The 56283-nt window shown below is 72.0% G+C and carries 52 protein-coding genes and 2 pseudogenes (2 of these 54 running past the window's edge); 23 read left to right on the forward strand and 31 right to left on the reverse strand.

Going from position 1 to position 56283, the window contains the following annotated elements; genetic code table 11:
• A protein-coding gene (locus ABZ565_RS10260; protein ID WP_361023065.1) for a hypothetical protein crosses the window boundary here: on the forward strand, positions 1-226 show its 3' end. Its footprint begins 359 nt before the window's first position; only the last 226 of its 585 coding nucleotides appear in the window; its start codon lies off the left edge, out of view; the stop codon is at positions 224-226.
• A 101-nt stretch (positions 227-327) separates the two neighbouring features.
• Entirely contained in the window at positions 328-609 is a 282-nt protein-coding gene (locus tag ABZ565_RS10265; RefSeq protein ID WP_361023068.1) for a hypothetical protein, read from the forward strand.
• Between the two features lie 28 nt (positions 610-637).
• On the opposite strand, the gene ABZ565_RS10270 is transcribed toward ABZ565_RS10265, so the two are convergent.
• The 3 genes from ABZ565_RS10270 to ABZ565_RS10280 form a co-directional block, all read right to left on the reverse strand.
• On the reverse strand, positions 638-1363 hold the full coding sequence (locus ABZ565_RS10270; RefSeq protein ID WP_361023071.1) for a dienelactone hydrolase family protein: 726 nt from the start codon (positions 1361-1363) through the stop codon (positions 638-640).
• 429 nt (positions 1364-1792) lie between these two features.
• Positions 1793-2317, reverse strand: coding sequence for a signal peptidase II (lspA, locus tag ABZ565_RS10275; protein WP_361023404.1), 525 nt, complete (start codon positions 2315-2317; stop codon positions 1793-1795).
• Positions 2318-2483: 166 nt separating this feature from the next.
• Complete coding sequence (locus tag ABZ565_RS10280; protein WP_361023074.1) at positions 2484-2855, reverse strand: helix-turn-helix domain-containing protein; 372 nt, start codon at positions 2853-2855, stop codon at positions 2484-2486.
• A 73-nt stretch (positions 2856-2928) separates the two neighbouring features.
• On the opposite strand from ABZ565_RS10280, the gene ABZ565_RS10285 reads away from it, so the two are divergent.
• The gene (locus ABZ565_RS10285) at positions 2929-3618 is read left to right on the forward strand and encodes an NAD(P)-binding domain-containing protein (protein ID WP_361023077.1); all 690 of its coding nucleotides are present in this window, start codon (positions 2929-2931) and stop codon (positions 3616-3618) included.
• Between the two features lie 59 nt (positions 3619-3677).
• Here ABZ565_RS10285 and ABZ565_RS10290 read toward each other — a convergent pair whose 3' ends face one another.
• From ABZ565_RS10290 to ABZ565_RS10320, 7 genes are all read right to left on the reverse strand, one after another.
• A complete protein-coding gene (locus ABZ565_RS10290) occupies positions 3678-5273 on the reverse strand; it encodes an AMP-binding protein (RefSeq protein ID WP_361023080.1) in 1596 nt (531 codons plus the stop codon).
• Between the two features lie 62 nt (positions 5274-5335).
• Complete coding sequence (locus ABZ565_RS10295) at positions 5336-6496, reverse strand: acyl-CoA dehydrogenase family protein (protein ID WP_361023083.1); 1161 nt, start codon at positions 6494-6496, stop codon at positions 5336-5338.
• Positions 6493-8439, reverse strand: a complete 1947-nt coding sequence (locus ABZ565_RS10300) for a biotin carboxylase N-terminal domain-containing protein (protein WP_361023086.1) — start codon at positions 8437-8439, stop codon at positions 6493-6495. The genes ABZ565_RS10295 and ABZ565_RS10300 overlap by 4 nt, the downstream gene beginning before the upstream one ends.
• A gap of 6 nt (positions 8440-8445) precedes the next feature.
• Entirely contained in the window at positions 8446-10044 is a 1599-nt protein-coding gene (locus tag ABZ565_RS10305; protein WP_361023089.1) for a carboxyl transferase domain-containing protein, read from the reverse strand.
• The gene (locus ABZ565_RS10310; RefSeq protein ID WP_361023092.1) at positions 10041-11747 is read right to left on the reverse strand and encodes an acyclic terpene utilization AtuA family protein; all 1707 of its coding nucleotides are present in this window, start codon (positions 11745-11747) and stop codon (positions 10041-10043) included. The genes ABZ565_RS10305 and ABZ565_RS10310 overlap by 4 nt, the downstream gene beginning before the upstream one ends.
• Positions 11744-12538 carry a TIGR03084 family metal-binding protein gene (locus tag ABZ565_RS10315; RefSeq protein WP_361023095.1) on the reverse strand — a complete coding sequence of 265 codons (795 nt, stop codon included), beginning with the start codon at positions 12536-12538 and terminating at the stop codon, positions 11744-11746. Before ABZ565_RS10315 ends, ABZ565_RS10310 begins: the two co-directional genes overlap by 4 nt.
• A gap of 84 nt (positions 12539-12622) precedes the next feature.
• Positions 12623-13603, reverse strand: a complete 981-nt coding sequence (locus ABZ565_RS10320) for an LLM class flavin-dependent oxidoreductase (RefSeq protein WP_361023407.1) — start codon at positions 13601-13603, stop codon at positions 12623-12625.
• Positions 13604-13680: 77 nt separating this feature from the next.
• On the opposite strand from ABZ565_RS10320, the gene ABZ565_RS10325 reads away from it, so the two are divergent.
• A complete protein-coding gene (locus ABZ565_RS10325; protein ID WP_361023098.1) occupies positions 13681-14463 on the forward strand; it encodes a helix-turn-helix domain-containing protein in 783 nt (260 codons plus the stop codon).
• On the opposite strand, the gene ABZ565_RS10330 is transcribed toward ABZ565_RS10325, so the two are convergent.
• From ABZ565_RS10330 to ABZ565_RS10340, 3 genes and pseudogenes are all read right to left on the reverse strand, one after another.
• Positions 14442-14864: a hypothetical protein gene (locus ABZ565_RS10330; RefSeq protein ID WP_361023101.1), complete on the reverse strand. Its 423-nt coding sequence runs from the start codon at positions 14862-14864 to the stop codon at positions 14442-14444. The genes ABZ565_RS10325 and ABZ565_RS10330 overlap by 22 nt on opposite strands.
• Before the next feature lie 117 nt (positions 14865-14981).
• Positions 14982-15560: pseudogene (locus ABZ565_RS10335) on the reverse strand (MFS transporter); the annotation flags it as partial.
• A gap of 79 nt (positions 15561-15639) precedes the next feature.
• Entirely contained in the window at positions 15640-16635 is a 996-nt protein-coding gene (locus ABZ565_RS10340) for an EamA family transporter (RefSeq protein ID WP_361023104.1), read from the reverse strand.
• Between the two features lie 374 nt (positions 16636-17009).
• On the opposite strand from ABZ565_RS10340, the gene ABZ565_RS10345 reads away from it, so the two are divergent.
• The 8 genes and pseudogenes from ABZ565_RS10345 to ABZ565_RS10380 form a co-directional block, all read left to right on the forward strand.
• Complete coding sequence (locus ABZ565_RS10345) at positions 17010-18497, forward strand: ATP-binding protein (RefSeq protein ID WP_361023410.1); 1488 nt, start codon at positions 17010-17012, stop codon at positions 18495-18497.
• Complete coding sequence (locus ABZ565_RS10350) at positions 18494-18931, forward strand: roadblock/LC7 domain-containing protein (RefSeq protein ID WP_361023107.1); 438 nt, start codon at positions 18494-18496, stop codon at positions 18929-18931. Before ABZ565_RS10345 ends, ABZ565_RS10350 begins: the two co-directional genes overlap by 4 nt.
• A complete protein-coding gene (locus ABZ565_RS10355) occupies positions 18928-19287 on the forward strand; it encodes a DUF742 domain-containing protein (protein WP_361023110.1) in 360 nt (119 codons plus the stop codon). Before ABZ565_RS10350 ends, ABZ565_RS10355 begins: the two co-directional genes overlap by 4 nt.
• Positions 19268-19915 (forward strand): ATP/GTP-binding protein, encoded by a 648-nt coding sequence (locus tag ABZ565_RS10360; RefSeq protein WP_361023113.1) that lies wholly within the window; start codon positions 19268-19270, stop codon positions 19913-19915. The genes ABZ565_RS10355 and ABZ565_RS10360 overlap by 20 nt, the downstream gene beginning before the upstream one ends.
• Complete coding sequence (locus ABZ565_RS10365; protein WP_361023116.1) at positions 19912-21147, forward strand: cytochrome P450; 1236 nt, start codon at positions 19912-19914, stop codon at positions 21145-21147. The genes ABZ565_RS10360 and ABZ565_RS10365 overlap by 4 nt, the downstream gene beginning before the upstream one ends.
• A complete protein-coding gene (locus tag ABZ565_RS10370; protein WP_361023119.1) occupies positions 21144-22352 on the forward strand; it encodes a cytochrome P450 in 1209 nt (402 codons plus the stop codon). Before ABZ565_RS10365 ends, ABZ565_RS10370 begins: the two co-directional genes overlap by 4 nt.
• A 95-nt stretch (positions 22353-22447) precedes the next feature.
• On the forward strand, positions 22448-23566 hold the full coding sequence (gene serC, locus ABZ565_RS10375) for a phosphoserine transaminase (protein ID WP_361023122.1): 1119 nt from the start codon (positions 22448-22450) through the stop codon (positions 23564-23566).
• Positions 23567-23659: 93 nt separating this feature from the next.
• Positions 23660-23857 (forward strand): annotated as a pseudogene (locus ABZ565_RS10380) (Uma2 family endonuclease); the annotation flags it as partial.
• On the opposite strand, the gene ABZ565_RS10385 reads toward ABZ565_RS10380, so the two are convergent.
• Positions 23854-24348 (reverse strand): GNAT family N-acetyltransferase, encoded by a 495-nt coding sequence (locus tag ABZ565_RS10385; protein ID WP_361023125.1) that lies wholly within the window; start codon positions 24346-24348, stop codon positions 23854-23856. The pseudogene ABZ565_RS10380 and the gene ABZ565_RS10385 sit on opposite strands and share 4 nt — an antisense overlap.
• An 82-nt stretch (positions 24349-24430) precedes the next feature.
• Between ABZ565_RS10385 and ABZ565_RS10390 the strand changes: the two genes are divergently transcribed.
• Together ABZ565_RS10390 and ABZ565_RS10395 are read left to right on the forward strand one after the other, a co-directional pair.
• A complete protein-coding gene (locus ABZ565_RS10390; protein ID WP_361023128.1) occupies positions 24431-24826 on the forward strand; it encodes a PPOX class F420-dependent oxidoreductase in 396 nt (131 codons plus the stop codon).
• A 56-nt stretch (positions 24827-24882) separates the two neighbouring features.
• On the forward strand, positions 24883-29667 hold the full coding sequence (locus tag ABZ565_RS10395; RefSeq protein ID WP_361023131.1) for a CHAT domain-containing protein: 4785 nt from the start codon (positions 24883-24885) through the stop codon (positions 29665-29667).
• A gap of 6 nt (positions 29668-29673) precedes the next feature.
• Here the strand turns inward: ABZ565_RS10395 and ABZ565_RS10400 are convergent, their stop codons facing one another.
• The 3 genes from ABZ565_RS10400 to ABZ565_RS10410 form a co-directional block, all read right to left on the reverse strand.
• Positions 29674-29874, reverse strand: a complete 201-nt coding sequence (locus tag ABZ565_RS10400) for a hypothetical protein (protein ID WP_361023134.1) — start codon at positions 29872-29874, stop codon at positions 29674-29676.
• A complete protein-coding gene (locus tag ABZ565_RS10405) occupies positions 29843-30529 on the reverse strand; it encodes a DUF6338 family protein (RefSeq protein ID WP_361023136.1) in 687 nt (228 codons plus the stop codon). Before ABZ565_RS10405 ends, ABZ565_RS10400 begins: the two co-directional genes overlap by 32 nt.
• 93 nt (positions 30530-30622) lie before the next feature.
• Complete coding sequence (locus ABZ565_RS10410; RefSeq protein ID WP_361023139.1) at positions 30623-31612, reverse strand: WD40 repeat domain-containing protein; 990 nt, start codon at positions 31610-31612, stop codon at positions 30623-30625.
• A gap of 59 nt (positions 31613-31671) precedes the next feature.
• Here ABZ565_RS10410 and ABZ565_RS10415 point away from each other — a divergent pair, with 59 nt between their 5' ends.
• Positions 31672-32469: a GDSL-type esterase/lipase family protein gene (locus tag ABZ565_RS10415; RefSeq protein WP_361023142.1), complete on the forward strand. Its 798-nt coding sequence runs from the start codon at positions 31672-31674 to the stop codon at positions 32467-32469.
• 11 nt (positions 32470-32480) lie between these two features.
• Here ABZ565_RS10415 and ABZ565_RS10420 read toward each other — a convergent pair whose 3' ends face one another.
• On the reverse strand, positions 32481-35504 hold the full coding sequence (locus ABZ565_RS10420; RefSeq protein WP_361023145.1) for a VCBS repeat-containing protein: 3024 nt from the start codon (positions 35502-35504) through the stop codon (positions 32481-32483).
• Between the two features lie 563 nt (positions 35505-36067).
• On the opposite strand from ABZ565_RS10420, the gene ABZ565_RS10425 reads away from it, so the two are divergent.
• Together ABZ565_RS10425 and ABZ565_RS10430 are read left to right on the forward strand one after the other, a co-directional pair.
• A complete protein-coding gene (locus ABZ565_RS10425; protein WP_361023148.1) occupies positions 36068-42166 on the forward strand; it encodes an RHS repeat-associated core domain-containing protein in 6099 nt (2032 codons plus the stop codon).
• A 19-nt stretch (positions 42167-42185) separates the two neighbouring features.
• Positions 42186-42770, forward strand: coding sequence for a hypothetical protein (locus ABZ565_RS10430; RefSeq protein ID WP_361023151.1), 585 nt, complete (start codon positions 42186-42188; stop codon positions 42768-42770).
• A gap of 168 nt (positions 42771-42938) precedes the next feature.
• On the opposite strand, the gene ABZ565_RS10435 is transcribed toward ABZ565_RS10430, so the two are convergent.
• The 4 genes from ABZ565_RS10435 to ABZ565_RS10450 form a co-directional block, all read right to left on the reverse strand.
• On the reverse strand, positions 42939-43532 hold the full coding sequence (locus ABZ565_RS10435) for a helix-turn-helix transcriptional regulator (protein WP_361023413.1): 594 nt from the start codon (positions 43530-43532) through the stop codon (positions 42939-42941).
• 59 nt (positions 43533-43591) lie between these two features.
• Positions 43592-44266 carry a TetR/AcrR family transcriptional regulator gene (locus ABZ565_RS10440; RefSeq protein ID WP_361023154.1) on the reverse strand — a complete coding sequence of 225 codons (675 nt, stop codon included), beginning with the start codon at positions 44264-44266 and terminating at the stop codon, positions 43592-43594.
• A 94-nt stretch (positions 44267-44360) separates the two neighbouring features.
• A complete protein-coding gene (locus tag ABZ565_RS10445; protein ID WP_361023157.1) occupies positions 44361-45224 on the reverse strand; it encodes a hypothetical protein in 864 nt (287 codons plus the stop codon).
• A gap of 210 nt (positions 45225-45434) precedes the next feature.
• Positions 45435-45833, reverse strand: coding sequence for a hypothetical protein (locus ABZ565_RS10450; protein ID WP_361023416.1), 399 nt, complete (start codon positions 45831-45833; stop codon positions 45435-45437).
• 144 nt (positions 45834-45977) lie between these two features.
• Here ABZ565_RS10450 and ABZ565_RS10455 point away from each other — a divergent pair, with 144 nt between their 5' ends.
• Positions 45978-46754, forward strand: a complete 777-nt coding sequence (locus ABZ565_RS10455) for a helix-turn-helix transcriptional regulator (protein WP_361023419.1) — start codon at positions 45978-45980, stop codon at positions 46752-46754.
• Entirely contained in the window at positions 46751-46990 is a 240-nt protein-coding gene (locus ABZ565_RS10460) for a DUF397 domain-containing protein (RefSeq protein ID WP_361023160.1), read from the forward strand. Before ABZ565_RS10455 ends, ABZ565_RS10460 begins: the two co-directional genes overlap by 4 nt.
• 5 nt (positions 46991-46995) lie before the next feature.
• Here the strand turns inward: ABZ565_RS10460 and ABZ565_RS10465 are convergent, their stop codons facing one another.
• The gene (locus tag ABZ565_RS10465) at positions 46996-47799 is read right to left on the reverse strand and encodes a carboxymuconolactone decarboxylase family protein (protein ID WP_361023163.1); all 804 of its coding nucleotides are present in this window, start codon (positions 47797-47799) and stop codon (positions 46996-46998) included.
• 94 nt (positions 47800-47893) lie between these two features.
• On the opposite strand from ABZ565_RS10465, the gene catA reads away from it, so the two are divergent.
• The 3 genes from catA to ABZ565_RS10480 all read left to right on the forward strand — a co-directional run bounded on the left by catA (position 47894) and on the right by ABZ565_RS10480 (position 50195).
• Complete coding sequence (catA, locus tag ABZ565_RS10470) at positions 47894-48547, forward strand: type A chloramphenicol O-acetyltransferase (protein WP_361023166.1); 654 nt, start codon at positions 47894-47896, stop codon at positions 48545-48547.
• Positions 48548-48551: 4 nt separating this feature from the next.
• Complete coding sequence (locus ABZ565_RS10475; RefSeq protein ID WP_361023169.1) at positions 48552-48845, forward strand: DUF1330 domain-containing protein; 294 nt, start codon at positions 48552-48554, stop codon at positions 48843-48845.
• Positions 48846-48920: 75 nt separating this feature from the next.
• On the forward strand, positions 48921-50195 hold the full coding sequence (locus tag ABZ565_RS10480) for a DUF1266 domain-containing protein (protein ID WP_361023172.1): 1275 nt from the start codon (positions 48921-48923) through the stop codon (positions 50193-50195).
• On the opposite strand, the gene ABZ565_RS10485 is transcribed toward ABZ565_RS10480, so the two are convergent.
• The gene (locus tag ABZ565_RS10485; protein WP_361023175.1) at positions 50192-50995 is read right to left on the reverse strand and encodes a hypothetical protein; all 804 of its coding nucleotides are present in this window, start codon (positions 50993-50995) and stop codon (positions 50192-50194) included. The genes ABZ565_RS10480 and ABZ565_RS10485 overlap by 4 nt on opposite strands.
• A gap of 125 nt (positions 50996-51120) precedes the next feature.
• Complete coding sequence (locus tag ABZ565_RS10490; protein ID WP_361023178.1) at positions 51121-51963, reverse strand: oxidoreductase; 843 nt, start codon at positions 51961-51963, stop codon at positions 51121-51123.
• 66 nt (positions 51964-52029) lie between these two features.
• On the opposite strand from ABZ565_RS10490, the gene ABZ565_RS10495 reads away from it, so the two are divergent.
• Positions 52030-52695 carry a DNA-binding response regulator gene (locus ABZ565_RS10495; protein WP_361023181.1) on the forward strand — a complete coding sequence of 222 codons (666 nt, stop codon included), beginning with the start codon at positions 52030-52032 and terminating at the stop codon, positions 52693-52695.
• 12 nt (positions 52696-52707) lie between these two features.
• Here the strand turns inward: ABZ565_RS10495 and ABZ565_RS10500 are convergent, their stop codons facing one another.
• The 6 genes from ABZ565_RS10500 to ABZ565_RS10525 all read right to left on the reverse strand — a co-directional run.
• On the reverse strand, positions 52708-53097 hold the full coding sequence (locus ABZ565_RS10500) for a VOC family protein (RefSeq protein WP_361023184.1): 390 nt from the start codon (positions 53095-53097) through the stop codon (positions 52708-52710).
• The gene (locus ABZ565_RS10505; protein ID WP_361023187.1) at positions 53094-53789 is read right to left on the reverse strand and encodes a VOC family protein; all 696 of its coding nucleotides are present in this window, start codon (positions 53787-53789) and stop codon (positions 53094-53096) included. Before ABZ565_RS10505 ends, ABZ565_RS10500 begins: the two co-directional genes overlap by 4 nt.
• A gap of 98 nt (positions 53790-53887) precedes the next feature.
• Positions 53888-54790: an endonuclease/exonuclease/phosphatase family protein gene (locus ABZ565_RS10510; RefSeq protein ID WP_361023422.1), complete on the reverse strand. Its 903-nt coding sequence runs from the start codon at positions 54788-54790 to the stop codon at positions 53888-53890.
• A gap of 98 nt (positions 54791-54888) precedes the next feature.
• Positions 54889-55608 carry a TetR/AcrR family transcriptional regulator gene (locus tag ABZ565_RS10515; protein ID WP_361023190.1) on the reverse strand — a complete coding sequence of 240 codons (720 nt, stop codon included), beginning with the start codon at positions 55606-55608 and terminating at the stop codon, positions 54889-54891.
• Complete coding sequence (locus ABZ565_RS10520; protein WP_361023193.1) at positions 55605-56279, reverse strand: DUF4166 domain-containing protein; 675 nt, start codon at positions 56277-56279, stop codon at positions 55605-55607. Before ABZ565_RS10520 ends, ABZ565_RS10515 begins: the two co-directional genes overlap by 4 nt.
• Positions 56276-56283, reverse strand: partial view of a hypothetical protein gene (locus tag ABZ565_RS10525; RefSeq protein ID WP_361023196.1) — the 3' portion only. 712 nt of this gene lie beyond the right edge of the window; 8 of the gene's 720 nt are visible here — the last part of the coding sequence; its start codon lies beyond the right edge, outside the window; it ends in the stop codon at positions 56276-56278. The genes ABZ565_RS10520 and ABZ565_RS10525 overlap by 4 nt, the downstream gene beginning before the upstream one ends.

The raw sequence follows: 56283 nt of genomic DNA on the forward strand, positions 1-56283 counted from the left end.
CACCCCGGCATTCGAGCAGGCTTTGGCCCGCCGGCGCGCTGAGCTGGACGCCGAGGTCCCCGTCGACGCCACGCGGGCTCTCGCGTGGGCGACGGCGGCCGGCGTCCGCACCACGGACGAGCAGTCCCACATCGAGGACCTGCTCCGTACCCGGGCCACCTTCGTGGAGGACCTGTTCGCCGCCCTCCTGGACGAACTGGGCTTCCCGGAGGCGCCGTTGCCCTGACCGGGACGGCGTGCCGCGCTCCACCCCACTCAGGACCCCGGGCCCTGCCCTTCCGACCGCCGGCGCCGGCCCCCTGCCGCCCGAGGCGTCGCACGGACTCCGTGTACGCCCAGGCGTTCCTGGCCAACGTCCTCAATCCGAAGGCGGCGGCGATCTACCTGACCCTGGTCCCCCAGTTCGTCACACCCCGTGACCCCCTACCCGGCCAGATCCTCACCCCGGCCACGGCCCAAGCCCTACTGCTCACCCTCTGGCTGGCGGCCTGGCCCTTCCTCATCCTCCGAGCGACCCGAATCCTCCGGACCCCCCGCTTCACACGCACGGCCGCCCGGGCCACTTCGGCGATCCTGATCGCGCTCGGGGTCCGGGCGGCGGTGGCGTAACCCGGCGCCCGGGCGCGGGCCGGCCGGGTCACTCCGGCACCGGCAGGCACTCGGCCAGCAGGTCCACGACATCGCGCCAGGCGCGCTCCGCGTGCCGTGGGTGGTGGCCGACGCCGGGGAGGGCGGTGTGGTCGACCGGGGGGTGGTGGAACGCGTGCAGGGCGCCGCCGTAGACCGTGAAGCGCCAGTCGACGCCCGCCGACCGCATATCGGCCGTGAACGTGTCCCGTTGCGCGGGCGCCATGATCGGGTCCTCCGACCCGACCCCGGCCCACACCGGGCAGCGGATGCGCGCGGTCTCGCCCGGGCGGCCGGTGCTCAGTCCGTTGACGGTCCCGATCGCACGCAGGTCGACGCCGTCGCGCCCGAGTTCCAGCGCGATGATGCCGCCGGTGCCGTAGCCGATGGCGGCGATCCGGTCGGGGTCGGCCCTCGGCTCGGCGCGGAGCACGTCGAGCGCCGCGTGGCCGATGCCGCGCATCCGGTCGGGGTCGTCGAGCAGCGGCAGGCAACGGGCCAGCATCTCTCCGGGTTCGCCCAGGTACCGCCCGCCGTGGAGGTCGAAGGCCAGGGTGACGTAACCGAGTTCGGCAAGGGCCTCGGCCCGGCGCCGCTCGACGTCGCTGAGGCCCATGCCTTCCGGCCCGAGCAGCACCGCGGGCCGGCGGCCGGCACCGGCCGGGAGCGCGAGGTGGCCGACCATCGTCAGACCGTCGGCCGGGTACGTGACCGTGCGCGTGGTAACCGTCGTCATGGGACGGACCGTAGTCCGCGTCGAGCACGGCCGGGCCGGGGTTCACCGCCGGCGGAAGCCGTGCGCTGCTCGGGCGCGCCGCCGCAGCCTTGTGGAAGGCGCGGCCGGCACCGAGCACACCGGTCCGATGCCCCTCCGGTCCGGACTGACCGGTCGGGAACTCCCGGGCGGTCCAGCCGTCCACGACGCTTCGCCCGCCGGCGGTCCGCAACGGCGCTCCCCGCGTATCCGCCGGAGGAACGACGCCGACTGGTCGATGTCGCACACCGCCTCAGTGCCCACTGGGCCAGCAGGTGTTCATCGAGGCGGAGGACCAGTGCGCCATGAAGCTCGCAGCCGGCGAACTCGCCGCTGCCGTAGGGCGGGGGTCACAGCTGCGGGGCGAGGGACGGAGACCGCCTCTTCGTCCACAGGCCGCGCGACGGCCCGCTACGACCGGGGTGCCCCCGCCCCCGCACCAGCCGTCCCCGTCGCCGGCGAGCTCCGGAACGACAGCACCACGGCCACCGCGCAGCCGCAGGTGATCGCCCAGTCGGCCAGGTTCATGACGCTGAAGTCCCGGACGGAGATGAAGTCGACCACCGCGCCCTGGAGGCCGCCCGGGGTGCGGAAGAGGCGGTCGGTCAGGTTGCCGAGGGCGCCGCCGAGGAGCAGGCCCAGGGCGATGGCCCCCGGGGTGCTCGCCAGGCGGCGCGAGTAGCGGACCACGACGACGACCACGGCCGCGGCGATCAGGGTGAAGACGATCGTCGTCGCTTCGCCCATGCCGAAGGCGGCGCCCGGGTTGCGCTGGACCCGCAGCACCAGCCAGTCCCCGAGCACCGACACGGTCGTCCGGCCTTCGAGCTTCGCGACCACCGCCAGCTTGCTCGCCAGGTCGATGGCGTACGCGAGGGCCGCGACCGCCCACAGCAGGTGGGCGCGCCTGCGCGCGGGCGACACCGCGCCCGTCATCGTGTCGTTCGTCGTCACGTCCGGATCTCCTCGTACTTCTGGCCCTCATCACGCCAGGGACGGCACGCTCCCCGCAGGGAACGTATCCCGGCGGCAGAACCGGGTCCACCCGCCGCCCGCTCCGCCGCCTGCGACGGGGGCCAGGGGCGCCCCGTCACCGGAGGGGTCACGCCGGTGACTGCGGTCCGGGAACGCATGCCGCTTCCTGCGCTGCCATGACCTCGTCGCCGTGCTCGAAGGCCCATGCGCCGAAGGCGTCGATGGGTGCCAGCAAGGTCCGGCCCAGGGCGGTGAGTTCGTACGCGACCCGTGACGGCGCGTCGGGGTGTGCCCGGCGGTCGACCAGCCCGTTGAACTGCAGCCGTCGCAGGGTCTCGGTGAGGACCTTGGAGCTGATGCCCCCGATCCGCTCCCGGAGTTCGACCGGGCGTCCGGGGCCGTCGCGCAGGGCCCAGAGCACTACGGCGTTCCAGGTGTTGGAGAGCAGGTCGAAAGCGAGGCGGGCGCGGCAGTCGGCGAGGAAGGCGTCGGTCGTCACGTACCACATGGTGCCCGAACCGCTCTCTAGCGTCGCTGTGAACGGCGAAGCAGGCACGGAGAGGGAGCACGGGATGAGAATCGGCGTACTGGGAACGGGCAACATGGCCGACGCGCTCGCCACCCACTGGGTGAGGGCCGGGCACCAGGTGGCCATCGGGGGACGGGACATGCACAAGGCGGAGCGGCTGGCGAGGCGCATCGGAGGCGGAGCGCAGCCCGCCGGTCTGCGTGCGGCCGCCGAGTTCGGTCAGGAGGTGGTGCTGGCCGCGCTGCCCTTCGGGGCGGGAGCGGATGTGGCACGGGAACTGCACGCGGCCCTGGAGGGCAAGGCGCTGCTCGACTGCTCCAACCCGGTCGGCCCGGGCTTCCGGCTGCTGACGGAGGGAGGCCGCTCGGCCGCGCGGCGACTGGCCTCGGCCGCGCCGGGAGCCCACGTGGTCAAGGCTTTCAACCTCTGCCACGAGGACGTGTGGCGCATGCGCCCGCCCGTCTTCGGCGGGCGGCCCCTGGCCGTGCCCGTCTGCGGCGACGACGAGACGGCCCTCGCGCGGGTGCGCGAGTTGGTGCGGGACGTGGGCTGCGAACCCGTGGCAGGCGGCGGCCTCGAACGCGCGGGACTCCTGGAAGCGACCGCCGCGCTGTTCATCGCCCTGTGGGTCGGTGAGGGAGCGGACGCGCAGGCGATCGCGCCTCCACTGGCGTACGCGGCCGGACCGGTCCCCCGGGAATCGGCTGGTCAGGGGCCCCAGCCGTCCGCGTGACGACGCCTCCCCCGTGGCCGGCGGGCGTCGGGGGGCCCGGAGGCGCGCGGGGGCCGGGGTCAGGATCTCCCCCGCCCCGCCTCCCGGTCCCGCAGCTCCCGCCGCAAAATCTTCCCCGACGCCGCCCGGGGCACCGTCCCGATGAACTCGACCCCCCGCACCTTCTTGTACGGGGCCACCCGCTCCGCCACCCACTCCATCAGCCCCTCCGCCGTCACCGCCGCCCCCGCGCCCCGCACCACGTAGGCCTTCGGGATCTCGTTGCCGTCGGGGTCCCGGACGCCGATCACCGCCGCGTCCGCCACCCCCTCGTGGCCGAGCAGCAGCGCTTCCAGCTCCGCGGGGGCGACCTGGTAGCCCTTGTACTTGATGAGCTCCTTCACGCGGTCGACCACGAAGAGCCAGCCCGCCTCGTCCACCCGGCCGACGTCGCCGGTGTGCACCCAGCCGTCGGGGTCGATCATCGCGGCGGTGGCGTCGGGGCGGCCGAGGTAGCCCTTCATGACCTGGGGACCCCGGATCAGGATCTCGCCGGGCTCGCCGGGCGGGGCGTCGCGGGACGGGTCGTCCAGGGACACGATCCGCATCTCGGTGTTCGGGAGCAGCGTGCCGACCGCGCCCGGCGGCGGGTTCTCGGCGGCGAGCGGGACGACGTGCGTGCCCGGGGACAGCTCCGTCATGCCGTACGCCTGGCGGACTGGCGGCAGCCCCAGGCGGCGGGAGCACGCGGCGGCCAGGTCCGCGTCGAGGGGGGCGGCGGCGCTGACGATGTACTCCAGCGAGGACAGGTCGTAGCGGTCGACCACCGGGTGCTTCGCGAGGGCCAGGACGATCGGCGGGGCCACGTACAGGCCGTTGATGCGGTGCGTCTCGATGGCCGCCAGGAACTGCGCGAGGTCGAAGCGCGGGAGGACGACGACGGTCGCGCCCAGTCGCAGCGGGGCGTTCATCAATGCCGTCAACCCATAGATATGAAAGAACGGCAACACGGCCAGAATCCGGTGCCCCTCCCCCAGCGGCACGAACGGGCTGAGCTGTTCCAGGTTCGTCGCCATCGAGCGGTGCGTCAGCATGACGCCCTTCGGGACGCCCGTCGTGCCCGAGGAGTACGGGAGTGCCGCGACGTCCTCCGCCGGGTCCACGGCCACCATCGGTTCCGGGGCGGTCGTGGTGAGCATGTCCAGGAGCGAGGTGTGGCCCTCCGCGTGGTCGCAGACGAACACCTCCTCGATGCCGCCCACGAGTTCGGCGGCCCGGCGCGCGACCGCGAGCAGCGGGGACACCGTGACGATCCAGCGCGCGGAGGAGTCGCGGAGCTGCTTCGCGAACTCCTCCGCCGTCGCCAGCGGGTGCACCGTCGTGACCGTGGCGCCCGCCCGGGTCGCCGCGTGGAAGACGGCCGGGTACGCGATGGTGTTCGGGCTGTGCAGGGCGAGCACGTCGCCCTTGACCAGGCCTGCGGCGGCCAGACCGGCGGCGATCCTGCGGTGGAAGGCGTCGAGCTGCGCGTAGGTGAGGCGGTTGCTCTCGTTCGTCCCGTCGATCAGGGCGACGGTCTCCCCGAACCGCTCGGTGGCGTGCCCGAGCACCGCGTCGTGGATGGCGGCGTCGAGCGGCTGGACGTCCGGGTACTCGCTGCGGAACACGTGCGCCATGGTGGGTCGGTCCCTTCGATACGGGGAGGTGGCCTCTCGCGTACGTACGACTGTGGCGCCTCTCAGTACGACTTGGGGAGACCCAGGGTCTGGTGGGATACGTAGTTCAGGATCATTTCCCGGCTGACGGGCGCGATCCGCGCCACCCGCGCCCCGGTGATCAGCGACGCCAGCCCGTACTCCCGCGTGAGGCCGTTGCCGCCCAGCGTGTGCACCGCCTGGTCCACCGCCTTCACGCACGCCTCGCCCGCCGCGTACTTCGCCATGTTCGCCGCCTCGCCCGCGCCGACGTCGTCGCCCGCGTCGTACAGCCGGGCGGCCTTCTGCATCATCAGGCGGGCCAGTTCGAGTTCGATGTGGGCCTGGGCCAGCGGGTGGGCGATGGCCTGGTGGGCGCCGATGGGCTCCTTCCAGACCTGGCGCGTCTTCGCGTACTCGACCGCCCTGCTCAGCGCGTACCGGCCCATCCCGATGCCGAAGGCCGCGGTCATGATGCGCTCCGGGTTGAGGCCGGCGAAGAGCTGGAGCAGCCCCGCGTCCTCATCCCCCACCAGCGCCTCCGCCGGCAGCCGCACGTCGTCCAGGACCAGTTCGAACTGCTTCTCCGGGGCGTGGACCTCCATGTCGATCCGGTTCCGCTGGAAGCCGGGCGTCTCGCGCGGGACGATGAACAGGCACGCCTTGAGCTTGCCGGTCCTCGCGTCCTCGGTGCGGCCGACGATCAGCGTGGCGTCCGCGATGTCCACGCCGGACACGAACACCTTGCGGCCGGTGAGCAGCCAGTCACCGCCGTCCCGGCGCGCCGTGGTGGTGATGCGGTGCGAGTTGGAACCGGCGTCCGGCTCGGTGATGCCGAACGCCATGGTGAGGGAGCCGTCGGCGAGGCCCGGGAGCCACTGCCGCTTCTGCTCCTCCGTGCCGAAGCGGGATATCACCGTGCCGCAGATCGCGGGCGACACGATCATCATCAGGAGCGGGGAGCCGGTTGCGCCCAACTCCTCCAGCACGATGGATAGTTCCGCCATGCCGGCGCCGCCGCCCCCGTACTCCTCGGGGAGGTTCACGCCGAGGAAGCCCGCCTTCGCGGCCTCCGCCCACAGCTCGCGGGGGTGGCCGCCCTCGCTGACGAGGGACTGCATGTAGGCGCGCCCGTACCGCTTCCCGAGGGCGGCGACGGCGGCACGCAGGGCCTGGTGCTCTTCGGTTTCGAGGACGGTGCTCATGCGGGCTGCTCCTCAGACGGGTCGGTGACTACGGCGAGCAGGGCGCCGACCTCCACCTGGAGGCCGGGCGCGGCGTGCAGGGCGGTGAGGGTGCCGGAGGCGGGAGCGAGGACGCGGTGCTCCATCTTCATCGCCTCCAGCCAGATCAGCGGCTGCCCGGCCACCACGGCCGCCCCCTCCGCGAGGCCGTCCGCGAGGCGGACCACCGTGCCGGGCATGGGGGCGAGCAGGGAGCCGGGCTCGGTACGGTCGGCGGGGTCGGTGAAGCGGGGCAGGGCGGTGAAGGCGTACGCGCCGGAGGCGGTGTCCACGTACACCTTGCCGTCGGCCGGGAAGACGTCGAAGTGCCGTGTGACGCCGCCGTGTTCGAGCGTGACACGCGCCCGGCCCGCCGACACCACGCGGACGCCCTCCGTGCCGACGCTCAGGCCGTCCCGGGTCGGGCGGTACGTGATCTCGTGGTCCACCCCGTCCGGCTCGCCGCGGTAGCGCCGGAGCTGGGGCTGCGAGGGGAGGTTGCGCCAGGCGCCGAAGCGGGTGAAGCCGCCCCCGGTGGTGGAGGTGGCGTTACGGGCCGCCTCGGCCACCGCGGCGGCGGTGGCCGCGAGCCGGGCGGACGCCTCGTCCCGCGCGGCCGTCAGTTCCGGCAGGTGCCGCTCGTAGAACCCGGCGTCCAGCCGCCCGCCCACGAAGTCCGGATGCCGCAACGACCGGACGAGCAGGTCCCGGTTGGTCACCGGCCCGTGGATGCGCGCCCGCTCCAGCGCGCGGGCGAGGAGCCGCACCGCCTCGGTCCGCGTCGGAGCCCGGGCGATCACCTTGGCGATCATCGGGTCGTAGTGCACGCCGATCGTGTCGCCACCGGTGTACCCGGCGTCGAGGCGCACCCCCGGCACGTCCAGCGAGAGCAGTGCTCCGGTTTGCGGCTGCCAGTCTCGCGCCGGGTCCTCCGCGTACAGCCGGGCCTCCACGGCGTGCCCGGCCGGCGACGGGGGCTCGGCGGACGGCAGCGGCTCGCCCTCCGCGATCCTGAGCTGGAGCGCGACGAGGTCGAGCCCGAACACCTCCTCGGTGACCGGGTGCTCCACCTGAAGGCGCGTGTTCATCTCCAGGAAGTACGGCCGCCCGCCGGGAGCGACCAGGAACTCCACGGTCCCCGCGCCCCGGTAGTCCACGGCCCGGGCGGCGGCCACCGCGGCCTCGTGCAGCCGCCCCCGCAGCCCGTCCGGCAGGCCCGGCGCCGGCGCCTCCTCGATGACCTTCTGGTGCCGCCGCTGGAGCGAGCAGTCCCGGGTCCCCAGCGCCCACACCCCGCCGTGCCCGTCCGCCATCACCTGGACCTCGACGTGCCGGCCGCGCTCCACGTACGGCTCGGCGAACACCTCGCCGTCCCCGAACGCGGACAGCGCCTCGGCCGCGGCGGCGGTCAACTCACCCGGCAGGTCGCTCAGTTCCCGTACGACCCGCATCCCCCGGCCACCGCCCCCGGCCGCCGCCTTCAGCAGCAGCGGCAGGTCGTCGGCGGTCGCGGCGGCCGGGTCCACCGGCGCGAGCAGCGGCACCCCGGCGGCCGCCATCAGCTCCTTGGCGCGGGTCTTCGACGCCATCAGCTCGATCGCCTCGACCGGCGGCCCGATCCACCGCAGCCCCGCCTCCTGCACGGCGGCGGCGAACCCGGCGTTCTCGGAGAGGAACCCGTACCCGGGATGCACGGCGTCCGCCCCGGCCGCGAGCGCGGCGGCCACCACGAGATCGCCGCGCAGATACGTATCGGCGGGGGCCGCGCCCGGCAGCCGTACGGCGGTGTCGGCCTCCCGGACGTGCAGCGCACCGGCGTCCGCGTCCGAGTACACGGCGACGGTGGCGATGCCGAGGTCCCGGCAGGTGCGGAAGATCCGGCAGGCGATCTCGCCCCGGTTGGCGACGAGCAAACTCTTGATCATCTCAACTCACATCCGGAAGACGCCGAAGCCACCCCGGGCGCCCTCGACCGGTGCGGTGTGGATGGCGGACAGGCACAGGCCGAGGACGGTCCGGGTGTCGCGCGGGTCGATGACCCCGTCGTCGTACAGCCGCCCGGACAGGAACATCGGCAGGGACTCGGACTCGATCTGCTGCTCGACCATGGCGCGCAGGGCGGCGTCCGCCTCGTCGTCGTACGGGCGGCCCTTCGCGGCGGCCGAGGCGCGCGCGACGATGGAGAGCACCCCCGCCAGCTGCTGCGGGCCCATGACGGCGGACTTGCTGCCGGGCCAGGCGAAGAGGAAGCGCGGGTCGTACGCCCTGCCGCACATCCCGTAGTGCCCGGCGCCGTAGGAGGCGCCCATCAGGACCGAGAGGTGCGGGACCTTCGAGTTCGAGACGGCGTTGATCATCATCGCGCCGTGCTTGATGATGCCACCCTGCTCGTACTCCTTGCCGACCATGTAGCCGGTGGTGTTGTGGAGGAAGAGCAGCGGGATGTCGCGCTGGTTGGCGAGCTGGATGAACTGCGCGGCCTTCTGCGACTCCTCGCTGAACAGCACGCCCTGCGCGTTGGCGAGGATGCCGACCGGGTAGCCGTGCAGCCGCGCCCAGCCGGTGACCAGGCTCGTCCCGTACAGCGGTTTGAACGCGTCGAAGTCCGAGCCGTCGACCAGCCGGGCGATCACCTCGCGCGGGTCGAACGGCACCTTCAGGTCCCCGGGCACGATGCCGATCAGCTCGTCCTCGTCGTACGCGGGCGGCTCGGCCGGGCCCGGATCGGCGTGCGCCTTGCGCCAGTTGAGGCGGGCGACGATGCGGCGGGCCTGGCGCAGGGCGTCGTGCTCGTCCACGGCGAAGTGGTCGGCCAGCCCGGACGTACGGGCGTGCATCGCGGCGCCGCCGAGCGATTCGTCGTCGCTCTCCTCGCCGGTCGCCATCTTGACCAGGGGCGGTCCGCCGAGGAAGACCTTCGAGCGTTCCTGGATCATGACCGTGTGGTCGGACATGCCGGGGACGTACGCGCCTCCGGCGGTGGAGTTGCCGAAGACCACGGCCACCGTCGGGATTCCGGCGGCGGAGAGCCGGGTCAGGTCGCGGAAGAGGGCGCCGCCGGGGATGAAGATCTCCTTCTGCGACGGCAGGTCCGCGCCCCCGGACTCGACCAGGCTGATGACCGGCAGCCGGTTGGCGAAGGCGATCTCGTTCGCGCGCAGGGCCTTCTTCAGCGTCCACGGATTCGACGCCCCGCCGCGCACGGTCGGGTCGTTGGCGGTGATCAGGCACTCCACGCCCGCCACCACCCCGATCCCGGTGACGAGCGAGGCGCCGACCGCGTACTCGCTGCCCCACGCGGCCAGCGGCGACAGCTCCAGGAACGGCGTGTCCGGGTCCACCAGCAGCTCGACGCGCTCGCGGGCCAGCAGCTTGCCGCGCCCCCGGTGCCGCTCGACGTACTTCTCGCCGCCGCCCTCCAGCGCCTTGGCGTGCGCGGCCTCCAGCTCGGCCAGCTTGTCGAGCATGGCGGCCCGGTTGGCCGCGTAGTCGGGGCTCGCGGTGTCGAGCCCGGTGGGCAGGACGGTCATGCGGGCACCTCCAGAACGGTCACGGGTATCTCCAGACGGCGGGCGCGCAGCCACTCCCCCAGCGCCTTGGCCTGCGGGTCGAACCTGTGCTGCGCGGCGACGCCTTCACCGAGCAGCCCGTGCACGGTGAAGTTCAACGCCCGCAGGTTGGGCAGGACATGGCGTACGACGGTGAGTCCGGTGGTCTCCGGGAGGAGCGCGCGGAAGCGGTCGACGGTCAGCTCGTGCGCCAGCCACCGCCACGCGTTCTCGTCCCGGACCCACACCCCGACGTTGGCGTCCCCGCCCTTGTCCCCGCTCCGGGCCCCGGCGACGCGGCCGAGGGGGGCGCGGAGGGTGGGCCCGGGCTCCAACGGCGGCGGCAACGGCGGCTGTTCGACCTCGCGCAGCTCCCGCGTCCGTACGGGAGGACTCAGCAGCCTGCGCGTCCCGTCGGGCAGTACGGCGATGTGCTCCACGTCCTCCGCCGGTACGTACCGCGCCTCGAACACCCCGTAGGGCGCGCCCTTCCCGGGCGGGGCGGTGACATGGAAGCCGGGGTAGCTGCCGAGGGCCAGCTCGATCGCCGCGCCGGACAACGCGCGTCCCACGGACTCCTGTTCGCGGTCGCGGACCACCAGCCGGAGCAGGGCGCTCGCGGTCTCCTCGGTGTCGGCGTCGGGCCTGTCCGTACGGGCCAGCTCCCAGCGGACCTCCCGCGGCCGGCGCCCGGCGCGCGCGAAGGCGTCCGCGAACTGGTCCTGGACGAGCCGCGCCTTGGCCTCGATGTCGAGCCCGGTGAGCACGAAGACGACCTCGTTGCGCCAGCCGCCGAGCCGGGTCAGCCCGGCCTTGAGCGTGGGCGGCGGGGCCTCTCCGCGTACGCCGGAGACGGCGACCCGGTCCGGCCCGTCCTGCGTCAGCCGTACGGTGTCGAGCCGGGCGGTGACGTCGGGCCCCGCGTACCGGGCGCCGCCGGTCTCGTACAGGAGTTGGGCGGTGACGGTGCCGAGGTCGACGACGCCCCCGGTGCCGTCGTGCTTGGTGATGACCGAGCTGCCGTCGGCGTGGATCTCCGCGACCGGGAAGCCGGGGCGGCGGATGTCGTGGTCGCCGAAGAAGGCGTAGTTGCCGCCCGTGGCCTGCGTCCCGCACTCCAGGATGTGCCCGGCGACGACGGCTCCGGCGAGCGCGTCGTGGTCCTCGGGCCCCCAGCCGAAGTGGGCGGCGGCTGGGCCGGTGACGAGGGCGGCGTCCGTCACCCGGCCGGTGACGACGACCTCGGCACCGGCCCGCAGGCACGCCGCGATGCCCGCTCCCCCAAGGTACGCGTTCGCGGTCAGAAAACCGTCCGGTACGGGGATGTTGTCGCCCTCCACGTGTGCAACCCGCACCGGCACCCCCACCTTGCCGGCCAGCTCCCGGATCGCGTCGGCGAGCCCGGCCGGGTTGAGCCCGCCCGCGTTGGCGACGATCCGCACCCCGCGCTCGCGGGCGAGGCCGAGCCCGTCCTCCAGCTGCCGCAGGAACGTGGAGGCGTAGCCGCGCGAAGGGTCCTTCAGGCGGCCGCGGCCGAGGATGAGCATCGTCAGCTCGGCGAGATAGTCACCGGTGAGGACGTCGAGCGGGCCGCCGGTAAGCATCTCGCGCAGGGCGTCGAAGCGGTCGCCGTAGAACCCGGAGGCGTTGCCGATGCGAAGGGGTGCGGGCCGGGGCTCCGTCATCGCTCCCCCTTCGGCGCCCGCCCCGCCCCCGCGGGGCCCGCGAACGCCTGCGCGATCGACAGCCAGGCGCCCGCGTCCGCCCCCTCCGCGCGCACCGCCAGGTCGTCACGGTGGGCGCGCTGCGTGACGAGCAGGCAGAAGTCGTGCAGCGGCCCGGTGACCCGCTGGCCGGCGTCCTCGGGGCCGTACGCGATCAACTCGCCTCCGGGTGCGACGAGTTCCACCCGGAACTCCTCGGTGGGCGGTTGCTTCCCCCGTACCAGGAAGGCGTAGTCGCGGGCCCGGACCCCGATGCGGGCCACGTGCCGCAGCCGGGCGGTCGGGGTGCGGGTGACCCCGAGGGCGTCGGCGATGTCCTGGCCGTGCGCCCAGGTCTCCATCAGCCGCCCGGTGGCCATCGAGGCGACGCTCATCGGCGGCCCGTACCAGGGGAACTTCGACCCGGCGGGCGCCGCGCGCAGGGCCTCCTGCAAGCGCTCGCGGCCCTCGCGCCAGCGGACGAGCAGCGCGTCCGGCGGGTACGCGGCGACGACCTCCTCGGCAGCCCGGTCCACGAAGCCCTCGGGGTCCTCCATGGCCTTCGCCACCTCGTCCCCGAAGCGGCCGGGGTCGGTGACGGAGATCAGCGCGACGTCGTCCGTCCAGCTCAGGTGGGCGATCTGGTGGGCGAGGGTCCACCCCTCCGCCGGGGTCTCCCCCGCCCACTGTCTCGCGGTCGCCCCGGCGACGAGCAGATCGAGCTCCCGGCTCTCGCTGCGCAGATCGTCCAGCACGGCTGAGGCATCGGACACGGTGCGCTCCCCTCGGGGCGTGACGGCGTGCCCGGGAGCCTGCCAGTGGAGCGTAAAACAATCAAGCATGCTTGCATGATTTTTTTACGGGGCACCCGCCTCGGCGTGATCCGCTGCCCTCCGGACAGCGGGGATCAGGTCTGCGATCCGTTCGAGTTGGTCACGCTGAGAGCTCAGGTCCAGGGCGGCGGGTCGTGCCACGATGTGCCGGACACCGGCGGCGACGTACTGTCCCAGGCGCTGGAGCACGTCCTCGGCCGAGCCGGTGACAACGGCCTGGATGCTCTCCAGTTCCTCCAGCGGCATGCCGTAGGTGGCCCGGGCGTAGGCGTCCAGCGCGCGGCGGCCGCTCTCGATGTCGTCGTCGATCCGGACCGAGACGAACAGCGCGGGGGTGATGTCCCCGGCCGCACGCCCGGCGTCGGCTGCCGCTCGGCGCACATGGCGGAGGCCGGACGCGTAGTCGGCCGGGTCGGGCGGGTAGGGCAGCCACCCGTCGTACGTCCGGCCGGTGCGGGCCTGCGCTGCGGGGGTCGCGCCACCGAGCCAGATGGGCGGACCGCCGGCTCGGGATGGCCTGGTCGTGGGCGGGATGTCATCGAACCGGAGGATCTCGCCGTGGAAGGAACCGGCGCCGTCCCACAGTGCCCGCCACAGCGCGACGGTCTCGTCCAGGCGGGCGAAGCGCCTTTCCCAGGGCAGCTCGGACAGCGTGTAGAGGGGCCGTCCCAAGCGGCCGGGGAAGCCGGCCCCGACGGTCACGGTGAGCCGGCCGCCGGACAGCACGTCGATCGACCCGAGCGACTGCGCGGCCTGGATCGGCCGGCGCAGGAACGGCATCAGAGCGGCCGTACCCAGCGTCACGGTTTCAGTCACCGGGGCGAGCGCGGCCAGCATCGTGAGCGCCTCGATGCGCGGGCTGAGCAGCGAGTCGTTGACGAAGAGCGAGCGGAAGCCGAGGCGTTCGGCCCGGCGCCCGAAGGCCACCAGCTCTCGGGGGTCGTCGGCCGGGCCCCACTGGGCGGTTCCGGTCGGAAGCAGTACACCGATGTCCATGTCGTCGATGCTCACGGCCGGTACCGGGGGCGGCAATTCCCTGCGGGGAATGGCCCAGGACCCTCCGACGCCGTTACAACAGGTCCGTGAACTTCCCCAGCGCGCTTCGCGAACGGCGTACCCGCCGTCAACTCAGCCAGCTCGACCTGGCGCTCCGGGCGGGCACCACGCAGCGCCATCTCAGCTTCATCGAAGCGGGCAGGTCCGTCCCCGGCCGGAACATGGTCGTGCGCCTGGCCGAGTCGCTGGAACTGCCGCTGCGGGAGCGCAACGAGCTGCTGCTGGCCGCGGGGTACGCGCCCGCCTACCCCGAGAGCTCACTGGACGCCCCGGTACTGGCTCCCGTGCGCACGGCGATCGGTCACATCCTCCGCGGGCATCTGCCCTATCCGGCGCTGGTGGTGGACCGGGGCGGCGACCTGATCGCCGCGAACACGGCCTTCGACCTGATCACTGAAGGGGCGGCCCCCGAACTGGTGGGCCCGGGGACGAATGTCTACCGCCTCGCGCTGCATCCCGACGGCCTGGCTCCTCGCATCCGCAACCTCGCCGAATGGGCGCGCCACATCCTGGCCCGCCTCGGCCACCTGGAAGAGTTGCGCGCGGAGCTCACCGGGTACGTTCCCCCGCTGGATCCGTCCGCCGGACTGCTCGGCTTCGCGGTTCCGCTACACCTGCGGTCCCCGTACGGTGATCTCCATCTGATGACGACCGTGACCACATTCGCCACCGCTGTCGACGTGACACTTGCCGAGCTGAAGCTGGAAGCGTTCCTGCCGGCCGACGCGGCGACAGCCGAGGCACTCTCGGCTGCCGCCGGGACGACGGGGGTCTCAGCTGCTGCGGATCAGGCCCCCGGGAACATGTAATCGGCCTTGATCCGGCCGTCGGCGTCGAGTACGAGAACGTCCGAGCCGCCACCGACGACGTCATCGGTGGCCACGGAAACCGTGTCCCAGCCGAACTTGACCACGCCGTTGAGGCGTACCGCATCGGCGCGGGCCCGGAAAGTGAATCGCTCCTTCTCGACGAACCGCTCGTAGCTGCGCGCCACCCGGGCCTCGATGGCGTCGTACCCCTGGGCCTCCAGGGTCGTGTGGGTGAAGCCGAGTTCCGCGGCGATGTCCCGGATCTCCGCCGGCGGGTGAAGGATGTGGGTGCCGTCCTCAGCCCACAGCCGCTCGATGGCCGCGCGCCGTTCGGCGGCGTCCGACAGCGTCCATTGGGTGATGTAGCGGTCGGCCAGGTGCTGGGGGTCGATCTCGGTCATGTGGGACTCCTTGCCGCAGGTCACTTCGGACCAGATCCTGCGATGCCCGGCGGCGACCGACAATTCCCTGCGGGGAATGGTCCTCCAGGAGCCCCCCGTCCGCGTGCGGCGCGGGGATCACCGAGCCGGTAGCACGGGCTGCCGCGAACCTGCCGTGGTGGGCTCCGGACTGGGGCCGACCGCCCGCTCCGGCCGCCCGGCGCCGGACGTGCGCAGCGGCGTCGCCGCCAGGAGCAGGGCCACGGTGACGAGTCCGGCGCCCACGCGGAAGGCGAGCTGGTAGCCGGAGGTGAGCGCCGACGCGGTGCTCGCGCCGTCGTCGAGGAGGGCGTCGGTGTGCGAGGTGGCGAGGGTGCCGAGGACGGCGAGGCCGAAGGCGCTGCCGATCTGCTGCATGGTGTTGAAGATGCCGGACGCGATGCCCGAGTCCTCCGGCGTCGCCCCGGACATCGCCGGCGTGGCGAGCGACGGCATGGCGAGGCCGAAGCCGATGCCCAGCGGCAGCAGCGCCGGCAGCACGTCCGCCGCGTAACTCCCGTCCGCCGGCACGCGGCCCAGCACCGCGAGCCCCGCCGCGATGGGCGCGAGCCCCGGCAGCAGGACCGTGCGCGGGCCGAAGCGGGCGATCAGCGCGGGCGCGAGGCCGAGGGACAGGGCGCCGATGGCGACGGAGACCGGGAAGAGGCCGAGGCCGGTGTGGATCAGCGGCACCGGGCGGACATCACGGCGGCCCGCGCCGCGTTCGACGCGAGCGGCGCGAAGGCGGCCTGACCGGCTACCGCTTCGAGACGCCCCGCACCTGGCTGCGCACCGCCCCCATGCTCGCCCCGATGACCAGCGCGATGGCGAGGGCGTCCGTGACGGACAGGGCCTGGTGGAGGATGAGGAAGCCGGCCATGGCGGCGATCGCGGGTTCCAGGCTCATCAGGATGGCGAAGGTGGGCGCGGGCAGGCGGCGCAGCGCGATGAGTTCGAGGGTGTACGGGAGTACGGAGCTGAGCACCGCGACGGCCGCGCCGAGCCCGAGCGTCGTGGGGACGAGGAGCTTGGAGCCCGCGTCCATGATGCCGAGGGGCAGCGAGAGGAGGGCGGCGACCACCATGGCCAGGGCGAGGCCGTCGGCCTGCGGGAAGCGGCGGCCGGTGCGGGCGCTGAAGATGATGTACGCCGCCCACATCGCCCCGGCCCCCAGCGCGTAGGCGGCGCCCACCGGGTCGAGCCGGTCGAAGCCTTCCCCAAGTTCTCGGCTTCCCTCGAACAGGGGAGACCCCATCCCGCTGAGCAGGACGACGCCGCCGAGGGCGAGGGCCGCCCAGACGACGTTGACCAGGCGGCGCGAGGCGACCACGGACAGGACGAGCGGGCCGAGCACTTCGAGGGTGACGGCGGCGCCGAGCGGGATGCGGTCGACGGCCTGGTAGAACAGCGTGTTCATGCCGCCCATGGCGATGCCGAAGGCGACCACGGTGCCCCAGTCGGCGCGCGAGTGGCCGCGCAGCTTGGGCCGGCAGACGACGAGCAGGACGAGCGCGGCGGCGGCCAGCCGCAGCGTGACGACCCCGAGCGCCCCGGCCCGGGGCATCAGCAGGACCGCGATGGCGGCGCCGAACTGCACGGACAGCCCGCCCGCGACGACCAGCGCGATCGGGGCGAGCGCGGCCCGCCGCCCGGCGGGCCGCTCCCCCTCGCCGAGCGCCGGGGAGGCGACCGCCTCCGGAACGGCGACGGCGGCGGCTGCGGCCGGCTCTGCGGCGGCGCTCTGGTCGTTCACCCGGGGCCTGCCCTTCTTGGTTCCCTGAACTTCGAGAGTGCAGCGTGATGCACTACCCGATACACAGTACTGCACTCATCGGGTGCGGCCCGCCCCTCCACGGTAGGGACTCGCAAGAGACGGACGAAATAAAGGGCCGCCGGGGGCCCCGCCGCGGGGGCAGGGCAACACGACATTATTCAGTCGTAAATTGACAGGTTGAAAACACAAACAGAACAGATGCCACCACAAGTTCTTCCCAAAGGGATCGTCAATTCTCATATAGTGACCGGGACTTATCTGGGAACCCCCCGCTCCAGTTGTCCCGCTTGTCTCTCGTGTCCCCCTCGCCCGAACCGCCCCCGTCCGCCGCCGTCCGCCCCAAGGACTCCGCTTTGCGCCCCTCTACCCGGCCGACCGCACTGGCCCTCACGGTCACGGCGGCCCTCACCGCAGCCCTGAGCGTGTGGGCGACCTTCGCCGCTCCCGATTCGGCCAGGACCGCGGTGGCCTGGGGCTCCGGCGGGGCCGCCGTGCTGCTCGTGGCCGCCGTCACCACCGCCGTCCACGCCCGCGCCACGGTGCGCCGGCTCCGCGAGACGCACGCCGCCGAGAGCGGCCGGTTCACGGCCGAGGTCTCCCGGATGGTCTCGGCCTCCGCCGCCGAGGCCCAGCAGTTCACCGCGGAGAACGCCCGCATCAGGGCCGCCGCCGCGGCCGAGGCGGCGAAGGCCAAGGAGGAGGCGGAGGCCGGCGCCGCCCGCCTCACCGCCGAGAACGCCCGGCTGAAGGCCCGCGCCTCGCGCGCCGAGACCGAGCGCTCCGCGGCCCTCACCGCCTGCGCCAACGCGGCCGGCCGGATGCAGGCCCTGGCCACGAGCATGCTGGCCGACCTCCGTGAGATGGAGCACCGGCACACCTCGGAGGACGTCCTCGCCGACCTGCTCCACCTGGACCACCGCACCGCCCAGGCCGGCCGCCTCGCCGACTCCATCGCCGTGCTCACCGGCGCCCGCTCCGGGCGGCGCTGGGCCAAGCCCATCGTCATGGAGTCCGTGCTGCGCGGCGCGATGGGCCGGATCAGCGGCTACCAGCGCGTCCGGCTCCACTCCACCAGCGACGTCGCCGTCGCCGGCCACGCCGCCGAGGGCGTCATGCACGCCCTGGCCGAGCTCCTCGACAACGCGGCGAACTTCTCGCCGCCCACCGCCGAGGTCCATGTGTACGTGGAGGAGGTCCCGGCCGGGATCGTCGTCACCGTCGAGGACAGCGGCCTCGTCATGAGCGACGTGCAGCTGCGCCGGGCGGAGCGCGCGGTCGCCGCCGACGACACCGACCTCACCGGCCTGACCGGCACCCGCCTCGGGCTCGCCGTCGTCGGCCGGCTGGCCCGCAAGCACGGGCTGACCGTCTCGTTCCGGCCGTCCGCGCGCGGCGGCACGGGCGCGCTGATGATGCTCCCGCAGGAGATCGTCACCCGCACCCCCGCGGTCCGGACCTCGCCGGACGCGTCCGCCCCTGCGCCCGCCCCTTCGTCCGCCCCCGCCCCCGCCCCCGCCTCCGCCGAGCCCGAGCCCGTCCACACCCTGGGGACGGACCCCGCCGCCCGGCCCGCCGCCCCGGAGCCCATGCGCTCCGACTCCGCCTCGGACACCACCGGCAACCTGCCGAAGTTCGGCGAGAGCGGCCTGCCCAAGCGTTCGCGCGGGCGCACCCTGGCCGCCGCCGAGGCCAGGGCCCGGGCCACCGCCGCCGCCGGGCCCGCCCGGGACGCCGACGCGACGGACGACGCACCCGACCCCAAGGCCCGGGCGGCCCGCTTCAGCAGCTTCCGCAACGCCGTACGGCCCGACTCCCCACCCCCGGAGGGCAGCTCCCGATGACCGCGACCACCGACGAGAAGCTCAACTGGCTGCTGGAGGGGCTCCTCGAACGGACCCCCGGCGCCCGGCACGCCCTCGTCCTGTCGAGGGACGGCCTCAAGCTGTGCCGCACCCCCGAGCTCTCCGTCGACCAGGCCGACCAGCTCGCCGCGATCTCCGCCGGCATCCAGAGCCTGTCCCACGGCGCGTCCGTGGAGTTCGGCAACGGCAGCGGCGGGGTCCGCTCCGCCATGGCCGAGTTCTACGGCGGCATCCTGTTCATCGTGGAGGCGGGCGCCGGTGCCCACCTCGCGGTCGTCGCCGCCGAGAGCGCGGACGTGGGCCTCGTCGGCCACAACATGAGCGAGCTGGTCGAGCAGCTGGGCGAGCACCTGGTCGCCCCGCCGCGCGACCCCGCCGAGGCGGTCGCCGCCGCCCGGGGCACGGCCGTATGACGCCCCGCCCCGGCAGGGACGACGCGCCGGACCGGCTGTACACCCTCACGGGCGGCCGTACCCGGTCCGACTCCGCCGCCTTCGACCTGGTCACGCTGGTGGTCGCCGAGTGCGAGCCGGGCCCCGGCATGCAGTCGGAGCACGTGGCGATCCTGCGGATGTGCGAACGGCCCACCGCCGTCGTGGAGATCGCCGCCGATCTCGACCTGCCCGTCAGCATCGTGCGCATCCTGCTCTGCGATCTGCTCGACACCGGCCGGATCAGCGCCCGCCACCCGCGTACCGCACGCGTATCGGACCGGCTTCCCGCCCCCGACATCCTGGAACAGGTGCTCGTTGGACTCCGCAACCTCTGACCGCGCCGCCCTGAGAGCGACGGCCGACAACGGACTGAAGATAGTCGTGGTCGGCGGCTTCGGGGTCGGCAAGACCACCATGGTCCGATCCGTGAGCGAGATCCGTCCGCTCAACACGGAGGAGACGATGACCCGCGCGGGCGAGGCGGTCGACCACCTCGACGGCGTCGGGTCCAAGACGTCCACCACGGTCGCCTTCGACTTCGGCCGGATCAGCCTGGACGAACGCTCGGTGCTCTACCTGTTCGGCGCGCCCGGCCAGGAGCGCTTCTGGTTCCTCTGGGACCGGCTGTTCTCCGGCACCCTGGGCGCCGTCGTCCTGGTCGACACCCGGCGGCTGGCCGATTCCTGGTACGCGATCGACCGGCTGGAGCACCACGGCACGCCGTTCATCGTCGCCTGCAACGACTTCGGCGGCCCGCTCCACACCGAGCAGCAGATCCGGGAGGCGCTCGACATCTCCCCGGACGTCCCGCTCGTGGAGTGCGACGCGCGCGACCGGTCGTCCAGCAAGTACGTGCTGATCACCCTGGTCGAGCACCTGCACCGGCTGTCCGCCGCCCGTACGCGGGAAGCCGCCGCGCCCCTCGAAGGCACCCCCGCCCTGACCCCGGAGCCCACCCCGTGACCGAGTGCCCCCACGCGGCCGGTGCCGTGCCGCTGTCCGGCCCCCGGTTCCAGGCCGAACCGGCGCAGCTGTACCGGGAGATCCGGCGCGACCACGGCGCCGTGGCGCCCGTCGTCCTGGATGGCGGCCTGCCCGCCTGGCTGGTCCTCGACTACCGCGAACTGCACCAGGTCACCAGCGACCCGGTGCTCTTCAGCCGTGACTCGGACCTCTGGAACCAGTGGGAGAAGGTCCCCGCCGACTGGCCCCTGCTGCCCATGATCGGCCGGAAGCAGCCGTCGATCCTCTACACCGTCGGCCCCCGGCACGCCGAACGCGCCGCGATGATCGGCAACGCCCTGGAGGCGATCGACTCGTTCGCCCTCAAGCGCTTCGCCGAGGAGTTCGCCGACGAACTGATCGACCGGTTCTGCTCCAAGGGCTCGACCGACATCATCGCCGACTACGCCATGCTGCTCCCCGCCCGCGTGCTGGCGAGGATGTACGGCGTGAGCGACGAGGACGGCGACGCGCTCGTCGGCTCCATCAACGACATGATCGACGGCCGGGAACGCGCCCTGGCCGGTCAGCAGCACCTCGGCGCGACGATGCTGAAGCTGCTGGCCGACAAGCACGCCGAGCCGGGCGACGACGTCGCGACGAGGATGCTGGCCGACCCCGGTGGCTTCACGGACGAGGAGGTCATGCAGGACCTCATGGTCATGATGGCGGCGGGCCACCAGCCGACCGCGGACTGGATGGGCAACTCCCTGCGGCTGATGCTCACCGACGACCGCTTCGCCGCCTCGCTCTCCGGTGGCCGGCACAGCGTCGCCGAGGCCATGAACGAGGTCCTGTGGGAGGACACCCCGACGCAGAACGTCGCCGGCCGCTGGGCCGCGCGCGACACGCACCTCGGGGGCCGCCACATCCGGGCGGGCGACCTGCTCCTCCTGGGCATCGCCGCCGCCAACTCCGACCCCCAGGTCCGCGTCGACGGCTCGGCCCTGACCGGCGGCAACAGCGCCTTCCTGTCCTTCGGCCACGGCGAGCACCGCTGCCCGTTCCCGGCCCAGGAGACCGCCGAGGTCATCGCCCGTACCGGCATCGAGGTACTGCTCGACCGCCTCCCGGACATCGACCTGGCCGTCCCCGCCGAGCGGCTCACCCGACGCCCGTCCCCCTGGCTGCGGGGCCTGGCCAACCTGCCCGTCGTCTTCACACCCACCCCCGCCATCGGAGGCCGGACATGACCCGCATCGCCCTCGACCCCTTCGTCGCCGACCTGGACGGCGAGAGCGCCGCGCTGCGCGCCGCCGGCCCGCTCGCCGAGGTCGAACTCCCCGGCGGGGTGCACTGTTACGCCGTCACGCACCACGCCGAGGCGAGACAGCTGCTCACCGATGCCCGGATCGTGAAGGACATCAACGTCTGGGGCGCCTGGCAGCGCGGCGAGATCCCTGTGGACTGGCCGCTGATCGGCCTGGCCAACCCGGGCCGCTCGATGCTGACCGTCGACGGCGCCGACCACCGCCGGCTGCGCACGCTCGTCGCGCAGGCCCTCACCGTGAAGCGGGTGGAGCGGCTGCGGGCGGGCATCGAGGCGCTGACGACCGCGAGCCTGGACCGCCTCGCGGCCCTGCCCGAGGGCGAGCGGGTCGACCTGAAGGCGGAGTTCGCCTACCCGCTGCCGATGAACGTGATCAGTGAGCTGATGGGGGTCGACGCCGCCGACCACCCCAGGCTCAAGGAGCTGTTCGAGAAGTTCTTCTCGACGCAGACGCCGCCCGAGGAGGTCCCGCAGATGATGGCGGACCTCGGCGCGCTCTTCACGAAGATCGTGGACGCGAAGCGGGCGGAGCCGGGCGACGACCTGACCAGCGCCCTGATCGAGGCGTCCGAGGACGGCGACCACCTCAGCAACGAGGAGATCGTCAACACGCTCCAGCTCATCATCGCGGCGGGCCACGAGACGACCATCAGCCTCATCGTCAACGCGGTCGTCGCGCTCCAGACCCACCCCGAGCAGCGCAAGCAGGTGCTGGCCGGCGAGGTGCCGTGGGAGAACGTGATCGAGGAGACGCTGCGCTGGAACACCCCGACCTCGCACGTCCTGATCCGCTTCGCGACGGAGGACGTACAGGTCGGCGACAAGGTCCTGCCCAAGGGCGAGGCCCTGATCGTCTCCTTCGGCGCGCTGGGCCGCGACGAGCGCCGGCACGGCCCGACCGCCGGTGAGTTCGACGTCACGCGCTCGCCGAACCGGCACATCGCCTTCGGCCACGGCCCGCACGTCTGCCCGGGCGCGGCCCTCTCCCGGCTGGAGGCGGGGGTCGCCCTGCCCGCCCTCTACGAGCGCTTCCCGGACCTGGAGCTGGCCGTGCCCGCCACCGAGCTGCGCAACAAGCCGATCGTGACGCAGAACGACCTCTTCGAACTGCCGGTCGAGCTGGGCTGAGCCGGAACCCGGTCCCCGGGCCACGGGTCGGAATCCCCGTCTCATCCGACGGACAGGGTGCGTGGCCTCCGCAGCGAGGCGTTACGCTCCGACTCGTGGCCGACATCCAGATTCCCGCTGACATCAAGCCCGCAGACGGGCGCTTCGGCGCCGGTCCCTCCAAGGTGCGGACCGAGGCGCTCGACGCGCTGGCCGCCACCGGCACGTCTCTGCTCGGTACGTCCCACCGCCAGGCCCCGGTGAAGAACCTGGTCGGCGCGGTGCGCGAGGGCGTACGCGACCTCTTCTCCCTCCCCGAGGGCTACGAGGTGATCCTGGGCAACGGCGGCTCCACCGCCTTCTGGGACATCGCGACGCACGGTCTGATCGAGTCGAAGTCCCAGCACCTGAACTTCGGTGAGTTCTCCTCGAAGTTCGCGAAGGCCGCCAAGCTGGCGCCGTGGCTGGCGGACCCGACCGTCATCGCCTCCGACCCGGGCACCCACCCGGACCCGAAGGCCGAGGCGGGCGTCGACGTCTACGCCTTCACGCACAACGAGACCTCCACCGGTGTCGCCGCGCCCATCAAGCGCGTCGCGGGCGCCGACGAGGGCGCGCTCGTCCTGGTGGACGCCACCTCCGGCGCGGGCGGCCTGCCGGTCGACATCGCCGAGACTGACGTCTACTACTTCGCCCCGCAGAAGTCCTTCGCCTCCGACGGCGGCCTCTGGATCGGCGTCTTCTCGCCGGCCGCCCTGGAGCGCGCGGCCCGCGTCCACGCCTCGGGCCGGCACATCCCGGAGTTCTTCTCGCTGCCCACGGCGATCGACAACTCGCTGAAGAACCAGACGTACAACACCCCGGCGCTCGCCACGCTCTTCCTGCTGAACGAGCAGCTGACGTGGATGAACACGCAGGGCGGCCTGGACTTCACGACCGGCCGCACGGCCGCCTCCTCCGGCCACCTCTACGGCTGGGCCGAGGAGTCCAAGTACGCGACCCCGTTCGTCACCGACCCGGCCAAGCGCTCCCAGGTCATCGGCACGATCGACTTCGCGGACGAGATCGACGCCTCCGCCATCGCCAAGGCGCTGCGTGCCAACGGCATCGTGGACACCGAGCCGTACCGCAAGCTGGGCCGCAACCAGCTCCGCGTGGCGATGTTCCCGGCGATCGACCCGTCGGACGTCCAGGCCCTGACGGCCTGCATCGACTACGTGATCGAGAAGCTGTAGCCCGTACGCGTCCGAAACGGCCCTGCGCACCTCGCGGTGTGCAGGGCCGTTTCTGCTTCACTCGACCGTGTGGCATACGCAAGAAACACGGACGTGATCCTCGACCCGAAGCACGGCCGCGTCCACGTCCTCACGGAACCGCTGGGCAGCTCGTACGACCGCCATGAGGTGTACGCCCCCGGCCAGCAGGCGCCGCTGCCCGCATCGATCGGCGCCGAGGTGGGTCTCGATGTCGCCGAGCTGATCCAGGCGGGCCGGGCCAAGCCCCGTACGCCGGACGACAGGGCCTAGAGGCCCAGCCCCCACCGCTCCTCGCCGTCCTCCCACTCGCCCGTCCGCGCCAGGCCCGCCCCGGCGGCCACGGCGGCGGAGGCCGTGTGTCCGGGGTGGATGTGGGCGACGACGGTCCGCACGCCCGCCTCCCGGAGGTGCGCGACCAGGCCCCGGGCCGCCTCGCGGGCGTACCCCCGCCCCTGCCACGGGACGCCCACCACCCACGCGATCTCGGCGCGGTCGCCGCGCACGGTGGCCTGCACGTACCCCACGAGACCGGCACCGGCCCCCAGCACCCAGTTCCACCACAGCTCGTCCGGGTCCGGCGAGCCCGCCGTCTGCCGTACGTACCGCGCCCGCAGGGCCTCCGGGGTCTCCGGGGCGCCCCCGGTGAAGGCGTGGAGGGCCGGGTCGGACAGGACGGCGGCCATCTCGTCGGCGTACTCCGCCCGTAGGGGCAGCGCCTGCAGGCGGGGCGTGGCGAAGGGCTCGGGGGCTCGGTGGCTCATGGTCCGGGGACCTTACGCGAAACGCCTGCGGGGCGCCCGCCGCCCGGATGAGCGCGGGGGCGTGCGGGCGGACCATGGAGATATGGATACGGTCCCGCAGCTCAAGCCCTTCGTGAAGCAGTACACCGTCCTGCTGAGCACGCGGCGGCAGGACGGGACGCACGCCGACACCCCGGTGCACATCGCGGTCGAGGGCGACCACGCGTACATCCGGACGTTCTCCTCGGCGTGGAAGGTGGAGCGCATGCGCAACCACCCGGTGGTGCGGATCGGCCCGTGCACCGTACGCGGCCACCCCACGGGCCCGCAGATCGAGGCCCACGCGCGCCTCCTCCAGGCGGGCTCGAAGGAGAACACGCACGCCTCGCGGATGCTGTCCCGCAAGTACCCCGCGACGCAGGGGGTCCTGGTCCCGCTGACCCACCGGCTGAAACGGGACCGGACCCTGCACTACGAGATCCGGCCCATGGAATCCTGAGTCAAGTCCCCTCCCCGGTCGGTAGGTTGGAGGAACTGTCGGCCGACGGGAGAGCGATGACATCGGGGACCGCCGAGAGCGCGGCGCGCCTCCTCCTCGACGTGGCCGCCCGCGCCGCGACCGACCCCCGCGCCCTGGAGTGGTTCCTCGGCCCCGAGGCCGGGGCGGCGGCCGAACAAGTGCGCGCCGGAACAACCCTGCCCGACGGAAGCGTGTGGGCCCTCGGGGCCCTCGCCCTCGGCCACGCCGAGTGGTCCCGCTTCCTCGCCGTGCACGAGGCCGACCCGGTGGCCCTCGGCGCCGCCGTCCTCTGGTTCGCCGCGCTGGACGGCCCGGCCCCGGAGCGACTGCCGTACGGGCTGCGCCCCCTCTTCTCGACACTGGCCGGCGGACCGGACGGCGCCGCCACCGAGCCCGGCCTCGCGTACCAGGCGGCGGTCGGGATGACCGTGCTGTTCCAGCAGGGCCGCGCCCCGGGCGCCCTGCCGCTCGCCGAGACGCTGTTGCGCCACGCCGCCGCCACCGCCGGCGAGGGCAGTCTCGAACAGGGCTGCTACCTGTCCGACCTGGGGCTCGTCCTCCTCTACGGGGCGCAGGGCGGCTCCGTGGAGCAGGCGCTCACCGCCGCCGTCGAGGCGGGGCGGGCCGCCGTGCTCTGCGTCCCGGGCCCCCCGGACGAGCAGGCCCGCAGGCACGGCAACCTGGGCCACGCCCTCCGCCACCGGGCCGAGGCGGCCGGCGACCGGGACGCGATCCGGGAAGCGGTCGCCGAGCTGCGGAAGGCGGCGGACCTCACCACCTGGAACAACCCGCTCCGCCCGCAGCTCGGCGCCACCCTCGGCTCGGCCCTGTGCGCGGCGGCCAGACTCCTGGACGACGCCGCCCTCCGCCGCGAGGGCGTCACCCGGCTCCGCGACGCCCTCGCAGAGCCGGACGCCACGTTGACCTCCCGCGCCTCGTTCCTCTCGGACCTGGGCGTCGCCCTCGTCCAGGGCGCACCGGAGGACCCCACCGCGTACGAGGAGGGCATCGCCGTCTGCCGCGAGGCGGCCGAAGCCGCGCCCAGCCCCTACGAGCGCACCGTCTACCTCACCAACCTCGGCTTCCTCCTGGGCGGCCACGCCGTCAACACCGAGGACCCGCAGGTCCTGGAGGACGCGTACGCGGTCGCCCGGGAAGCCCTGGCCGGCGCTCCGGACGGGCATCCGGTCCGCGCCCAGGCGCACTGGGTCCTCTCCCGGGTCCTGGACGCCCGGTACGGGGTGTCGGGCAGTCCTCACGACCTGACGGAGGCCATCGGACACGCCCTGTCCGGGATGGAGGGCATACCCGCGGGCGACCTCGCCCGGCGCGTGCTGCACGCGTGCGGCCTCGCCGACCTGGTGACGAAGCGGGCCCTCCGGCAGACCCGGTCCACCGTGCCGGAGAGCGACCCCGCCGGCCTGCGCGCCCCGGCCGCCCTGATCCGCGCCCTGGCCGGGGACCTGCCGCCCCGCGCCCCTGAGCGCGCCCGGGCCCTGGCCGCGCTCGGACACTGCCTGCGCCTGTCGAGCGACCCGGCCGATGTGGACGAGGCCGTCGACCGCTTCCGCGAGGCGCTGGCCCTGCCCTCCCCCGAGGACGGTTTCGAGGCCGCCACCCGCTTGGCCCTCGGCGCCGCGCTGGCCCACCGCGCGGGGGCGGACGAGCAGGCGTGGCGGGCGGGCGCCGACGAGATGCGCGGGGCGCTCGCGCTGTTCCCGCCCGGCAGCCAGGCGTACTGGGAAGGCCACACGGAGTTCGCGAACGTCCTCACCGCGCGGGCCGACGGGACGAGCGGCGTCGAGCTGTACGAGGAGGTGGTGCGCCTTCTCCGCGAGAGGCTGGCACACGCCCCGCTCTCGCGCACCGAGCACTCCGTGTTCCGGTCGCACATCGGCCTCACCCAGCTGAAGACCGCGCTGCGCTCCGGCCGCCCCGAGCTGTTCACCGAGGCGGTGGCGTCCCACCGCGAGGCCATGGCCGGATCCTCGCCGGACGACCTGCTCCACGCCCACCAGCTCCTCTGCTTCGGCGAGGCCCTGCTCGCCCGCGCCGAGTTCTGCTCGGACACCGCCGCGCTGCGGGAGGGCGTCGAGGTCCTGCGCCGGGCGGTCGCCGTCTCCGACGAGGACACCTACGGCGGGTCCGCCTGCCGCACCGCGCTCGGTGACGCCCTGCGCAACTTCGCCCGGCTCGCCGCCGACCCCGACAGCCTTCTGGAGGAGTCGGTCCACTGGCACCGCGAAGCCCTGGTGATGGCCCCCGGCCCGCCCGACCCCGTGGCCCTGCTCGGCCTCGCGAACAGCCTCTACGCGCTTTACCGCCGCACCCGCGAACCGCGCCGGGCCGAAGAGTCGGTGTTCCAGTTCCGGGCCGCGCTGCGCGCGCTGAGCCCGGCGACGGCCGAGGCGCGCGGCTCGATCCTGCTCGGCCTGGGGGGCATCCAGTGGCTGCTGGCCCGCCACACCGGCGACGAAGCCCTGCTGGACACCGCCGTCGAGACGCTGCGCGCGGCGGTTTCCTGCGCTTCTCCCGCCCGGACCGCCATGGCGCTCACCAACCTGGGCGGCGCGCTCATGGACCGGGGGCGCCGCACCGGGAACCGGGCCTGGATGGCGGAGGCCGTGACGGTGCTGCGGCGGGCGCTCGACCGGAGCCTGCCCGCGGCCATGGAGCGCACGCTCCACCTGAACAACCTCGCCGAGGCACTGCGCCAGTGGGACGCCCTCACCCGTGACACCGCGGGCTCCGCGGAGGCGATCACACTGCTGCGCGAGGCGATGGCCGTGGAGAACGGCGACCGGGAGGGCGGCGAGTGGGCCGCGATGAACCTCGCGGACCTGCTGACCGGCCTGGCCGAGGCGAACGGCGACGCCGGCATCGCCGATGAGGCCCGCCGGCTGCTGGAGCACGCCCTGGACCGGTTCGGCGAGGGCCACCCCTCACGCTTCTTCGCGCTGCAGAAGCTCACGATGGCCTGCCAGATGAGTGTCCGCCTCGCCGATGACCCGTCCGGACCGGCCGCCCGCGAGGCGTGGAACCGCGCGGCCGACGCCGCCCGCGAATCCCTCACCGGCCTGGCCGATGACGACCCGAGCCACGCCCTCTCCTCGGTCCTGCTGGCCATGGCGCAGGTGAGCCGCCATGCCCTCGGCGAGCGCGTCGACCTGGCGGAGGCCCTGCGCCTCGCCCGCGACGCCGCCCGCAACCCGGTCGCGCACCGCGTGGCCCAGGTAGAGGCCGGCCGCGTCTGGGGCCTGACCGCTCTGCGGACGGGCGACCGCGCCGAGGCCCTGGAGGGCTACGCGTACGCCGTGGGGCTGCTGCCCGGCATCGCCCCGCGCGGCCTCGCCCGCGTCGACCAGGAGGCCCGCCTCGGCGGCACCGGCGGGCTGGCGAGCGACGCCGCCGCGCTGGCCCTCGAAGCGGGCACCCCGGAACGCGCGCTCGCCCTGCTCGAACAGGGCCGGGGCGTGCTGCTGGGCCAGGGTCTGGAGAACCGCGCCGACGTGTCACGGCTGCACGCCATCGACCCGGTCCGCGCGGCAGAGTTCGAGCGCGTACGCGACGCGTTGAGCGCCCCGCCCGCGTTCGCCCCGTCCCCCGACGGACCGCCCGGGGCGGACGAGACCGCCGAGACCCGCCATGCTCTGGCCCGCCGCTGGGACCGGCTCCTCGCGGAGGTCCGGGCGCTGCCGGGCCTGGCGGACTTCCTGCGCCCGCCCTCCGTGCCGGAACTGCTGTCGGCGGCCGAGGGCGGACCCGTCGTGGTCGTCAACGTCAGCGCCTACCGCTGCGACGCCCTGATCGTGACCTCCGGCGGGATCGACGTGGTCCCGCTGCCCGGACTCACCCCGGAGGCCGTGGACCGGCGGGCGGCGGAGTTCATCGACGGCATCGAAGTGGCGTACGGCGCACGCGGCAAGGACGAGGCCGTCGCCATGATGCGCACCCTGTCCGGCACGCTCGGCCGGCTCTGGGACACGGTCGCGGAGCCCGTGCTCGGCCGCCTCGGCCTCGACACCGCTCCGGCCGCCGGGAAGCCCTGGCCCCGGCTGTGGTGGTGCCCGACCGGCCTGCTGTCCTTCCTGCCCCTGCACGCGGCCGGGCGCGGCGGGCCGGACTCCGGCACCTGGGTCATGGACCGGGTCGTCTCCTCGTACACCCCGACCCTGCGCGCCCTGGTGCGAGCCCGCGCCGGACTCACCGGCGGAGCCCGGGGCGCGCGCCCCGCGCCGCTGGTCGTGGCCCTGGCCGAGACGCCGGGCGCCTCGCCGCTGCCCGGGGTCGCGCGCGAGGCGGAGGTGGTGGCGGAGCTGTTCCCGGGCGGGCGGCTGCTGGCCGGGCCCGACGCGACGGTGGAGGCGGTGGGCGGGGCGCTCGACGCGCATCCCTGGGTGCACCTCAGCTGCCACGGGGTGAGCGAGCTGTTCGAGCCGTCACGGAGCGGGCTCGTGCTGCACGACGGACGCCTCACCGTGTCCGATGTCGCCACCCGGCGCCCGGGGTCCCCGGAACTGGCCGTGCTCTCCGCCTGCTCCGCGTCGCGGGGCGGCCTCGGGCTGTCCGACGAGGCGATCCAGCTGGCCGCCTCCTTCCAACTGGCCGGATACCCGCACGTGATCGGCACCCTGTGGCCCATCGCGGACAAGCTGGCGACACACCTGACCGAGGCGTTCTACCGGGCGCTCGCCGACGACGTCTCCGGCGGCCGGCCCATCGACCCGGCAGCCGCCCTGCACGGCCCGGTCCGGGCCCTGCGCGACCGCTACACGGCCGCCCCGCACCTCTGGGCGGCCCACATCCACACCGGCCCGTGAGGACCCTCAGTCCCCGTCCGGCTCCCCGGGCGGCGCCGGCTCGCCCGGCTCCGCGGGTTCGCTCATCACCGATCCCGAGGGCCCCTGCGGCAGCTCGTCCGGCTCGACCATGAGGCGGGTGGGCCGGTACGTCTTGGTGGAGCGGAACTCCACCGCCCACTCCGCGAGTTCGTCGTCACTGCCCGGCTCCGGTTCCCGTTCGCTCACCCTCGTCCGCCCCTCTCACCACCGGCCGCTGCCGCGCGGGCGGCAGCAGCACCTCCAGTACGTCGATCTCCTCCGCGCGTACGTACACGCCCCCGGTGCCGGGCACCCGGCCCACGAAGCTGCCGTCCGGCGCCATCCGGTACTGGGCCTCCAGATAGAGGTCCCCGCTGTGCGGATACGCCGACACGGCGGACCGGGTCCCCAGCCAACCGCCCACCCACAGACCGCTCTTGAGCCGTACGCGTACGAAGCAGGAGTCCCGCCCCCGGAACAGCGCGTCCCATGCGGTCGGCGTCGGCTCGTAACGCGCCCGTGCGTCCCGCCGCCGCCAGGCCGCCTCCGCCCAGGCGAGCGCGGACGGCACGACGACGATCAGCAGCAGCGCGGCGAGACCCGCCTGCCGGGGCTGCCGTGCCACGCCCGCCAAGGGTCCCTCGCCGTCGCCCAGGAGCAGCCGCAGCAGCCAGGGCCCGGCGGCCACCACGTACAGCGTGTCGAGCAGGGCACCGGCGGCGATCGCGCGTACGAGGCGGTTCTGCGGCTCCTGCTCGGCGGCGAGCGGGCCGCGCAGGCGCTCCCGGACGGCCTGGTGGAAGACGCCGGGCAGCACGAGGATCAGCAGGATGGTCAGCTGCTGCACCGTTCCCGGGACCATCGTGGTGCCGCACCCCCGTGACGTGTACGTGCCCGAACCCTGCCGCCCCAGGATGACGCACCGGACGCCCCCGCGTCAGGGGATCAGGCGCCCTCAGCCCTTGCGGCGCCGCCGCCCCAGGAGGAGCAGCAGCCCGATCCCGGCGAGCACGGCGACGCCGGTCAGCGTCGTGCCCTTCACCGGCACACCGTCGCCGCCCCCGTCGGCCGTGTCCTTCGTCCCCCCGGCCCGGTGCGTGGCGCCGCCGCCCCCGTCCCCGGTCTTCTTCAAATCCACCCGCACGACGCTGCTCCGCTCGCCCTCGGAGCCGTACATCAGGGCGGAGCCGTCCGCCGTGTACGTCACGGACTCGGACTGCGGGAGCAGCGGCGACTCGACGTCGTAGTCCTTGCCGAGGCGCCCGTGCGCGAAGGTGTAGCCGCGGGCGCTGAAGTAGGAGCGCAGGACGAGTTCCTTGCCGTCCGGCGAGAAGGCGCCGTCCGTCACCCAGGGGACCTCGCCGACCCGCTTGAAGACGTTGTCGCCGCCGGTGGTGAGCTTCGCGGGGCCCTCGTACAGGCCGCCGCCGTCCTCGTTCTTGGAGGCGATGTAGACGCGCCCGGTCTTGGGGTGGACCATCAGCGCCTCCGCGTTGCGCGCCCCGTCGGCGTACTTCACGTCGAACTGGGTGGCCCGGACGGTGGCGTCCTTCAGGGTCTTCGGCTCGGGGAAGCGGTAGATCCAGACGTGGTCCCAGCTGCCGTTGAGGTTGTCGCCGATGTCGCCGACGTAGACGTTCCCGTCCGGCCCGATCGAGATGGCCTCGACGTCGCGGGGCTGCCCGACGCCCTTCATGGTGATGGTCGCGACGGTCTTCCCGGTCCGCGAGTCGACGGCGAAGACGTACGGACCGTCGTCGCTGTCGTTGTGCGTCCAGTAGATCCCCGGGTGGAGACGGCTCGCGGCGAGGCCGCTGGACTCGGTGATCCGGGGGTCCTCGATCGTGAAGCTCCGGTCGGCCCCGCCGTCGGCGAGCGCGGGGGCCGCGGCGAGGGCGAGGAGCACGGCGGCGCCGAGGGAGGACGTCAGTCGGTACGAACGCATGGCACAAGTGTCCATCGTCACGTACCGGTCCGTAACCAAGATCCGCCATGATGACGGACATGCGTTTCATGTGCGTCGGCGATTCCATGACCATCGGGCGCGCCGGCGACTTCACGTGGCGCTATCGCGTGTGGCAGCACCTGGAGGCGGCCCCGGACGGCCCCCACGAGCTGGTCGGCCCGCGCACGGGCCTGTACGACCCGGATACGGGCACCGCCTCCTCCTCCGCGTACGCCGCCGACGACTTCCCGCCCGCCGCACGCCGCCACCTCGCGGGCTGGGGCGAGGGCTGGCTCCACATGGCCCCGCCGATAGCGGACGCGGTGACCGCACACCGCCCGGACGTCCTGCTCGTCTCCCTCGGCCTGATAGACCTCGGCTTCTACACGGACAGCGCCCGCACGGCGGAGAACGCCGCCGCGTTCCTGACGGCGGCCCGCGAGGCGAACCCCCGCATCCGCGTGGTCCTGCTCCCGGTGATCCCGAACATCCGCGCCGAGACGGACGCCCCGTTCGCGGCGGAGTGCGCGACCCTCAACGACCTCCTGGCGAAGACGGTGGCCAACCTGTCCACCCCAGGGTCCCCCCTCCTCCTGGCCTCCCACCCCCCGGCGTACGACATCCACACCTCCACGTACGACGGCACCCACCCGAACCCCACGGGCGAACACCAACTGGCGGCCGCCTTCGCGGACGCGCTGCACGAGGCGTGGGGGGTGGGCGGCCGGTACGCGGGGCGGCGGAGCGCCCGGTCCGGGCGACGGCTGCTGTCTCGTGATGCCCGTGAGGTGCGCGTGCGACGTCCCGCCGTGCCCCGGCAGGGGCCGCTCCCCGTGAGGAGCGGCCCCACTGAGTGAACGGTGCTGCCTCAGCCGAGTGCCTGGAAACCGCGCCATCCTCCCGTGCCGACCACGGTGGGCGTTCCGGCGATGCCGGTCTTGGTGAGGGAGGGATAGAAGTAGAGTCCCGCCTCCATGTCCACGGTCGTGCCGTAGATGTCGGCCTTGCCGTCTCCGTTGCTGTCGCCCTCGGAGGCGATCAGCGGGTGGTCGAGTACGTTCCAGCCGAAGTCGTCGAGCTCCGTGGCGGAGCTCCCGAGACCTTCACCCGCCGGGCCGGACCCCCGGTACAGTCGGAGCCGTCCGTCGTACCGCTGCCTGGCGACCATGTCGACCCGGCCGTCCGCGTCGACGTCCCCGGGCGCGACCATGTCGTACTTGCTCCAGCCCCCGTCACCGACCAGGACCGGATCGGCGATGTCGTCCAGGTAGAAGCTGTCGGAGCCGTAGTAGAGCCAGAGGTGGTCGCCCTCCTTCACCAGGAGGTCGGTGTGGCCCGGCACGTCGGGTGTGCCGTCCGCATCGACGTCCAGCGGGCCGTCCACGTCCCCGACCGCCAGGATCTGATCGGCATCGGCCCAGTGGTTGTTCTGGGGGTTGGCGACATCGAGCCGCACCCGGTCGAAGGCGCAGCCCAGTGAGGCGCCGTCGACTTCCTCCCCTCGTGCCGTACAGGCGTGCCCCAGAGCGTTGTTGGGATAGACGTAAAGGCCCTTCACACCGTCCGCTCCGGGCTGGGCGGCGACGAGGTCCTCGTATCCGTCGGCGGTCCAGTCCCCGCGGTGCGTGATCGATGCTTCGTCGAAAGTGGGCCCGCCGGCGATCGTGTACGGCGCGTAGCGGCCGTTGCCCTGACCGGCGTACATCCACAGAGCCCCGTCGCCGCGGACTCCGTACATGTCCGGGTTGCCGTCGCCGTTGAGGTCACCGGGCTTGTCGGTGACGCCTGGGCTGTTGGCGTAGAAGACGTACAGGGCACGGTCGGAGACGTTGCCGGCCCTGTCGATGCTGTTCACATACAGCATGTGGTTGCCCGCTGCGAGCGGCCGCAGCTTGACGCTCACCGATCCGCCCTGCTGGGAGGGTGTCGCGGTGAGGACCTTGCTGCTCCAGTCGGTCCAGTACTGGTACTTGACGACGTCGGCGACCCCACCGCTGCTGAGCGTGAAGGTGCCCTCGGAACGAGCGCTTCCGGTGGTGGCCGGCCAGCCGTCGGAGCCATTGGGGAACTGGATGGAAGTCACTCCGGGGGGCGTGGACGGCCGGGTGGGGTCGTAGACGAAGCGGCAGCCCGGTTTGCCCGTGGCAGGCACCCATGCGGAAGAGAGGGAGCCGTCCTGAGTCTGTGCCTTCCAGGAGAAATTCCCGTTCGCCACGGAGAGGTAGGGCGTGAGCTGGGCCTTGGTGACCTTGAGTTTCGCGACGGTTCCGGAGGTGGTGGAGACCGTCTTGTCGACGATCATCACCCCTTTGGGGTCGTCGTCGGGATGGTGTCCGGTGGCCCAGAGCCTGAAGTGCAACTTCACCGTGCCACCGTCGCGGTCCGCGCCCTTGGCGGTGAGGTACAGGTCGGTGTTCCCGATCAGCCCGTAGGGAGCGCTGTCGCCGCAGCCTGCGCTGTTCTTGGTGGAAGGACTGGTGTCCAGGCCGGTGGGAACGCTCGGGCGGGTGTTGTACGTGGTCGAGAGTGCAGCCGACCTGGCGTCGAACTTCTTCCAGCCGTAGACGTCGCTCTCGTCGCTCGCCTTGAGCGCCAGGGTGATGGTGTTCCAGTGACCCACGGCGGCGTCCTTGGCAGCTGCGGTGGCATCGAAGGCGAGGTTCCCTCCGGGGCAGTCGGAGCCCCAGCCCTTCGCGTCGGTCACCGTATCCAGGGTGCGGATCTTTGTGGGCTGGTGGTCCCAGGTGGTGGCTGAGCTCATGTACTCGGTGTGCCACAACTCGATCGGCTTCTTGGTGCAGGACCAGGACCAGGTGTTCTTGATGGTGAACTTGGAGCTGGAGATCACCTTGTCCGTCGACCAGAGGTTGCCGGTCTTCATGCGGAAGTAGGAGCGGGCCAGACCATTGGTCACGTTCTCGTAGCCGGCTCTGGCCGTCGTGGTCCCGTTGTACCAGTTGGCCCCGTTGTAATAGGACGTCTTCGGGTCCTTCTTGTACGCGATGGTCCAGGCGTACTTGGAACCGCTCACCGCCGGGTCCAGCAGGACCGGATACTGCGTGTCCTCACCGGCCAGAAGGTCCAGGTTCGGAGTGAGGCTCAACTTGCCGTCCGCGACCTCCACCCCCATGGCGGCCCGGTCCGCCCCGTAGCCCGGCTCGAATTCATCTGTCGGCGGCGGAGGCCCCCCGTCGGCGTCGAGCGTGCGCATCTGCGGCACATCGGCGGTCCCGCTGTCCCACATGAGTGGAGTGGGGGCGGTGAAGATCTCTTGTCCGACGGAGTCGACGGCCGTCAGGTTGCCCTCGGCGTCGGTGCGGGCCTCCACTCCCTCGGTCTCAAGATCGAAGTCGATCTCATGGAGCTCCGGGTTGGCGGCGCCTTCAGCGGATTTCACCACGAACAGACTGGCGAACCCGGCCGAGCTGACCCGCAGCTTGAGATCCACGTCGAGCAGCACGTTCTCGAAGGTCGCGGTGTCCCCATCGACCTGGGGCTCCGGGAGGGCGCGGGCCCAGCTCCACGACATACTGCGCCCATCACGCACGATGGTCACCAGAGGGCCCTCGCCGCCACCGGAGACGCGCACGCCCACCTCGGCCGCCTTGGGCGACAGCGTTCCATCGGAATTACGGACCAGATCGGTGTCTATTGGCACAAGCTGCTGGTTCTTACGGACGAACTGCGGCAGGACGTAGGCGTCCTGGGTGAACGTCCCATCGGGGTTGGCGAATACCTGTGACGTTTCGGTGCGGCGCGCCAGCACCTCGGCCGGAAGCCCGGTGTCGGCCGCTTCGGCCAGAGCCTTGTCGTCCGCGCCGAGTTCCCGGGCCGACCCTGCGGGCCGGCCACTCGCCGCCGCCTCCGCGACGGGCGCGATTTGCAGCGGCAAGCAGACGGCTAGAGCAGTGATCGCCGCCAGGGCATGCGCCACGGCCCCTCGCGATGCCCGCTGTCTGCGTCTATGTCTCCAATGACCCATTTCTGAAATCCCCTCCCAGGTGTCATCGGTTCGCACACTAGAGCGTGTGGGACTTGCGAGGGATGAGTTTTCGCCGTTGAGAAGAAGCGATGGTTCTCGCGTGGTTGCAATTTGGCCTAAATGCAACCCACCAAAAGGAATATTCAGCCACAAATACCGCTGAAACAGAGTCGAATCGGCGGCATTTTTATCTGAAAATACGCGAAAACTGCCGTCACAAACACGAAGCAGCTGTAAAGATTGCTGCTACCTTCCGTGCCCGTCTGTGTTCCTTCTGTCGAACAGTTGGGGGATTTACGCGCATGCGCTGGGGTGGGGGCGTCAAGATGAGAGGCGCAGGGCGGCGATTGCGGCTGATAGCCGTCGCGCTGGTCGGTTTTCTTTTTGCAAGTCTGCTGGCAGGGCCGGTCGCGGCAGCGGCAGAACTGCACCTGGAGAAGCTACGGGCGAGCAAACCCGTACCTACGTCCGAAGTGAAGAAGCAGCCGTCTTCGATACGCGATGCGACGCTGCGGCAACCGTGGAAGCAGCCCAAGGTCACCTGGCCGAAGCCGGGCACGGCCACCGCAAGGGTCCCCGAGGGGGGTTCGCTCAGGGCCGGTTCGCTGCCGGTGCGCCTGGGCACGGCTTCCGGCAAGGCACGCCGGTCGCAGGCGACGGGACCGGACGCGGTCCAAGTACAGGTACTCGGCCGCGCGGCCACGCGGGATCTGGGTGTCGACGGGATCGTGCTGGCACTGAGGCCCACGGAAGGTTCCAAGGGCGCCGTGGACGTCCAGGTCGACTACTCCGGCTTCCGCGACGCCTACGGTGGCGACTGGGCGTCGCGCCTGACTCTGCGCGAACTGCCTGCTTGCGCCGCCACCTCCCCCGGCAAGAAGGGATGTGCCGCCGGCCGCACGCTGCCGACGGACAACGACACCGAGGCCCATTCCCTGAGCACCCGGCTGGAGCTTCCGTCCGCCGCGCACGACGACACTCTGCTCCCGGCACCGGTGGCCGCGTCCGGGCAGAAGCTCTCAGTGGCACAGGGGACCGTGCTCCTCGCCGCGACCGCGGCGGAGTCGGGGCCCTCGGGCAGCTTCAAGGCGACGTCTCTCGCCCCGTCCGCTTCCTGGGTGGCCGGCGGATCGAACGGCGCGTTCTCGTGGAACTACCCGATCACCGTCCCGGACGTGCCCGGTGAGACGGCACCGGATCTGAAGCTCGCCTACTCCTCGCAGTCGGTGGACGGACGTACCGCCTCTACGAACAACCAGGCCAACAACATCGGCGACGGATGGTCGATGGAGCCGGGCTACATCGAGCGGCAGTACATCTCGTGCACGGACGACACGAAGGACAGCAACACCACCGCCAAGGTCGGTGACCTGTGCTGGAAGAAGGACAACGCCGTCATCAATCTCGGCGGCCAGTCCAACACCCTGATCAAGGACACGGACTCCGGTGAGTGGCACCTGGAGAGCGACGACGGGACGAAGGTCGTCAAGCTCACCAACACCGCGCTGGAGAACGGTGACAACGACGGGGAGTACTGGCGCGTCACCACCCCCGACGGCACCCGCTACTACTTCGGCTACAACCGCCCCAGCGGCTGGGCCGCCGGCAAGGACGAGACCAACTCCACTTGGACGGTCCCCGTCTACGGCAACCAGTCCGGCGAGCCCTGCCACGCCACCGCCTTCAAGGACTCCTGGTGCCAGCAGGCTTGGCGCTGGAACCTCGACGTGGTCGCCGACCGGCACGGCGACGCCATGACGTACTACTGGGACAAGGAGTCCAACTACTACGGCCGCAACGTCAACCCGTCGACCGGCGACTCCACCGCCACCATCTACGACCGCGGCGGCTCCCTCAAGCGCATCGAGTACGGCCTGCGCTCCGGCAACTACTACGCGAAGCCCGCGGCCAAGGTCGACTTCACCCTCTCCCCGCGCTGCCTGAGCGACTGCACCTTCGACAAGGACCACGCGAAGAACTGGCCCGACGTCCCGTTCGACCGCTACTGCCCCTCGGGCACCGAGTGCAAGGACCGGTACTCCCCGTCCTTCTGGAGCCGCAACCGCATCACCAAGATCGACACCTCGGTGCTGACCGGCGATGCGTACAAGCCGGTCGACACCTGGGCCCTGGCCCATCAGTTCCCGGCCACCGGTGACGGCAGCGACCCGGCTCTGTGGTTGGCCTCCATCACCCGCACCGGTCACACCGGCACCGGCGACGTCAAGCTGCCCGCGGTGACCTTCAAGGGCCAGACCCTGCGCAATCGCGTCGAGGGAGCCACGACCGGCGGGAACCCCGACCCCGTGCCGGCGATGTGGCGCTACCGCGTCTACGGCATCGAGACCGAATCGGGAAGCACTCTCGGCGTCACCTACTCACGGGAGGACTGCAAGGCCGGAGACGTACCGGCCCCCGAGGACAACAACCGGCGCTGCTACCCCGTGAAGTGGTCACCGCCGGACGCCCCCGCCGCGAACTACGAGCCCTACCTCGACTGGTTCCACTCCTACGTGGTCACCCAGACCCTCGAATCCGACAACACCGGTGGCGCGCCGGCCAAGGAGACCGACTACAGCTACCTGGACGGCATGGCCTGGGCGAAGGCCAAGGACGACGAGTTCACCACGGCCAAGCACCTGACCTACAGCGACCGCAAGGGCTACGGCCGCGTCCAGGTCCGCACCGGTGCCTCGCCCGACAAGCGAACCCTCAAGGAGTACCGCTACTTCAGGGGTATCGACGGGGCGGCCGTCAAGGACCACAAGGGCACCGCGGTCACCGACAAGGAAGCCTTCGCCGGCATGACCCGCGAGGAGGCGGTTTACAACGGCGACGGCGGCAAGCTGGAGACCACCACCAGCTATGAGCCGTGGCTGTCCGCGGCGACGGCCACCGAGAACCGGTCCGAGGGCCTGCCCGCGCTCAAGGCGTACGCCACCGCCGCCGGCGACCAGGAGACGCGCACCGCCGTGGGCGACACCTGGCGCACGACCCGGGTCGAGAGGACCTTCGACGCCATCGGCCAGATCCTGACCGAGTCGGAGCTCGGGGACACCTCGAAGTCGGGTGACGAGCGGTGCACCACCACGGCCTACGTCCCCAACGCGGCCAAGAACATCCTCGGTCTCGTCTCCGAGGCGAAGACCGTCGCGAAGGCGTGCGGTACTCCGCCCGACCTGCCCGCGGACCTGATATCGCTCCAGCGGAACTACTACGACGGTGCGACCAGCCTCTCGACCGCCCCCACCAAGGGTGACGTGACCCGGCTGGACGAGCAGGACGCCAAGGGCACCGGCTACCTCACCACCGCCACCCACAGCTACGACCAGCACGGCCGCGAACTGACCGTGACCGACGCCCTCGACAACACCACGAGCACCGCGTACACGCCCGCCACGACCGAGGCACCCACCTCCGTCACGGTGACCAACGCGGCGAACCACGAGACCACCACGTCCTACGATCCCGCCCGCGGCGTTGCCACGGCGGAGGTCGACCCGAACGGCAAGCGGACCGACGCCACGTACGACGGTCTGGGCCGACTGCTGAAGGTGTGGCAGCCGGGGTGGACCAAGGCCGACCACGCCGACACGCCGTCCGTCGAATACGCCTACACGATCTCCCGCACGGCTGCGAACGCCGTCGCCACCAAGACGCTCAAGCAGAACGGGGAGTACCGCACCACCTACCAGATCTACGACGGACTCCTGCGCGAGCGCCAGACCCAGGCTCCGGCCACCGGCACGCAGGACCGGATCATGACCGAGACGATGTACGACACTCGTGGCTGGGCCTGGCAGTCCTTGGCCGCCTATTACGCGGCCGGAGCGCCCTCGGCCACGCTCGTGTCCACGACAGTCAACAAGGTTCCGGCCGCCACACAGAACCTCTTCGACGGCACCGGACGCGTTACCGATGCCCTGTCGCTCAAGTACGGCGACGAGCAGTGGCGTTCCAAGAAGATCTACGAGGGCGACCGCACGACGGTGATCCCGCCGAAGGGCGGCACCGCGTCGACCACGGTGACCGATGCCCGGGGCCGCACGACCGCGCTCCTGGAGTACACCGACGTGGCCCGCACCATGTCGCAGCAGACGATCTACACCTACGGCAAGTACGACGAGCCGTCGTCGGTCACCGATCCCGACGGCAACGTCTGGAAGTACACCTTCGACAGCCGTGGCCAGAAGACGGTGATCGACGACCCTGACCAAGGCGTGGCGCGCAACACGTATGACGACGAGGGCCGTCTCACCTCGGTGTCCAACGCCCGCGGCATCACCCTGACCACGCAGTACGACAAGCTCGGCCGCAAGACCGCCGTCCAACAGGGCGACACCGTACTGGCCAAGTGGACGTACGACACCCTGGCCAAGGGCCAGCTCACCAGCAGCACCCGTTATGTCGACGGTGCCGCCTACACGACGGCGACCGACGCGTTCAACGACCGCTACCAGCCCACCTCCACCACGACCACGATCCCCTCCGCCGCCACCGGGCTCGCCGGCACGTACACCTGGACCTACGGCTACAGCGCCGAGACCGGTGCCACGCTCTGGACCCTGAACCCGGCCATCGGCAACATCGCCGCCGAACGGGTCACCACCAACTACAACAGCGACGACCTCCCCTTCCGCACCAGCGGCGCACTCGGCGCTCTGGTGTCCAACACCTCCTACGACGTGTACTCCCGCTCGCAGCGGCTCGAGTTCGGTGCCGTTGTGGGCAAGAAGGTCTACAAGACCCAGGTCTACGACGAGCACACCGGGCGCCTGGCCCAGCAGATCACCGACCGGGACCTCGCCCCGCAGCGCGTGGACGACACCTCGTACTCCTACGACCCCGCCGGCAACGTCACCGGGGTGACCGCGGTCAGCGGCCAAGACGCGCAGCAGTCCACCGACACCCAGTGCTTCACCAACGACGCCCTGGGCCGGCTCACCGAGGCGTGGACCGCGAAGACCGACTGCACCACGGCGCCTTCGAAGGCCACGGTCGGGGGCCCGGACGCCTACTGGCAGAGCTTCGGCTACGACGCCCTGGGCAACCGCACCAAGCAGACCGACCACGCCACCGCGACCGCGGACACGGACACGACCACCACCTACACCCAGTCCGCTCCCGGCACGGGTCTGCCGCATGGTGTGCAGCAGGCTACGGTCAGCGGCGGGCCGGACAACGGGCGTACCAGCACCTTCGCGTACGACAAGACCGGTAACACCACCAAGCGCACCATCGGCACCACCACCCAGGACCTGACCTGGGACGCGGAGGGCCACCTCGCCACCCTCACGGAGGCCGGCAGGACCAGCAGCTACCTGTACGACGCGGACGGCGACCGTCTCATCGCCAAGAACGCCGACGGCTCCAGCGTCCTGACGCTCCCCAACGGCGACCAGCTCAACGTCGCCGCGAACGGCACCAAGACCGCCACCCGCTATTACACGCACAACGGCGAAACCGTCGCCGTTCGCACCGGCAGCACCATCTCGTACCTGATCAGCGACCGCCAAGGCACCGCGATGACCGCGATCGCCGCCGGAACCCTCGCCATCACCCGAAGGAAACAACTCCCCTTCGGCCAGCTCAGGTCCCAGCAGTCGACGGCCTTCGGGAACCACGGCTTCGTCGGCGGAACCAACGACCCGACCGGCCTCACCCACCTGGGCGCCCGCGAATACGACCCGACCCTGGGCCGCTTCCTCAGCGTCGACCCCGTCATCGACACCGATGACCCCGCCCAGATGAACGCCTACAGCTACGCCCACAACAACCCGCTCACCAAGTCCGACCCCGACGGCCTCCGCCCCGACGGCCCCGCCGGCGGCGCGACGTACAACGACGACCGCTGGTCCCAGGACCGCGGCGGCAACTCCGGCTACACGTACAAGAGCGGCAAGTGGGTCTGGCACTTCACCCCCAAGTCCTGGTTCGACCCCCGCTACCAGGCGTACCGGGCGAACCCGAGCAGCTACAAGGTCTTCCACTACAACGCTGCGGAAGCCGCTGCGGCCAAGAGGCAAGCAGAGAAGAATCGCATCGCCCGCGAGGAGAAGGCGGCTCAGGAGCGCCGTAAGCAGAACAGCCTCTGGGGGAAGATCAAGAGCGGCGTCAGCGCCCACAAGGGGTTGATCGTCCACAGGGCAATCAGCATCGGTGTCGGGATGGTTGCCGGAGTCGGAGTAGTCGCCATGTGCGCTGGAACCGCCGGAATAGGCTGCGCCATCCTAGCCGGTGCAGCAGTCGGTGCCCTGGTCGGCACACCAGCCCACCTTGCCGCAGATAGGGCCATGGGCCATGAAACCACTGGCTCGGAGGCCGCGAGGTATGCGCTGTCATCGGCCGCCGGAGGAGCCTTCCAAGGTGGATTCCGCTGGAATTACCGCACCAGCCCCCTCAAGTACGGGGCGGGCGCGGCAAAGAGCGGCGCGCAAACTGCGGGACGCGCTACGGCCCAAGGCGCCAAGAAGGCCGGGGCCTGGATCATGCGCCTTGTCACGACCCCCGCATACAGTGGCGGAATTGACCCGCGTGTAATGCCCGGCGTGGACCCGAGTCACGACGGCTGAGATTCGACACGTTGGGGCCTTGGCGTTCGCCAAGGCCCCAACGTGTCGCGAGATTTTGCGAGGCATTATGGAATTGAAGGGTTTCACGAAACACGTTTCACCGACCATGTGGGCCGCGCCCGCGAAATCCGTGGCGGTTTACGGGCGAGTGGATACGCCGCTCGGCGAGGCCACGTTGGAGCGCGGCCCGTCCAGCACTCGCACCCCGGAAGCCCTGGCCAACGGCTGGGAGGAGTGGGTGGTCACCCTGGCCGGAACCGCCGAGGCAAGGGTCCGGGACCTGGGTTCGCCAGTCTTCAACGTATGCCGAAAGCGCCTGGAGGCGGGGGTCGAGGGCGAGTTCAACGGGTCGCGGTTCAGCATCCACACGCATTCGTCATTCCGCCGGTCCGCAAGAATCGTCTCGTTCGACGGCCTCGGGATCACCTTCACCGCCCGTGGCCTCACGCTCTACGCGCACGAGGGTGACACCTGCATCGCGAGGGGGGGCGTGGGCCGCTGGACCACCACCACGCACTCGGCTGCAGGAATCATCAGCATGTGCCTCTTCGAGTGGGCCGGCATGTCCCACTTCCTGCAGACCCCCTTCTTCAGGATGCTCTGACGGGGACCGGTGGGCACCACGCGAGGGCATGGAGGCGACGCGCGGTCCGCCCTCCAACCCTGCAGGCCCTGCGGGGGGCGCCCTCGCGGTCAGTGGCGGTAACGGGCAGCGAGGATGACGACCCTTCCTCAAGTGGTACTTGGCGGCGTACCACTCTCCCCCGCTCCCTCACTCTCGTCCCGTCGGTTTCGCCCGTACGTGCATCCGCTCGCCCTGCGGTCCGAACAGGCTCAGGAACTCCACCGGTTCCGGTCCGGCCGCCCCCCACCAGTGCGGCGTGTGGGTGTCGAACTCGGCCGCCTCGCCCGCCGTCAGGACCAGGTCGTGGTCGCCCAGGACCAGGCGGAGCCGGCCCGAGAGGACGTACAGCCACTCGTAGCCCTCGTGGACCCGTTGCTCGACCGGGCCGGACGGGCCCGTCGCACCCGGCATGACCTGCTTGTACGCGTTCACGCCCCCCAGATGCCGGGTCAGCGGGACGAAGGTCATCCCGTGGCGTTTGAAGGGCCGGAAGGTGACCCTCGGATCCCCCGTGTCCGGCGCACCGACGAGTTCGTCCAGCTGGACGCCGTACGCCTTCGCCAGGGGGAGCAGGAGCTCAAGGGTCGGTTTGCGGCCGCCCGATTCCAGGCGGGAGAGGGTGCTGAGCGAGATGCCGGTCGTCTCGCTCAGCTGGGTCAGCGTCGTCCCGCGCTCGGTGCGCAGCGCGCGCAGGCGGGGGCCGACGCCGGTCAGGACGGCGGCCAGGTCGTCGTCGCCCATGGGGCCGGGGTGCTCCTTCGCTGCCATGGTCCCATTTGCCGGCCCGGCAACGCACCTTGTCAAACGGTAGGACCACCGGAGGCTCCCGGAGTGTCCTCTTCCGCCGGACCGATCATCGCCATCGACAGCCGCGTGAACTCGCTGGTCAGCCACGAAGGCGGCACCTGGCGCGGCCGCCGGCCGTGGTGGGCGAGCAGCTCGTCCACGGACCGCGTCAGCACCTTCACCACCACCGCGAGATCGCCGTCCACCCCGTGCCCCCGCGTCCGGGCCCGCTCGGACTCCGCCGTCAGGAACTCCACCCACACCGAGCGCCACATCGTCAGGTGCTCCTCCAACGCCCGGCTCACGCCCAGCACCTCCACGAAGGCCACCCGGGCCGCGTGCGGGTCCCGCGTCACGGCCCGGACGTACGCGTCGAAGAGCCTGCGGACCCGCTCCTCGGTCGGGCAGGTCTCCATGCCCTCCGCCGCCAGCTCCGCCTGCGCGGCCTGCATCCCGGCCATCGCGACCTCGTCGTACAGGTCGGTGAGCAGCGCCTCGCGCGAGGCGAACTCCCGGTGGAAGTCCCGCACCTCCACCTGCGCCTCCTCGCACAGGTCCTCGACGGTCGTGTGCGCGTAGCCGTACACCGCGAACAACGTCCGTCCTGCCGCCATGAGTTGCGCACGCACCCGCGCGGGGTCGCGCACCACTCGTACGCCGTCCCAAAGCTGCACCACGGTATCCACCACGGGTCCTCCTCAGTCCGTACCGGCCCCCGCCACCACTGTCCACGCCTCGCGGCATCCACGGCAAAGACCGCCACACCACGAACGGACGTGCGCTTCACTGCGCTGCCGCGCCCGCTTGCAGGATCGCCGTGACCCGTTCGCGCCAGGGCTGCTGTCGCTGCGGCCACTTCGCGAAGTGCTTTTCCTCGGCCGCCTGCCGGGCGCACGGGCCGCACAGCGTCTCGTCCGCCCTGGGCCGGAACACATGCTCCGGCCCGTCCCCCTCGCACGTCACATGCGGCCTGACCGTCGCCACCGGCGCGACGGGCGCGGGAGCCTCCGGCAGCTTGTGTACGAGGCGGTGGCGTACGAAGCCGTACGCCGACCGCACACCCTCAGCCGGGAGGCCGTGCACCAGCGCCTGCCGCAGATCCGCCGCCTTCACGCCCCGCCGCAGCCAGTCCGCCGCCATCTCGGAGAGGCTGCGCGCCTCGCGTACGCCGAGGTGCAGTTGCGGGTTCGTGTGCCGCAGTGAGAGCAACACGCGTTCCGCCTGGGCGACGTCCGGGTCGGTCGCCGCGACCGGCTCCGCCGACTCGACCGCAGGCGCCTCGGCCGCAGGCGCCTCGGTGGGTGGGTGGGGGTTGTTCTCCTCACGTTCTTCTTCAACCTCTGGTTGGGGAGCTCCGACCGGCCGAGTGCCCGCCTGACCGCCCGCCCGTGGCCGATCAGTCGGTTTGGCCTGCGCCTTCGCCCTCCTGAGCTCCCGCGCCTCGTCGTCCGTGAGCGGCACGTTGGAGAACAGCTGATCCGTCATCCACAGCCCGCCCTCGCCCTGCCACCGCCATTCGTGGACGTAACCGGCTTCCTTCAGCTGGGACTTGGCCTTCTGGTACGCCCGGCCCTTGATGCCGATCCTCTTCGCGTGATCGCTCAGCGCCTCGCTGGCGCAGGACTCGGGCAAACCCTGCACATACATGATCAGAACCTTTGCGTCATTGCTCAGATTCGGATGACGCACGACATCATGCGCGGCCTTCACATAGGCGCGGGAGGGCGAGATAGCATGCCAAAGCATCTTCGGTGGACCTCTGATCCATCTGTGGGTGAAGGCCCTCGGACCAGGTGTTGGGAGCACCCCCGAGGGCCGCCCCGTGTGCACGGTCGCACACGGAGCGTAACGACGCCATCAACGTACAGCAGAAATTCCGTCCGACACCACCTTGGTTACCAGCTCGAACAGAAGTTCTGTTTCCACGAACGGATCCTCGGCGGTCGGCTCCGAACGCCAGTCCAGCGGGTACGTCAGCCCGCGCAGCGCGGGCACCCCGACGAAGTCCGATCCCTTGCGCACGAGCGCGTCCGCGCCCGCCGGCCAGCGGTAGGCACTCGCCGTGCCGGGCGGCACGAGGAAGTACATGCTCCGCATCCCGATCCAGGAGCGGATGATCGGTCCGGCCTGGAAGTCCGTGAACTGCATCAGCTCGTACGAGACTTGCTCGCCGAGCACGCCAGAGATCCGGATCGCGTCGAAGTGGATGCCCGCGTGACGCAGGGCGTGGCCGCTGGCGGGAATCCAGCAGGGCACCGGGTTCGGTGAATTTTTCGGTTCCATACGGTAAGCGTCGGCGTCCGCACTTACCGTGACCAGGGACACGAGGCGTCTGTGCACTGTTGTGCACTTGGAGGTGGGGCTGTGCACTCCAGTAGTACCGGTGGCAGTACGGCCCGGATGTTCGGTGGGCTGTTGCGTCACTACCGCGAACTGGCGGGGCTGTCACAAGAGGCGCTGGGGCTCAGGATCGGTTTCTCCAAGTCGCAGGTGGCGATGGTGGAGAGGGGCCAGAGGCCGCCGAGAGGGGATTTCATCCCGAAGGCGGATACGTCGACAGGGGCGAACGGCGCCTTGCTCGTTGCGGCGGTGGAACTGAAGTTCAGCAGCGTGGCGACCTGGTTCGAACCGTTCGCCGACGAAGAGGCCAAGGCCGTAGCGCGTTACGAGTACGAGTGCCACGTAGTGCCCGGACTGCTGCAGACCGAGGCGCACGCGCGGGCTGTGTTCAGCCAGGCCTGCCCGCCCCTGGACGACGACGCGATCGAGCGGTTGGTAGCCGGACGCCTTGCACGGCAGACGCTGCTTACACGCAAACCACTGCCCGACATCAGCTTCGTACTGGAGCCAGGCGCGCTCAATCGCCCCATCGGAGGTCGAGACGTGCACCGAGCTCAACTCCGGCACATCCTCGAGGTCAGTCGTCTGCGCCATGTGAATCTCCAGGTGATGTCGCCCCACCGGGAAGCACACGCTGGTCTGGGTGGGTCATTCGCACTACTGGAGACCGAGGACCGGCGTCGGCTGGCATACCTGGAGGTTCAGGGGCGCAACTTCCTTGTCAGCGAACAGCCCTACCTAGGGGACTTGTTCGCCAGGTATGGCATGCTGCGGACCCAGGCGCTTGGACCGGAAGAGTCGCGCGAGCTGATCGAGCAGATGGCAGAAAGACTATGAGCACTGACCTCAAGTGGCACAAGAGCAGCTACAGCGGCCCAGAAGGCGGCAACTGCGTCGAGGTCGCCCTCTCCTGGTCCAAGTCCAGCTACAGCGCCCCGAACGGCGGCAACTGCGTCGAGGTCGCCGCCTGCCCCCACACCGTCCACGTCCGCGACTCCAAGGACATCACCGTCCCCGCACTAACCGTCTCCCCCGACGCCTGGGACACCTTCATCCGCCACACTGCCGCGTAAGGCACTCACGCGGCGTCCCGTGCCGCGAACACCTCACGTGCGGCAGCGAGCCCGTTCAGCGCGGCCGGGAAACCGGCGTAACCGGCCATCTGCGTGATGATCTCCACGGCCTCCTCCCGCGTGCCGCCCACGTTGAGCAGGCCGTGGAGGTGTACGCGGAGCTGCGGGCCGACCGTGCCGAGGGCGGTGCACAGGGCTACGGTGACGAGTTCGCGGGTCGGGAGGTCGAGGCCTGTGCGGGAGTACACGTCGCCGAAGGAGAATTCCAGCACGTAGCGGGCGAGGTCGGGCGCGATGTCCTTGAGTGAGTCGATGACCTGCTGCCCCGCGTGCCCGTCGATGTCGGCGAGGGCCTGCCGACCGCGTTCGAGGCGGTCGCCGCCCTGGTCGGCGGAGGAGTCGGCGGGTACGAACGGCTCCTCGTCGGGGCGGGACTCGAAGACCTCGCGGGCGGCGGTGAGGCCGTTGAGGGCGGCGGGGAAACCGGCGTAGACGCAGACGTGGATCAGCACCTCCACGATCTCCTCTCGCGTGCAGCCGACGTTGAGCGCGCCGCCGATGTGGAAGCGGAGCTGCGGGGCCGCGTTGCCCATGGCGGCGAGGGCGGCGACGGTGCTCAACTGCCGCTGGCGGCGGGTGAGTCCGGGGCGGGTGTAGATGTCGCCGAAGCCGAACTCCACGATGTAGCGGCCCATGTGCGGGGCGATGTCGGCGAGCCCGTCGATGACGGCGTCCTGGGCACCGTCGGCGACCTCGCTGAGGGCCGCGTAACCACGCTCGTACCGGTCGTTGTGCTGTTCGCTGGTCATGTCGGAGACGGTAGGAGTTGGAGTGCACTCCAACGCAAGCGAGTGTCGCGAAAACCCTTCGAGCGGGCGGGCCGGTGACTGCGATGATGCCCGGATGGACGCTCCGATCCCCCTGGACCTGGACACCTGGCCGCGCCGGGAGCACTTCGCACATTACCGGCGTCGGGTGCCGTGCACGTACTCGATGACGGTGGAGGTGGACGTCACGGAGTTCACCGCCGCGCTGCGGCGCTCGCCGCGCAAGTCGTACGTGGCGCAGGTGTGGGCGCTGGCGGCGGTAGTGAACCGGCACGAGGAGTTCCGGATGTGCCTGACGGAGTCGGGTGACCCTGCGGTGTGGCCGGTGGTGCACCCGGCGTTCACGGTGTTCAACGCGGAGCGCGAGACGTTCGCGTGCGTGTGGGCGGCCTACGACGCGGACTTCGGGGCGTTCCACGACGCGGCGGCGCCGCTGCTGGCGGAGCACGCGGGGGCGGCGGAGTTCTTCCCCCAAGGGCCGCCGCCGCCCAACGCGTTCGACGTGTCGAGCCTGCCGTGGCGGTCGTTCACCGGGTTCAACCTGAACATCCGTGACGGGTACGACCACTTGGCGCCGATCTTCACGCTGGGGCGGTACGTGTCGCGGGGCGACCGGGTGCTGCTGCCGGTCGCGGTGCAGGTGCACCACGCGGCGGCGGACGGGTTCCATGCGGCGCGCCTGATCAATGAGCTGGAGGAACTGATGGCGGATGCGGCGGGGTGGGTGTAGAGCCATGGCGAAGGGCTACTGGGTCAGTTGCTACCGCACCATCTCGGACCCCGGGAGGCTGGCGGCGTACAACGAGCTGGCCGGGGCGGCCGTCCGGGCCGGGGGCGGGCGGAGGCTCGTGGTCGGGGGGCAGGTGACCGCGTACGACGCGGGTGTCGCGGAGCGCACGGTCCTGATCGAGTTCGACACGTACGAGCAGGCGGTGGCGACGCGCGAGAGCGCGGCGTACCAGGAGGCGCTGGTGGCGCTCGGGGACGCGGTCGAGCGGGACTTCCGCATAGTCGAGGGGGTGGACTGACGGTCCTGGGCGGTTGCCTTCGGTCCTCGGGGATCGGCCGGCCGGCCGCTCCTGACCGCCCCTTAACATCTCCCCATGGGTTGGACGGCAGGTGACGACGGGGGAGCCGCGCCCGGGCCGGTGGCCCCGGCGCAGGGCTGGCAGGCACCGAGCGCGGTGGAGAGGGGACTGTACGAGGCCAAGGCGCGCGGCGACTGGCCCGCGTACTACGACCTCGTCGCCCGGGCCGACCTGTACATGATGCAGTCACGGGCGTTCGTCGACGCGAACCCGGGCCGCAGCTCTCTCCACCCCTATTGGAACCCGCAGACCCGGACCATGTGCCTGGCCGTCCACACCGGCGGCATGCTGCCGCCGCCCGTCGACGACCCGGTCTACAACTGCTACGACTTGGGCTGGTTCGCCGAGATCTGGCAGCAGGGCGACCCGCCCTACCTCGTCGTGAACCCCGGCAGCCCTTGCGAGGGAATCCTGCCGGCGGGCCCCGAGGGCCGCGCCCTGTGGAAGCGGCACGCGGCCCCGGTCGAACGGCCCGGGCTGGCCCGGGACGCCGTCCACACCCTGGAGACGGGCGGTCCGCTCAGTGGTCACGTCGCCTTCGGACTCGCGGTCGGCGCACACATCAACGTGCGCAACGGGCATTACTGGAACGCGATGGCCTACCACGGCAGCGGCTACCGCATCGAGAAGCAGACGCTGGAACGCTGGTGGAGCGTCACCACCCGCGAGGAGTGGCAGGTCACCCAGGAACAGCTGCTGCGCGCCGGAATGGTCAGCGACGTCTGGGAGTTCGTCCTGCGCCTGCGCCGCTCCATGGCCCTGGACTTCGCGGGTCCCGTCGACGTCGACCACTGGCGGCAGGCCGCGGCGAACGTGGTACGCCGGCGCGTCGAGGCGGCCGCCGAACCCCGCCTGACCGAGGACGGCGTCACCCGGGGCCACACCGTCACCTCCGCGGAGCTGGAGGGTCAAGTGACCGGCGTGCAGCGGTTGATCGGCCGCATCGCCCGGTACGAGGCGCGGTTCCGCGCCGATGGCCTGCTGCCGGAGAGCGGCTACGTCCACAGCGTCGAGGCATGGGACTACGGCCGGGCTTCCGGCATGGCCCGCTGGGGTCTCGCCGCCCGCCTGTGCTCCCTGCGGGAGGCGGAGGCGGCCGTGCTCCGCGCCGGTCGCCTCGTCCAGGTCAACTACCGCTCGTGGGAGGACTTCTCGGCCGCCTACATCCTCGGCCGCTGCCTCCACTTCGACGAGGAGGAGTTCGGCGACTGGTATGCGACCGCCCTCGCCACCCACCGCGCCCTGACCACGGACCCGTCCAGCCCGTGGCGCACGCTCCCCTGGGCCTAGGGGGTGTCCGCCCGGGAAGCCGTGAGGACCCGCACCGCCTCCCGGGGGTCGTCCACGGCGAACCGCACCTCGCGGACGTCCTGCGGCGGCTGCCCGGGCTTGGGCGCGACGGCGTACGGCTCGCGCAGGGTGACGCTGAGGGTGGTGGAGTCGCCGACGGGCATCGCGAGGACGCCGTCGCTGATCTGGACGGCCCTGCGGTAACCGCTGTGGCGGCTCGTGCGGACGGACTCGATGAGGTCGAGGGGGACGGCGACCTGCACGAAGTGCGCGAAGCGGAGGACGAGCCGGCCGCCCCCGACGACATGCGGCCGGACGGACAGGGCCGCGACGAATCCGACGAGCCAGAGCACGCCGTACGCGGAGAGGACGAGGAGGGCGATGCGCACGGGGGCCCAGGGCACGAGGAATTCGGCGAGCGCGATCTCCAGGGGCGCGAGGAAGACCATCACCCACATGATGGGCCTGATCTCGGCCCCGTACGCCAGGACCGAGCACCCGTCGGGCACGTCCGGCATCCGCCGTACCCACCGCCACAGCGCCCGGAACAACCCGAACTCCATCCCGACGACCTTGGCGAGGGGCCCGGGCAGCACGGTCCTCAGGGCCCGCTCCACAGCCTCCTGCCCATCGGCCCCGGCCCGCCGGGACGCCCGATAGGCCCGCCCGGCGAGCACCACCTCGACCAACACGACCCCACCGAGCACCCCCTCAACGGCGAGCCCCACGACAACGGCCTCGCCGACCCCGAGGACCCCACCCCGGACGAGCCCCACCTCGACCAGCACGACAAGGGGCACAACCCACCGAACCGCCCCGACCAGCCTCCGCCGCATGGCACCCCCTCCGCACCACCCTCACGCAGCGGGCCCTCCTCCGTCGAGACGACCTCTTCCGAGTGAAAGATTTCCGGCCGAGCCCGCCGTCAGCCCCGCAGCTCCGCCAGGTCCTCCTCGCTCAGCACGAGGTCGGCCGCCGCCATGTTCTCCTCCAGGTGCGTGAGGTCGCCCGTGCCGGGGATGGCGAGCAGGGCGGGGGACTCGGTGAGGAGGCGGGCGAGCTGTACCTGCGCGGGCGTCGCGCCCAGGCGGGCCGCGACCTTCTCCAGGCGGCTGGTGTCCAGGGGGTCGCGGCCGCCGCCGAGCAGGAAGAACGGTACGTACGCGATGCCCGCGGCCTCGCACTCCTCGATCAGGGCCAGGTCGTCCACGTACGGGTTCTGCACGCAGACCACCGGCGCGATCGCGCGGGCTTCCGCGAGCTGGGCGGCGTCGATGTTGCTGACGCCCAGGTGGCGGATCAGGCCCTCTTCGCGGAGGCCGGCCAGGACGGCGAAGCGTTCGGCCACGGACTCGCCGCCGGGGCCGCCCATGCCGCCGACGCGAAGGTTGACGACGTCGAGCCGGTCGACGCCGAGGGTGCTCAGGTCCGCCTCGACCAGGGCGCGCAGCTGGTCGGGCGTGGCCTGGCCGCTGGGCATGCCGTTCGGGCCCGGCAGGGGGCCGACCTTCGTCGCGATGACCAGGTCGTCGGGGTAGGGGGCCAGCGCCTCCCGGATCAGGTCGTTGGCGCGGACGTCGCCCCGGGCGTAGAACGCGGCGGTGTCGATGTGGTTCACGCCCAGCTCGACGGCCCGGCGGAGGACCGCGATGCCGTTCTCCGGGGAGCGGGCGGGGCCGTCGAACGTGCTCATGGGCAGGCGCATCGCGCCGAAGCCGAGGCGGTTGACGGGGAGGTCGCCGCCGAGGGCGAAAGTGGTGGTCGTCATGGCTTCATGCTCTCCGGGGCCCCGGGGGCGGCCCAGCGCGTGGCAGGTTACTGCCAGACTTGCGGGATGCGGAACGAACAGATCTTCTCGGTCCACGGCGACGCGGAGCTGCTGGCGCGCGCCGGACACCTCCTCGAATCCGCCCGCACCGAGTTCCTGTGCGCCGCCCGCACCCTGACGACCTGGCCCCGGCCGCAGACCTGGACCACGCCGGGCCCCGACTTCACGACCCGGAAGCTGCTCACCCCGGCGGCCCTGACGGACGAGGCGACCCGCGAGCACCTTCGGCTGGTGCTGGACGGGGGCGCCCAGGTGCGCATCACCGACGCGGAGCTCCCCCACGAGACGATCATCATCGACCGCCGGGTCATGATCCTGGCCGGCCGCGAGGCGCCCGCCGGCCGCGAGTACTCCGTGACGACCGCGAAGAACATGATCGACGGCGTGCACTCCCTGTTCGACGCGATGTGGGACCGGTCGGCGGACTACGACACCTACCTGGCCACGGACGCCCCGCAGCTGTCGCCGGAGGCCCGCCAGGTCCTGGAAGCGCTGAGCACGGGCCGCACCGACGACTCGGCCGCCCGCCACCTCGGCCTCTCGCTCCGCACGTACCGCCGCCGCGTGGCCGACCTGATGGTCACGCTCCAGGCGGCGTCCCGCTTCCAGGCGGGGCTGCGGGCGGGCGAGCTGCGGGCGCGCCGCTCAGGGGGCGCGCCCGCCGGTGGGTGACGACGACCGCCCTTACGGTGCCAGCGTGCGCAGGACGCAGAACTCGTTGCCCTCCGGGTCCGACAGGACCACCCAGCTGCGGTCCTCGCCCTGGCCCACGTCCGTGCGGGTGGCGCCCAGGGCCAGGAGGCGGGCGACTTCGGCCTCCGTGGAGCAGTCGACCGGGCTCACGTCCAGGTGGAGGCGGTTCTTGACCGCCTTGGTGGCCGGGACCCGCTGGAAGTACATCGTCGGCGGCATCTGGCGGGCCCGGATGTCCTCCGCCGTCGGGTCCCAGGAGCTGATCTCGACCATGTTCTCCGTGCGGTCGAGCACCGTGAAGTCCAGGACCTCGCACCAGAAGGCCGCCAGGCGCTCCGGGTCGTGGCAGTCGATGCTCAACTCGGTGAACCTGCTGGTCATTCCGCGGCCTTCCGTAGCGTGAACTCATTGCCGTCCGGGTCCAGGAGCACCCCGTCCGGGCCCCGCCGGGCGCCCAGCGCCACGAGGCGGGCGATCTCCGCCTCCTCGTCCGCGCCCGGGGGGAACGCCAGCTCGAAGTACAGGCGGTTCACGTCCGTCTTCTCGCGGACCGGCGGACCGCCCCAGGTGATCTTCGTGCCGCCCTCCGGGGACTGGACGGCCGTCTCCTCGTCCTGGTCCCAGACCAGCGGCCAGCCCAGGGCCTCGCTCCAGAAGTAGCCCACCGCCCGGGTGCCGTCGCAGGAGACCGCGCCGATCACCCCGGTGTCCGCGAGGAACGTGTTTCCCGCCTCGATCACGCAGAACTCGTTGCCGTCCGGGTCGGCGAGGACGATGTGGCCCTCCTCCGGGGTCTGGCCGATGTCGAGGTGCCGGGCGCCGAGTTCCAGCGCGCGGGCGACCGTGTCCCGCTGTGCGTCGGGGGTCGCGCTCGTCAGGTCGAAGTGCGCCTGGTTCTGACGGGTCTTGGGCGCCCGGCTCCCGGTGAAACGGAGCGCGTACCCCTTGCCGTCCGGGGGGACCACGACCGTGCCGTCGCCGGAACGCTCCCAGTTCAGGAGCCCTGCCCAGAAGCGGGCCAGGTCCGGCGGGTCGGTGGCGTGGAAGGCGATCGCTGCAAGGTGGGGCGTCATGTGCCGTACGTCTCCGATCGGTTGGCGTGCGCCCGCGCATACTAGGGACGGCTGACGGGAAGGGCATCCCGATTTCCGCGGCTCCCTTCCACCACTCCTCAGTCCAGCGTCACCCGCGCCGTCACCGGCAGGTGGTCGCTGCCCGTCGCGGGGAGCGTGCGGATCCGGCCCACCGTCGCCTCCCTCGCCATCACCTGGTCGATCCTCGCCAGTGGGAAGGACGCCGGGAAGCTGAAGGCGAACCCGCGCTCCGGGACGTCGAGCCGCGCGGTCACGGGGGCGATGCCGCGGTCGTCCACCGTGGCGTTGAGGTCGCCCAGCACGATCACCGGGCCCGTGGCCTCCGCGTCCAGCGCCCTGCCCAGCAGCCGGGCGCTCTCGTCGCGGCGGGCGGTGCCGAGGCCGCCCGCGCCGAGCCGGAACGACGGCAGGTGCGCCACGTACACCGCGACCTCGCCGTGCGGGGTGCGGGCCACCGTGCGCAGGCCCCGGCTCCATGGCTCCGCGATGGCCTCCGGCTTGATGTCCACCGTCCGGGTGCCGGTGAGGGGGTGCCTCGACCAGATCCCGACCGTGCCCCGGACCTCGTGGAACGGATACGCCCCCGCCAGCTCCTTCTCGTACGCCGGCAACGCCTCCGGGACCAGTTCCTCCAGCGCGATCAGGTCGGCGCCCCCGGCCGCCAGCGTGCGGGCCGTACCCGCCGGGTCGGCGTTCACATCGCTGACGTTGTGCTGCACCACGACCAGGTCGCGCGGGCCCGGGTCCGCCGCCGGGAGGAGCAGCCCGCCGAACGCGTACGCCCACGCCGCCATCGGCAGCACCACCGCCACCAGCGCGAGCGCCGACCGGCGCAGCAGGGCGAGGGTCAGCAGGGGGACGACGGCGAGGCCGAGCCAGGGGAGGAACGCCTCCAGGAGGCTTCCGAGGCGGCCGGGGGTGTTGGGGACGACGCCGGGGGCGACGAGGAGGAGCGCGGTCAGGGCGGCGAGGGCGGCCAGGACCTTGCCGTGCCGCCACCGGCCGGGGCGGGCGGGGGCAGGCCCCCGGGCGGCACGCTCGCGTACGCGCCACCCGGCAGCGGCCCTCCACAGCGCGGTCACGCCCGCCCCCGGTGCCCCGACCTGCGCAGCCGGGACCGTACCGCTCGCTGCGCCACCGGGCCCAGGCCCTCCAGCGCGGCGGCCAGGGCGGCGAGCTGGTCCAGCGCGGCCAGGGCCCGTTCGGCGCCGGACGGGTCGACGCCCTCGTACAGTTCGAGACCGACGAAGGCCGCCGAGGCCGCCTTCGCCAGGCCCGGCACATCGACGAACTCCGCCAGCGGGGTGCCCGCCAGGACGCGGGCGAGGACCCGCTCGATCTCGTCGGTCCAGAGCGTGAGGCCCGCGGCCGTGGCCGCCGCGAGGCGCGGCTGCGTCTGGCCGCCGGCGAGCAGCTGGCCCAGCACGGCGACGTGGCCGCCCGCGCGTTCGGATGTGTTCAGTTCGCGGGCGACGGCGAGGAGTTCGCCCAGCGAGCGGACCCCGTCCAGGCGTTCCCGGTAGGTGGCGAGGCGCTGCTCGGCGCCGTACCGGCAGGCGGCGGCGAGCAGGTCGTCGACGGTGCCGAAGTGGTAGAAGACCAGCGCCTGGTTGACCCCGGCGGTCGCGGCGATGCTCCGCGCGGAGGTCTTCGCGATGCCCTGCTCGGTGAGCGTGGCGAGGGCGCCGGTGAGGAGCTTGGTACGGGTGTCCTCGGCGGAGGACGCGCGCGCGGCCCTGGCACGGGGCTCCCCGGCAGCCGCCCCGCGTCCGGCCCTGGTCGCCGACTCCTCGCTCATGCCCGTACCTCCTCGCGTACCGGCCGCAGATCCTGCCGTATTCCGTGCGTCCGTGCGTACTCCGCCGTGAACGAGCCCTCGTAGCCGAAGAGGGGGCCGAAGCGGCGGTTGGTGACGCGGACCTGGATGCGGAAGCGGGCCGCCGCCTCGTCGTACGACTCGCGGACCACCGCGTCGCCCCCGATCAGCGCGGGCACCCGGGCGTCCACCGGGCCCTCCCGGAAGCGGTGTTCGCCGGAGCGGATCACCAGGGCGCCCGCGCCGTCCACCGTGAGGTGGAGGTCGGTCGCGAGGTGCTGGTGCGTACCCAGGTAGTCCACCACGCAACCGCGTTCCGGGCTGTAGACCATCGTGGCGTCGAAGCGCCGGGGCCCGTCCGGGAAGGCGAACGTCCTGACGAAGGTGACCGTTTCGCGGCCGAAGGTGTCCGTGAAGGGCACGTTCTCGATGGTGAAGGGGATGTCGCGGCCGGTGCGCGGGAGCAGGATGTTGCGCGTCCCGCCCAGCGCGAGGAACGGCCGCACCCACGGGCCGCCGTGCCAGACGCGGTCCATCACCCCGTGCCCCGTACAGGACTCGCCGCTGTCGAGGCCGACGGAGAAGCGGCGCCGGATGCGGGGGTGGAGGCGGTCGAAGTCGGCCCCCAGGGCCTGCTGGAAGATCGAGGTCACGGAC

Origin of the sequence: Streptomyces sp. NPDC016469, assembly GCF_040632905.1 — a bacterium.
Taxonomy (GTDB): Bacteria; Actinomycetota; Actinomycetes; order Streptomycetales; family Streptomycetaceae; genus Streptomyces.

What these genes read in the sequence shown, in the direction of transcription:
- ABZ565_RS10270 (WP_361023071.1), bottom strand. Translation starts at nt 1,363, where the DNA reads ATGACGACGGTTACCACGCGCACGGTCACGTACCCGGCCGACGGTCTG.
- lspA (WP_361023404.1), bottom strand. Translation starts at nt 2,317, where the DNA reads ATGACGGGCGCGGTGTCGCCCGCGCGCAGGCGCGCCCACCTGCTGTGG.
- ABZ565_RS10285 (WP_361023077.1), top strand. Translation starts at nt 2,929, where the DNA reads ATGAGAATCGGCGTACTGGGAACGGGCAACATGGCCGACGCGCTCGCC.
- ABZ565_RS10290 (WP_361023080.1), bottom strand. Translation starts at nt 5,273, where the DNA reads ATGGCGCACGTGTTCCGCAGCGAGTACCCGGACGTCCAGCCGCTCGAC.
- ABZ565_RS10295 (WP_361023083.1), bottom strand. Translation starts at nt 6,496, where the DNA reads ATGAGCACCGTCCTCGAAACCGAAGAGCACCAGGCCCTGCGTGCCGCC.
- ABZ565_RS10300 (WP_361023086.1), bottom strand. Translation starts at nt 8,439, where the DNA reads ATGATCAAGAGTTTGCTCGTCGCCAACCGGGGCGAGATCGCCTGCCGG.
- ABZ565_RS10305 (WP_361023089.1), bottom strand. Translation starts at nt 10,044, where the DNA reads ATGACCGTCCTGCCCACCGGGCTCGACACCGCGAGCCCCGACTACGCG.
- ABZ565_RS10310 (WP_361023092.1), bottom strand. Translation starts at nt 11,747, where the DNA reads ATGACGGAGCCCCGGCCCGCACCCCTTCGCATCGGCAACGCCTCCGGG.
- ABZ565_RS10330 (WP_361023101.1), bottom strand. Translation starts at nt 14,864, where the DNA reads ATGACCGAGATCGACCCCCAGCACCTGGCCGACCGCTACATCACCCAA.
- ABZ565_RS10350 (WP_361023107.1), top strand. Translation starts at nt 18,494, where the DNA reads ATGACCGCGACCACCGACGAGAAGCTCAACTGGCTGCTGGAGGGGCTC.
- ABZ565_RS10355 (WP_361023110.1), top strand. Translation starts at nt 18,928, where the DNA reads ATGACGCCCCGCCCCGGCAGGGACGACGCGCCGGACCGGCTGTACACC.
- ABZ565_RS10370 (WP_361023119.1), top strand. Translation starts at nt 21,144, where the DNA reads ATGACCCGCATCGCCCTCGACCCCTTCGTCGCCGACCTGGACGGCGAG.
- ABZ565_RS10385 (WP_361023125.1), bottom strand. Translation starts at nt 24,348, where the DNA reads ATGAGCCACCGAGCCCCCGAGCCCTTCGCCACGCCCCGCCTGCAGGCG.
- ABZ565_RS10390 (WP_361023128.1), top strand. Translation starts at nt 24,431, where the DNA reads ATGGATACGGTCCCGCAGCTCAAGCCCTTCGTGAAGCAGTACACCGTC.
- ABZ565_RS10395 (WP_361023131.1), top strand. Translation starts at nt 24,883, where the DNA reads ATGACATCGGGGACCGCCGAGAGCGCGGCGCGCCTCCTCCTCGACGTG.
- ABZ565_RS10405 (WP_361023136.1), bottom strand. Translation starts at nt 30,529, where the DNA reads ATGGTCCCGGGAACGGTGCAGCAGCTGACCATCCTGCTGATCCTCGTG.
- ABZ565_RS10410 (WP_361023139.1), bottom strand. Translation starts at nt 31,612, where the DNA reads ATGCGTTCGTACCGACTGACGTCCTCCCTCGGCGCCGCCGTGCTCCTC.
- ABZ565_RS10415 (WP_361023142.1), top strand. Translation starts at nt 31,672, where the DNA reads ATGCGTTTCATGTGCGTCGGCGATTCCATGACCATCGGGCGCGCCGGC.
- ABZ565_RS10435 (WP_361023413.1), bottom strand. Translation starts at nt 43,532, where the DNA reads ATGGGCGACGACGACCTGGCCGCCGTCCTGACCGGCGTCGGCCCCCGC.
- ABZ565_RS10445 (WP_361023157.1), bottom strand. Translation starts at nt 45,224, where the DNA reads ATGTATGTGCAGGGTTTGCCCGAGTCCTGCGCCAGCGAGGCGCTGAGC.
- ABZ565_RS10455 (WP_361023419.1), top strand. Translation starts at nt 45,978, where the DNA reads ATGTTCGGTGGGCTGTTGCGTCACTACCGCGAACTGGCGGGGCTGTCA.
- ABZ565_RS10460 (WP_361023160.1), top strand. Translation starts at nt 46,751, where the DNA reads ATGAGCACTGACCTCAAGTGGCACAAGAGCAGCTACAGCGGCCCAGAA.
- ABZ565_RS10465 (WP_361023163.1), bottom strand. Translation starts at nt 47,799, where the DNA reads ATGACCAGCGAACAGCACAACGACCGGTACGAGCGTGGTTACGCGGCC.
- catA (WP_361023166.1), top strand. Translation starts at nt 47,894, where the DNA reads ATGGACGCTCCGATCCCCCTGGACCTGGACACCTGGCCGCGCCGGGAG.
- ABZ565_RS10475 (WP_361023169.1), top strand. Translation starts at nt 48,552, where the DNA reads ATGGCGAAGGGCTACTGGGTCAGTTGCTACCGCACCATCTCGGACCCC.
- ABZ565_RS10480 (WP_361023172.1), top strand. Translation starts at nt 48,921, where the DNA reads ATGGGTTGGACGGCAGGTGACGACGGGGGAGCCGCGCCCGGGCCGGTG.
- ABZ565_RS10490 (WP_361023178.1), bottom strand. Translation starts at nt 51,963, where the DNA reads ATGACGACCACCACTTTCGCCCTCGGCGGCGACCTCCCCGTCAACCGC.
- ABZ565_RS10495 (WP_361023181.1), top strand. Translation starts at nt 52,030, where the DNA reads ATGCGGAACGAACAGATCTTCTCGGTCCACGGCGACGCGGAGCTGCTG.
- ABZ565_RS10500 (WP_361023184.1), bottom strand. Translation starts at nt 53,097, where the DNA reads ATGACCAGCAGGTTCACCGAGTTGAGCATCGACTGCCACGACCCGGAG.
- ABZ565_RS10505 (WP_361023187.1), bottom strand. Translation starts at nt 53,789, where the DNA reads ATGACGCCCCACCTTGCAGCGATCGCCTTCCACGCCACCGACCCGCCG.
- ABZ565_RS10515 (WP_361023190.1), bottom strand. Translation starts at nt 55,608, where the DNA reads ATGAGCGAGGAGTCGGCGACCAGGGCCGGACGCGGGGCGGCTGCCGGG.